Source organism: Aeromonas sp. FDAARGOS 1408 (assembly GCF_019048665.1).
In the GTDB taxonomy this organism is placed as follows: domain Bacteria; phylum Pseudomonadota; class Gammaproteobacteria; order Enterobacterales; family Aeromonadaceae; genus Aeromonas; species Aeromonas dhakensis.
This window is the reverse complement of record NZ_CP077394.1, coordinates 1-55527: the sequence shown is the minus strand read 5'-3', so window position 1 is coordinate 55527 and position 55527 is coordinate 1. Positions and strand designations below refer to the sequence as shown.

The window sequence follows — 55527 nt, the reverse complement described above, 5'->3', positions numbered from 1 at the left end:
AACTCGAGGCGCTGCACGATACCGAAGCGATCCCGCAGCGGGCTGGTGAGAGAGCCGGCCCGGGTCGTCGCGCCGATCAGGGTGAAGGGGGGCAGGTCGAGCTTGATGGAGCGCGCCGCCGGCCCCTCCCCGATCATGATGTCGAGCTGGTAATCCTCCATCGCCGGGTAGAGCACCTCCTCCACCACAGGGCTGAGGCGGTGGATCTCGTCGATGAACAGCACGTCGTTCGGCTCGAGGTTGGTGAGCAGCGCCGCCAGATCGCCAGCCTTCTCCAGCACGGGGCCGGAGGTGGTCTTGATGTTGACCCCCATCTCGTTGGCCACTATGTTGGCGAGCGTGGTCTTGCCAAGCCCGGGCGGGCCGAAGATCAACAGGTGATCGAGCGCCTCGCCGCGCTGGCGCGCCGCCGCGATGAAGATCTCCATCTGTTCGCAGACCGGATCCTGGCCGGTGTAATCGGCCAGCAGCTTGGGCCGGATGGCCCGATCGATGACTTCTTCCTCACGCCCGCCAGCGGCGGAAATGAGGCGATCCGCTTCAATCATTCTCTACCTCACACCAGGCTGCGCAGCGCTTCACGGATGATATCTTCCACCGACATGCCATCCACCGCCACCTTGCTGACGATCTGGCTGGCCTGCTGCGGCTTGTAACCGAGTGCTACCAGCGCACTGGCGGCCTCTTCGCTCGAATCCGGCGCCCACAGGGCACTCTCCTTCGCGGGCAGGGTGATCTCGGCCGGCGAGAAGAGATCGTGGCTGACCCACCCCTTGAGCCTGTCCTTCATCTCCACCACCAGCCGCTCGGCAGTCTTCTTGCCAACCCCTGGCAACTTGACCAGGGAGCTTATCTCCTCGCGCTCGACACTCAGCACGAACTGGGTGGCAGTCATGCCGGAGAGAATGGCCAGCGCCAGCTTGGGGCCGACCCCGTTGGTCTTGATCAGCTCGCGAAACAGCGCCCGCTCCTGCTTGTGATTGAAGCCGTACAGCAGCTGGGCGTCTTCCCGCACCACGAAGTGGGTGTGAATGACCGCTTCCTTGCCGATCTCGGGCAGATCATAGAAGCAGCTCATGGGCATGTGCACCTCATAGCCCACGCCCCCGACCTCCAGCAATACCTCGGGGGGTTGTTTCTCAATGACTACGCCTCTCAAGCGACCAATCACGGCTCTCTCCTCGCCAAACCAGCTATCTGTAAATTGGCTCATAGCATAAAGAATAACTGGATAAGTATCCAGCATAGGGCGGCTGGACCGCAGCGGATTTTCAGCACACTCGCGCGTTCCAAGCCATGCTTGGATCCGAGCCGGGCAACAACTTTATTTTCCATCTGGCATGGCATTTTGTTGCCACTGATAAAACACTAAATTGGGTTTGTTTGGAGCCAAGGAAGGTCCTTAATCATGAAAATCGTCACCACATCGAACCTGGGGCTGGCCATTCTGCTCAGCTGCACGCTGGGCATGGGCGTCGTCGGCTGGTATGGCAGCCAGCGGCTGGCGGATCTGCTCTCCTATGTGCTGGGTGCCGCCTGGCAGACTGCAGACGGCGCCATGGAGGGCTCCATCGAGCTCGGCAACCAGTCGCTCTACATCCAGAAGATGCTCAGAGGCATGTCCCTCGACGAGCAGGAGCTGCAGCAGGCCAGAACCGCCACCGCCGACGCCATGCGCCGGGTGGGCGAAGGTCGGCTCATCGATGACGCCGCCATCAACACCATGAACCAGCAGCATCAGGTCTACCAGCAGCAGCAGGAACAGCTGCTGGCGCTCTACCAGACGTTTACCCGCCTTGATCAGGCGCTGCGCGCCAGTTCTGAACGCATGTCCCGCCTCTCGACCCAGCTCGAGGTGGTGGGTGATGGCGCGGTCGAGAGCCTCACCCAGTCACCGGATCAGGCCATCAGCTGGAATGGCGGCCTGGCAACCCGCTGGCATGCGGCCGATGGCGGCATGGAGGCCAACATAGGTTTCCTGCGTCAGCTCTATGCGCTGGAGAAGATGCAGAGCGAAGGGCTCACCCCCGCCATCCAGAGCGAGATGGAGGAGGCGACCCGCTTCTACCGGGAGGCGGTCGACGCCATGCTGGCCAGCGGACTGTTTGATGTGCCCGCTGAGGGGGAGTTTGCCGGCCAGTCGCTGGCAACCCAGTATCGGGCGCAGGAAACCGAGGTTCAGCAATTGATGGTGCAGTGGATGGCGGCCCTTGGCGAGTATCAACGCCAGCTGACCAGCTATGAGCGCAGCGCCGATCAGCTCAAGAAATTGCTGGTCGAGGTGGAGGCCAAGGGCGATGCCACGGTCGAGGATCAGGTGGGTCAGCTCAACGCCATCATCAACCATACCAAGAGTCTGATCCTGGGCGGCCTGCTGTTCAGCCTGCTGATCGTGACCCTGTGCGGCTTCTGGCTGGTGCGCGCCATCGTGCGGCCCCTGCTGCAAGTCAATCGGCGCATGCAGGACATCGCAGCCGGTGAAGGGGATCTCAACGCCCGCATCAACCTCAGGCGTGACGACGAAATCGGCTCGCTGGCCGGCAGCGTGGATCGCTTCATCGAGAAGCTGCAGAAGATGATCAGCTCCACCATGGACAACAACCAGCACATCAGCGAGCACGTGCACACCTCGGTCAACCGGGTTCAGGCCATCAGCCAGAGCAGCCGCCAGACGGCCGAACATGCCCAGGCGCTGCACCATGACAGCGAGCAGATGGTGCAGGTGGCCACCACCATCTCGGACAACTGCAGCCTGGCGGCACAAAATGCCAACGAGGTGCGCCAGCTCACCACCGAGAGCAGTCAGTATGTCTCCTCCGCCAGCGCGGGCATGCAGCGGGTGGTGATGGAGGTGGGCGAATGCGCCACCGCCATCAACGCCCTCAAGGAGCAGGCCAGTCAGATAGGCCAGATCATCTCCACCATCAGCGGCATTTCCGAGCAGACCAATCTGCTGGCGCTCAACGCCGCCATCGAGGCCGCCCGGGCCGGCGAGATGGGCCGCGGCTTTGCGGTGGTGGCCGACGAGGTGCGCACCCTGGCCAATCGCACCGCCTCCTCCAGCGCCGAGATCAACGAGGTGATCAACAGTATCCAGCAGCAGACCGAAACCGCCTACCTGATGATGCAGCGCAACCTGAAGACGGTGGAGTCGGGCATGGCGGATTCCGACAACACCAAGCAGATCCTATTCAAGGTGGAAGGCGCCATCGACCACCTGGCGGACATGGTACAGCAGGTGGCGGACGCCACCGGCCAGCTCTCCCATACCCTGAGCCACACCTCGGACAAGGTCTCCGGCATCAGCAAGCAGGCCCAGACTGGCGAGCAGGAGGCGCAGGAGTGTCTGCAACTCGCCTCCTCTCTCCATCAGGCCAGCCTGCTGCAACAGCGGTTGCTGTCGCAATTTCGGGTCTGACCGCAGCGGGGGCGATGCCCCCGCTTCCCCCGTCGTACGAATTTAGCCCTTGGGCCGCAGGGCCCGTCCTGTTAAAATTCCGCTCTTGAAATTATCCAGGGCCCCGCCGCCCGTCTTAGCTAAGGTCTACCGCGATGCGTACCAGCCAATATCTGCTTTCCACTCTCAAGGAAACCCCGTCCGACGCCGAGATCATCAGCCATCAGCTGATGCTGCGCGCCGGCATGATCCGCAAACTGGCCTCCGGCATGTATGCCTGGCTGCCGTCCGGTCTGCGGGTTCTGAAAAAAATCGAGAACATTGTTCGCGAAGAGATGAACAATGCTGGTGCCATCGAAGTCTCCATGCCGGTGGTACAACCCGCCGAGCTGTGGCAGGAGTCCGGCCGCTGGGATGACTACGGTCCCGAGCTGTGCCGTCTGACCGACCGTCACAACCGTCCCTTCGTGCTGGGCCCGACCCACGAAGAGGTGATCACCGCGCTGATCCGTTACGAAGTGAACAGCTACAAGCAGCTGCCGCTGAATCTGTACCAGATCCAGACCAAGTTCCGCGACGAAGTTCGCCCCCGTTTCGGCGTGATGCGTGGCCGCGAGTTCCTGATGAAGGACGCCTACTCCTTCCACATCGACAAGGCCTCCCTGGTCGACACCTACGAGAAGATGCACGCCGCCTACTGCAAGGCCTTCACCCGCATGGGTCTGAACTTCCGTCCGGTGCAGGCCGATACCGGCTCCATCGGTGGTACCGGCTCCCACGAATTCCAGGTGCTGGCCGAGAGCGGTGAAGACCTGATCGCCTTCTCCGACAGCTCCGATTACGCCGCCAACATCGAGATGGCCGAGGCGCTGGCGCCGGCTGGCGAGCGCGCCGCTGCCACCGCAGCCCTGACCAAGGTTGCGACACCGAACGTCCACACTATCGACGAAGTGGCCGCCTTCCTGAGCGTGGCCCCGAGCGCCATCGCCAAGACCCTGCTGGTGCTGGGCGAAGCGGACGAGCACGGCAACCAGGCCGTCATCGCGCTGGTGCTGCGTGGCGACCACGAGCTGAACGAAATCAAGGCCGAGAAGCTGCCGGGTGTCGCCAACCCGCTGACCTTCGCCAACGACGAGCAGATCAAGGCAGCCGCCGGTTGCGACGCAGGCTCCATCGGCCCGGTCGGCTTTGCCGGTCGCATCATCGCCGATCGCAGCGCCGCCCACCTGGCTGACTTCGTTTGCGGCGCCAATGAGACCGGCTTCCACCTGACCGGTGCCAACTGGGATCGCGACATCGCCACTTTTGAGGTTGCCGACCTGCGCAACGTGGTGGAAGGCGACCCGAGCCCGTGTGGCCAGGGCAAGCTGCTGCTCAAACGCGGCATCGAAGTGGGCCACATCTTCCAGCTGGGTACCAAGTACTCCGAAGCCATGAAGGCGAGCGTGCTGAACGAAGGCGGCAAGTCCGTCACCATGGAGATGGGTTGCTACGGCATCGGGGTTTCCCGCCTGGTGGCTGCCGCCATCGAGCAGAACAACGACCAGTACGGCATCATCTGGCCGGACGCCATCGCCCCGTTCGAAGTGGCCATCGTGCCGATGAACATGCACAAGTCCGTGCGCGTTGCCGAGCTGGCCGAGCAGTTCTATGCCGAGCTGAAGGCCGCCGGTGTCGACGTGCTGTTCGACGACCGTAAAGAGCGTCCGGGCGTGATGTTCGCCGACATGGAGCTGCTGGGCGTGCCGCACGGCATCGTCATCGGCGAGCGCGGCATGGACAACGGCGTGGTGGAATACAAGTGCCGCCGCACCGGCGAGAAGCAGGAAGTGGCCATCAGCGACATCGTCGCCATGCTCAAGGCCAAGCTGGGCCGTTAATCCCGCCCCTCGCTGGTATAAAAAAAGCGCGCCGATGGCGCGCTTTTTGTTTCTGTCTTCTGACGATGGCAACCGGATGACGGCGGCCTTTTGTCAGGGATTGCGACCGATAAAGAGATCGGTCACGTGGCAGCTGCTTCTGGCTTCCAGTGCATCCAGCATGTAGGCGGCGGCATCTTCCGGGGTCATGAAGCCGCTGCTGTCCACGTGATCCGAGTTGTCCCAGAATTCACTGCGGATCCCGCTCGGATAGAGGTTCACCAGCCGCAGCGGCGAGCCCTTAAGCTCGGCCCGCAAGGATTCGAGAAAGCCGCGCATCCCCCATTTGGAGGCGCAGTAGAGGCTCTCGTTGGCCTTGCCCACCTGGGCGGCGGAAGAGAGCACGTTGGCCAGCACCCCGCCCTTGTCGCCGATGAGGCGCACCGTCTGCTGGGCCACCAGAATGGTGGAGATGAGATTGCTCTCCACCACCCGGCGGATCTGCTCGGCGGTATAGACGCCGACCGGGCCGAACTCGCCCACGCCGGCGCAATGCAGCACCAGCTCGGGCAGGCCGCCCCACTCCACCGCGGCGGCAAAGGCGACATCCACTTCCTCATGGTGCGCCAGATCGGCGGCAATGCCGATCACCGCCTTGCCGAGCAAGGCTTCCTGCTCCTGCAGCTTCTGATAACGACGCCCCATCATGGAAACCTGATGGCCCCGTTCAACCAGACCTATGGTCAAGGCGCGGCCCAAGCCGGACCCCGCCCCCGTCACTATGATATGACCCATGTTCGTTCCTCGCCGGATGCCGCCATCGGGATGATGAGGGCATCGTCACCAGAGATTGCCAGTATTTAGAAGGTGAACTCGCCGCCGATGAACCAGCCGTCTACCCGCTGGTCAACGCGATCGAAGTCCATGCTCGCATCACGCCAGCCGGCACGCACCTTGAGCGGTACGGTCGCGAACTTGTAGGAGCCACCCAGACGGTAGTCGTAGTTGTCGGCATCCTGCACGCGGGCATCGCCGAAGGCGGCAAAGCCGGTACCCGGGATGCGCAGTTCGGCGCCGGTGTAGGCCATCAGCACGTCCTTGTCATAGGAGTAGTGCTGGGTGTTGAAATCGCCATCGTAGCGACGACCGGTCAGACCCAGGTCGATCTGGAACAGATCGTTGTTGAACAGGCGATAGTAGAGGCTCAGGTCATAGGCCATCAGATCGTTGTTGAGGGCGCCGCCGCTGGTGCCGAAATCGGAGATCTCGAACTTGGCGTTGGGCAGCAGGATGATACCGTGCTCCAGTTGCAGGTAGCCGCTCCAGTTGTAGTTTTCGTCGTAGCTGCCGTTGGCTCCGACACCGTTGATCTGGCCGCTGCCCTGGGCATTCCATACATCGGCACCGGCGGCAAAACGCCAGTCATCGGCAGCCATGGCAGCCTGGCTGAACAGGGCCAGCACACAACCGGCAATCAAGGTCTTCTTCATCACGTTACTCTCTTGTTGGACTGGAAAGGCCATCATTTTACCCAGAGCGACGGGAATACACAGTGTAAAAAGCTGAACAAGCGTCCATTAATGTCAGTGCTGCATGCCCGCCATGGGTTCAACCGGCTTCACCGGCAGGCTCAGCTCCAGCTGCTGGCCATCATCCATCGTCAGCGTCAGCGGGAAAGGGGTGCCCTGGGAGAGCTCGCGCACCTCGAACAGCATGATGTGGAAACTGCCGGGCTTGAGCGCCACTTCACCCTTGGCCGGCACCTCTATGCTCTCGACCTGGCGCATCCTCATCACGCCGTTCTCGTGCAGATGAGTGTGCAGCTCGGCACGGCCCACCTCGGGCGAGGCGGCGGCCACCAGCTTGACCGGCTGATCGGCATCGTTCTTCAGCACCAGGAAGGCGGCGGTATTGGGCGAGCCCGGCGGCAGCAGGCGCACATAACCGTCGACGGCCTCGACCTTGGCCAAGGCGGGAGCGGCCAGTCCCAGGGCCAGCAGGGAATAGAACGCACGTTTAAACATGGTTGAAATCCTTTTATGATGTTGTTAAACGCAACAAAGCTTACCGCAGCGGTAAGCCTTTGACAGCCAGCAATAACAAGGATTTAGACATGGACCCCATTATCATTGCCGAGCAGCAGGATGGCTTGCTCACCTTGACCCTCAATCGCCCCGACAAGCGCAACGCCCTCAATACCGCCATGTATCGTGCGCTCACCGAGGCATTGCGGCAAGCGACGGCGGATGACGCCATCCATGCCCTGCTCATTCAGGGACAGCCAGACTGCTTCACCGCCGGCAATGATCTGGCAGACTTCATGGGCAAGACGGGACTGGATCCCGACGACCCCATCCTGCAATTTCTGCATACCCTGGCCGACTTCCCCAAACCGGTGATCGCCGCGGTCGGCGGCGCCGCGGTCGGCATCGGCACTACCCTGCTGCTGCACTGCGATCTGGTCTATCTGGCCGACAATGCCCGTCTGCAACTGCCCTTCGTCGAGCTGGGGCTGGTGCCGGAGTTTGCCTCAAGCCTGCTGCTGCCGCGCAGCGTGGGTCACCTGAAGGCAGCGGAGCTGTTGCTGCTGGCCGAAGCCATCGATGCCGACGAGGCGCTGCGGCTCGGGCTCGCCAACCGGGTGCTGACGGCCGAAGCCCTGCTCCCCTTTGCCAGGGAGCAGGGTCTGAAGCTGGCGGCCAAAGCGCCCGGGGCGCTGCAAAAGAGCAAGGCGCTGCTCAAACAAGAGCTCAGGCAGGCGGTGCACTTCGTCATCGATCTGGAGGCGCGCGCCTTCTCCCTCGCCCTGCAGGGGGAAGAGGCGCAGATGCGGATCGCCCAGCGCCTCAAGGGCCGTAAATGATCCTCAGTTGAGGCGAAAACGGCCGATCAGCTCGCAGCCCTGCACCTGATCCTGCAACTGGATCAGACGGGCGATATCGGGATTGGGGTGGCGCTTGAGGAAAGAGAGCAGCGCCGCCCGGCAGCAGCCCAGTTCGCTGATGAGGGATTCACACTCCCGGTTCGGACACTGGGGCACCAGCGCAGTGACCAGCTCGGAGGCCAGCTTGAGGTAGCGCAGCTCGTAGGCCGGCTCCTCCATGGCGCGCCAGAAATCGGCCAGCCGGTGGCAGGTTGCCACCCGCATGCTGGCCAGTTCATCCAGATCGCCGTCACTCAGTTCATACACCTCGGCGAGGGCCTGTTGATAGAGGCAGATGGCGGTGCCGAGCGCGCCGGCGCCCAGCGCATTTTCAGCCTCCAGCATGTAACGCTGCCAGATTTGATGGGTCATGCCGATCTCCCAGGTTGATGGGTGGGACTTTTATCATGCCCAGTTGAGAATGAATATCAACCCGATATTTTGTGCAGGTTTTGACCAGCTGGCGGTGCACGGCTTGGCTCCCGCCCCGGCATGGCTTACCATGGGCACTCATCTTTCAGGATCCCTCTTCCCATGCTGCGACCCCGTTTACCCCAGGCGCTGGGCTGCTCGACCCTGTGCGTGCCCCGCCTGCTGGTCTGGATCTATTAGCTGCGCTCCTCGCGTCATCCACCCCTATCCATTTGAACGAGGAAACAGCCATGAAACCCTGCCAACACTGGTCGCAGGTCGAGTACCTGCATCTGACGGTGAGCAACCCCAACATCCATCTCAAGGGACGGCACAGCTACTACTCCGGCGCCTGGGACGGCCCCTTTGAAGAGCATGTCGTGCGCTATCTGCACGGCGACCGTTTCAGCCGCAGCCCGGAGACCGGCTGGGAGCCGCTCTGGCACATCGATCAGCTCCATATCGGCGACTATGTACAAATAGCCGCCGGGGTGAAGATCATCATGGGTGGCAACCAGACCCACAACACGGCCTTCATCAGCACCTATCCGTTTTCAGATGTAGAGGCGCTCCGGCGCAGCTACCGCCCGGCCGGCGACACCCGCATCGGCAACGATGTCTGGCTCGGCATGGACGCCATGATCATGCCGGGGGTCACCATCGGCGATGGCGCCATCATAGCGGCACGTGCCCTGGTCAATCAGGATGTGCCGCCCTATGCCATGGTGGCCGGTACGCCGGCCAAGGTTATCAGGATGCGCTTTGCTGAGGACGAGATTGCCCGTTTGCAGGCGCTGGCCTGGTGGGAGTGGCCAGATGAACAGGTGCAGGCCCTGCTGCCACTGATCCAGCAAGGCGAGGTGGCCCTGCTGGAACAGGCTGCCGCCCGCTGGGGCGATACCCGACCATGATGCAGCGGGGGGCCATGGCCCCCCGCTTTCATCCTGTCACTCAGTTGTCGCTATCGGGCGGATTGACCCCGCACTGCTTGCCGGGATAGCCGGGCAGATCGGCCGCCTTGTTGCTGCACGCCAGCCGCTTGGCCTGATAGAGGCGATCCGCCAGGTTGGCGCTGTCAATCGGCAGCCAGTCCATCTGCCGGCCAAGCCAGCTGGCCCAGGCGAACTCGACGAAGTAGACCTGCTCCCGCTTGTCGAAATAGCCCGCATCCTGCAGCAACCCGGCCAGGGTGCGATAGGGATAGTCGGGTAGCAAGTCGATGCGGCTCGGCAACTGTTCCGGCGTGAGAGGCCTCCCCTGCTCGTCCTTGAGCCAGGCCCAATGATTGCCCTGCATCTGGCTCCAGAAGCTGGCCTTGTCCTGCAGCCTGGCGATCACCTTGACCCGAACCTGCTTCACCCCGAGTTGCCACAGCGCCTTGGTCAGATGGTGCCTGTCCACCAGCCAGTAGCCGCCATCGGGCGCGATGACGATGGGGATCTCTTTCTTTTTCATCATCTTGTCGAGCTGTTTTGCGCTCTTGCCCGTCAGCTCGGCCTGGGTGTTGTCGACCTGGATCTGGCCCACGCCTCCCTGGGTGGGGTGCAGCGCGGCGATATTTACCTCGCACCAGCTGCCGACCTTGCTCTGCCGCTCGCACGGCGCCAGCGCCCAGGCCCCCTGACTGATGGCCAGGGCCAAAAGGATCCATGTTCTCATCGCTTGCTCCTCTCCCCGGATTGGGAGTCAACGTCCCCTGCCGAGGGACTCATGCTGGCGGTCTGACCAGCAAACGGGATATCATGATTTCCCGTCTGTCGGCGATCACTTCTCGCCGAGTTTTCTCCCCGCTTCACACTATTTGAAGGATTAACCATGAAAGGATGGAGTCTCCTGCTGGCCCTGCTGGGCAGTGCCTGTGTCCAGGCTGCCGATGTCCCGCCCGGCACCCAGCTCGCCGCCGAACAGGCCGTCGTGCGTCATCTGAAAGACGAACCGGCGAGCCTGAGTCCGCTCAAGCTGGTCGGCCTGCCCGAACTGCAGGTGCTGCGGGATCTCTACGAGGGGTTGCTGACCCAGGGGCCGGACGGCAAGGTGCTGCCCGGGGTGGCCGCCAGCTGGGACAACCAGGGCAATCAGCGCTTCACCTTCCATCTGCGTCCGGACGCCCGCTGGTCCAATGGCGATCCCGTGCAGGCCGCCGACTTTGTCTACGGCTGGCGCAAACTGGTCGATCCCAAAGAGGCCGCCACCTTTGCCTGGTTCGCCCAGCTGGCCCGCTTCGACAAGGTGGACGACATAGTGGCCGGCAAGCTGGCCCCCGAGGAACTCGGCGTGAAGGCCCTCGACCAGCACACCCTGCAGGTGACCCTCTCCCAGCCGGTGCCCTACTTCCTGAGCCTGCTGACCCACCCCAGCCTGTCGCCGCTGCATCGCGCCAGCATGGAGCAATACGGCAGCCAGTGGACTCAGCCTGGCAAGCTGGTCGGCAACGGGGCCTTCGTGCTCAGTCACCGGGTGGTTAACGAGAAGCTGGAGCTGACCCCCAACCCCTACTACTGGGATCGTGCCCATACCGTGCTGACCAAGGTCACCTTCGTGCCCATCAACCAGGAGAGTGCGGCCACCAACCGCTACCTGGCAGGCGACCTGCACATCACCGAGTCCTTCCCCAAGGAGCAGTATCACAAGCTGATGCAGCAGATCCCGGGTGAGGTCTATACCCCGGATCAGCTCGGCACCTACTACTACGCCTTCAACACCCAGCGCGCCCCCCTCAACGATGTGCGGGTGCGCAAGGCGCTCTCCTACACCATCGATCGGGGCCTCATCGCCAACAAGATCCTGGGCACCGGTGAGAAACCGGCCTATCACTTCACCCCGGACGTGGTCGCCGGCTTCGAGCCCAAGGCCAACCTGCTCTCCAGCAGCAACCAGCAGGTCCTCGACGACAAGGCCAGAACCCTGCTCAAGGAGGCGGGCTACGGCCCGGCCAACCCGCTCAAGCTGACCCTGCTCTACAACACGGCCGAGGTGCACAAGAAGATGGCGCTGGCCATCGCCAACCTGTGGAAACAGAAGCTGGGGGCCCAGGTCGAACTCACCAATCAGGAGTGGAAGAGCTATCTCGACAGCCGTCAGAGCGGCCAGTTCGAGGTGATCCGCTCCTCCTGGGTGGCCGATTACAACGATCCATCAGCCTTCCTCGGCCTGTGGGGCTCCCACCACAGCGGCAACATGGCCCGCTTCGCCAACGCCGGCTACGATGCCCTGCTGGCCAAGGCGGCCAACAGTCAGGATCCCCGTGAACGGGCCCACCTGTTCGATGAGGCCGAGGCCGTACTGCAGGAGGAGGCGCCAATCGCCCCCATCTATCAGTACACCAACGCCCGGCTGATCAAGCCCTGGCTCAAGGGCTACCCCATCAACAATCCGGAAGACGTGGCCTACAGCCGCCAGCTCTACCTGGTCAAGCACTGATCCTGCCCGGGGCCGGCCATGCCGGCCCCAATCTTCTGCCATCGCCCCCTGTTCATGCTCAAGTTTTCGGCATAAAATGCCGCCCTTTCAGGCAACCACCCCCTCAATCACCGGTTTGTTATGCGTTTTGTATTGATGATCTCTCTGCTGCTGACCCTGCCCGCCCAGGCGGCCAGCGAAACACAGTGCCGCCAGGCCTTCACCGAATGGATGCTGGCCCAGCAGCAACAGTTCAGCGACCGCAAGGCCAGCAAGATGGAGCGGCGCAGCGCGGAGCGGGCCATCGATCAGGTGCGCAGCGAATTCTCGAAGCGGGAGAGCTTCTGCCAGGCCATGGAGTGGGTGGAACACAACCGGGATCAGGATCCTCGCTTCACCCCGCGACTGGGGGAGATCCACGACTTCACCCCGCCGACCGACTCGCCGTCATAACGTCATAAAAAAGCCCCGAACCTGCGTTCGGGGCTTTTTTTCAGAGCAAGGTGGGTGCCGGCATCAGTCGACGTAGAAGGTCTGCTGGAAGGTCAGCGTCTGCTGCTGCCCCTCCCCCATGATCTTCAGGGTGAACTGGTAGGTATCCTCGTTGCGATAGGGCAGCACCGCCAGATAGTAGATGGCGTTGCCCTCCTTGACCTCCTGGAAGGTCAGGTTGCGGATGGTGCCAGTGAGGTTCTTGGCCTCGCCGGTGATCCCCACCGCCTGGGCCACCCCCTGCTTGTTCTGCACCGCGATGTTGACGATGCCGTTGTAGCGACTGCGCTCCAGGCCATAGGCCTTGGCCACCTCGGGGGTGAGGAAGCTGGAGTTGAAGGCGCTGTAGTGCACCTGCCAGGGGCCCAGCTCCTTCATCTGTTCGGCCCGCAGGGGCAAGGTCAGCAACAGTGCCAGCAGGCAGCTTATCCAGGCTGTTTTCATGGTGTCATCCTTCTCGTGTTAACCCTGATTGTCCAGCAGGGCACTGACCTCGGCGGGGATCTGCCTGGGCGCCTCGATGGCGACCGTCTTGTGCCGTCCCAGCTCCCCCCGCACGATGCGAACCTGCCCCTTGGCCACCTTGAACTGCTTGGCCAGATACTTGATCAAGTGGCTGTTGGCCTGACCATCCACCGGCGGCGCCGTGATGGCCACTTTCAACTCTTCTCCGTGCAATCCGACGATCTGATCCCGACTCGCCTTGGGCTGGATCATCAGATGCAATACCAGCTCATCCCCTTCCCGCAGGACGGCTGCCATCAAATCATCCACCACAGCTGGCCGAACAGATCCCCCAACAGATAGTTTATGGCCTGCAGCCCGATAAAGGCGACCAGCACGGAGAGATCCAGCCCGCCCAGCGCCGGCAGAATGCGACGGATAGGGGCCAGGAAGGGCTCGGTCAGCTGGTGCATCACGTACTCGATGGGGTTGCGACCCTGGCTGACCCAGCTCAGGATGGCGCGGATCAGCAGCACCCAGAAGATCATGGAGCCGGCCTTCTTCAGCACGGTGAGGGCGGCAAACAGGCTAAGGGTGAGCCAGTCGGCCAGCAGCACGTTCATACTCTTGAGCAGCGCCAGCTTGGCGAAGGCGATCAGCAGCGCCAGCAGCACCGAGGCCAGATCCAGCCCGCCCAGCCCGGGAATGACCCGGCGCAGCGGCACCACCAGCGGATTGGTCAGCTTGACCACCATCTGGCTCATGGGGTTGTAGAAGTCGGCACGGGCCCACTGCAACCAGACGCGCAACAGCACCACCATGAGATAGAGGTCAAAAATCGTATTAATCAGAAAGTAAGCAGTGTTCATCTGGGCTCCAGGTTGCAACTGAGAGTAACGAAAATCGGGTTCAGAACAGGGTTTCCATTTCGCCGGCCCGGGCAACGGCCGCCTGCATGGCTTGCGCAGTCAGCGGCATCAGCCCCTGCTGCTGGAAAGTCTTGATCGCCTCGGCGGTGGTGCCGCCCTTGCTGGTCACCTGCTCGCGCAGGGTCTGCAGCGACAGCTCGGGATTCTGCTCGACCATGGCAGCCGCGCCAAGGGCGGTCTGCTGCACCAGCAGACGAGCCTGCTCGGGGGAGAAGCCCATGGCCTCGGCCTCCTCGGCGATGGCCTGCATGAACAGGAAGAAGTAGGCAGGCGCACTGCCGGCCGCGGCGATGACGCCGTTGATGCCGGACTCCTGCTCCACCCAGAGGGTTTTGCCCACCGCCTGCATCATCTGCTCGGCCAGCTCACGATCGGCCTGCTCGATGCCGGGCGGGGCGTACAACCCGGTCATGCCCAGCCCCAGCAGAGAGGGGGTGTTCGGCATGGTGCGGATGATCCGGCCGTGGCCGCCCGCCATCTCCGCCAGCCGTGCCACCTTGATGCCGGCGGCGATGGAGACGAGCAGCTTGCCCTCCAGCGTGCCCAGCTGTGCCACCAGCGCGCTCAGCATGGCCGCCATCAGCTGCGGCTTGACCGCCAGCACGATGACTTCAGCCGCCCGGGCCGCCTCGGCGTTGTCCTGGGTGACGCGAATGCCGTAGTCGCCGGCCAGCGCATCCAGCTTGGGCCGGCTTGGGTTGGCGGCAATGATCCGGTCGGCCGGGTAGCCCGCTTGGACCAGACCGGCAATGATGCTGCGGCTCATGTTGCCTGCCCCGATAAAGGCGAGGGTTCTGTACTGCATCAAACACTCCTGTGATCTGAAGAAAGCAGAGCCCGTATGCACCGCATCACGGGCTCCTGCTCATGAATAGTCGCGGGCACCGAAGATGGCGGTACCGACCCGCACCATGGTGCTGCCGTGGCCGATCGCCAGTTCGAGATCCTCGGTCATCCCCATCGAGAGGGTGTCCACGCCCGGGTATTGTCGCGCAAGCTCGGTGAACAGAGTCTGCATGCGCACCATCTGGGCGGCCAGTACCGCCTCGTCGCTGGTATGCTCCGGAATGGCCATCAGACCGCGCAGCCGCAGCCGCTCGCAGCGGGAGACCAGCTCGGCCAGACGGAAAATCTCTTGTTCCGACGTTCCGGATTTACTGCTCTCTCCGCTAATATTGATTTGCAGACAGACATTTAGCGGCGCGAGCCCGGTCGGGCGCTGGTTGTTGAGGCGTTCGATCAGCTTCTCTCTGTCCACGCTCTGTACCCAGTCGAACCGCTCGGCCACCAGCTTGGACTTGTTCGATTGCAGCGGGCCGATAAAGTGCCACTCTATGTCTGTACAGGCCCCTTGCTCACGCAGGGTATCTATCTTGGTGGCCGCTTCCTGGGCGTAGGATTCGCCGAAGCGGCGTTGACCGGCGGCATAGGCCTCGCAAACGGCCTCCAGCGGTTTGGTCTTGCTGACCGCCAGCAGCTGGATGTGATCGCCGCGTCGGCCAGCCCGGCTGGCGGCTTGTACAATACGTTCCTTTACCTGAAGCAGGTGCTCGGCAATCTGGCTCATGTTTCGTTCGTGATCTTGTGATGGGAGAATGACAAATCTATGGATATCACAGAGTTATTGGCTTTCAGTGTAAAACATAAAGCCTCGGATCTACACCTCTCGGCCGGGGTTCCCCCGATGATCAGGGTTGATGGCGAGGTTCGCAAGATCAATTTGCCCGCCCTGGAGCACCGGGAAGTACACGCCCTCATCTATGACATCATGAACGACCACCAGCGCAAGGAACTGGAAGAGAACTTCGAGGTGGACTTCTCATTCGAGGTGCCGAACCTGGCCCGCTTCCGGGTCAACGCCTTCCAGCAGGCGCGCGGCTCCGGCGCGGTATTTCGGACCATCCCCAGCACTGTGCTGAGCCTGGAAGATCTGGATGCCCCGGAGATCTTTCGCAAGATTGCCGAATACCCCCGCGGCCTGGTGCTGGTGACCGGTCCGACCGGTTCGGGCAAGTCCACTACCTTGGCGGCCATGGTCAACTACATCAACGAGAACTTCCATCACCACATCCTCACCATCGAGGATCCCATCGAATTCGTGCACGAAAACAAACGCTGCCTGGTAAACCAGCGGGAAGTGCACCGCGACACCAAGAGCTTCAGCAACGCCCTGCGCTCGGCGCTGCGGGAAGACCCGGACATCATACTGGTGGGCGAGATGCGCGATCTGGAAACCATTCGTCTGGCCATGACCGCGGCCGAGACCGGTCACCTGGTGTTCGGCACCCTGCACACCTCGTCGGCGGCCAAGACCATAGACCGGATCATCGACGTCTTCCCCGGTGCGGAAAAAGACATGGTGCGCTCCATGCTCTCCGAATCGTTGCGGGCGGTCATCTCCCAGACCCTGCTCAAGCGCATCGGCGGCGGCCGGGTAGCGGCTCACGAGATCATGATGGGTATTCCTGCCGTGCGAAACCTCATCCGGGAGGACAAGATCGCCCAGCTCTACTCGGTGATCCAGACCGGGATGACCCACGGCATGCAGACCATGGATCAGAGCCTCAAGCAGCTGGTGAGCCGCGGCATGGTGGCGGCGCTGGATGCCAAGGCCAAGGCGGTCGATCCCAACACCATCTAACCACGACGAATCTAGGGAAGGAGTCGTTATGAATCTGGATGCCCTGCTGACCGAGCTGGTCGCCCGCAAAGGCTCGGATCTGTTCATCACGGTCGGCACGCCGCCGACCCTCAAGGTCAATGGCCACCTGCAGTCGCTGGCAGAAGCGCCCCTCGACAAGGCAAGGGCACTGGCGCTGGTGAAGGAGACCCTGAGCCCGGAGCACTTCGAACGCTACCTGCGCACCAAGGAGGCCAACTACGCCATCCACCGCGAGGAGCTTGGCCGCTTTCGGGTCAGCGCCTTCTGGCAGCAGGAGCTACCGGGCATGGTGCTGCGCCGCATCGAGACCCGCATCCCCACCTTCGACGAGCTGGCACTGCCCCCCATATTGCAGGAGATAGCCCTGGCCAAGCGCGGACTGGTGCTGTTCGTCGGTGCCACCGGCGCCGGCAAGTCCACCACCCAGGCGGCCATGATCGGCTATCGCAACCAGCATGTGGACGGCCACATCCTGACGGTGGAAGATCCGGTGGAGTTCGTGCATCAGCACGGCCGCAGCCTGATCACCCAGCGCGAGGTGGGCATAGACACAGCATCGTTCGATGTGGCACTGAAGAGCTCGCTGCGCCAGGCGCCGGACGTGATCCTGATCGGCGAAATCCGCAGCCAGGAGACCATGGAGTTTGCCCTGCAGTTTGCCGAGACCGGTCACCTCTGCCTCGCCACCCTGCATGCCAACAACGCCAACCAGGCTCTGGATCGCATCTTGCACCTGGTGCCCCAGGAGAAACACCGCCAGTTCCTGTTCGACCTCTCCTTCAACCTGCGTGCCATCGTGGCCCAACAACTGCTGCCCAGCCCGGATGGACGGCGTCGTTTTGCCGCCTTCGAGGTGTTGCTCAACACCCCGCTCATCACCGACATCATCCGCAAGGGGGAGATGCACCGGCTCAAGGAGGTGATGACCAAGTCCACCGAACTCGGCATGCAGACCTTCGATCAGGCGCTGTTCGCCCTGTTCTGTGCCGGCCAAATTGGCTACAGTGAGGCCCTTGCCCATGCCGACTCCGCCAACGACCTGCGACTGCTGATCAAGCTGTCGGGCCGAGAGCAGCTGGGTTCAGGCACACTCGACAACGTCACCCTGGATGAATGAGGGGCGTGCGTCACCGCTATAAAGGATCGTTATGCTGATTGTGGTTTCCCCGGCCAAGACGCTGGACTACGAGTCGCCGCTGGTGACTTCCCGTTTCACTCAACCCGAGCTGCTGGACCACTCCGCCGAACTGATCGGCCGCGCCCGCCAGTTGAGCCCGGACCAGATCGCCAGCCTGATGAAGATCAGCGACAAGCTGGCCGGCCTCAACGCCGCCCGTTTTGCCGACTGGCAACCCGACTTCACCCCGGCCAACGCCCGTCAGGCACTGCTGGCCTTCAAGGGAGATGTCTACACGGGGCTGGCGGTGGAAGATTTCAGCGAGGCGGATCTCGACTTCGCCCAGGCCCACCTGCGCATGCTCTCTGGCCTCTACGGGGTGCTGCGTCCGCTCGATCTGATGATGCCCTACCGGCTGGAGATGGGCATTCGGCTCGACAACGCGCGCGGCAAGGATCTCTACCAGTTCTGGGGCGACATCATCACCCAACACCTGAACAAGGCGCTGGCCGCCCAGGGGGACGAGGTGCTGATCAATCTCGCCTCCGACGAGTACTTCAAGTCGGTACGCCCCAAGGCCCTGCAGGGGCGCATCATCACGCCGGTGTTCAAGGACGAGAAGAACGGCCAGTTCAAGATCATCAGCTTCTACGCCAAGAAGGCGCGCGGCATGATGGCCCGTCACATCATCAAGCACCGACTCACCAAGGTGGAACAGCTGACCGGGTTCAACACCGATGGCTACTGCTTCGTACCGGAAGAGTCCGATGCCAACACCCTGATGTTCAAACGCGCTGAAAATTAATTACGACCCGAGGGAACCAATTTCAGGATCCTCCAGTCTGAATAGGTGAATCCTCTGTTGTAAGCACTTTTTATTGGCCGACGTTTATGCGTCGGCTTTTTTCTGCCCGACATCTGACCCATCAAACGCCAAAAAGCACAACGGCCATCCGGGGATGGCCGTTGTGGCGGGCAGGCTTACTTCTTTTTCTTCTTGGCAGACTTCTTCTTGTCGTCCTTCGGCTTTTTCTTCTTCACCGGCACCCGCGCCTCCTTGTGCTTGGGACGCAGCTCGTCGATCACCCGACGCTTGAGGCGCTCTTCGGTGTAGCGTTCGATCTTGGCCACCATGGCCATGTCGTGGGCCTCCACCAGGCTGATGGCACAACCGCGGTTGCCGGCGCGGCCGGTACGGCCGATACGGTGAACGTAAACATCGGCGCCATAAGGCATGTCGTAGTTGATTACATGGCTGACATTCGGCAGGTCGATGCCGCGGGCGGCAACGTCGGTGGCGATGAGGAAGGGCACCTCCCCTTCATGGAACTTGCGGATCGACTCGATGCGCTTGGCCTGCTCCATCTCGCCACGGATCCAGGCGCAGGGCACGCCCGCCGCCTGCAGCTGGCCGGAGAGCTCCGCCAGCCGCTCGCGGGTCTTGACGAAGATGATGGCCTTCTGGGTTTCCGGGTTCTTCAGGATGTGCACCAGCAGCGCCAGCTTGTGGGCAGCGTCGTCGGCCAAGTGAACCCACTGGGTGATGGGGCGACGCTCGCTGCGCGGCGGCTCGGCGTGCAGCTCCACCGGCTCCTTGAGGATCTCGCTGGCGAACTTCTCGAGGCCTGCCCCTTCCAGGGTGGCAGAGAAGAGCATGGTGTGCTTGCGATAGCGCGCCTCTTCGACGATGCGGTTCACGTCCTTGATGAAGCCCATGTCCAGCATGCGATCCGCTTCATCCAGCACCAGCACCTCGATGTCGTGGCTCTCGAACTCCTCTTTCTCGATGTACTCGAGCAGACGACCCGGGGTGGCCACCACGATGTCGGTGGTCTTGGTCAGGGCCGGCAGCTGCTCTTCGTGGCTGACGCCGCCAATGATGGTCTCGATGCTGAGATTGGTGTGGGCAGCCAGCGCCTTGGCGTGAGCGGTCACCTGCAGCGCCAGCTCGCGGGTCGGGGTCAGCACCAGCATGCGGCAGGGGCCCGGCTTGCGGCGCGGGAAGTCCAGCAGATGCTGGAGCGCCGGCAACAGGAAGGCGGCGGTCTTGCCGGTGCCGGTCGGGGCGGATGCCAGAATATCGCGGCCGTCCAGGGCTGGCTCCAGCACCATCTGCTGGATGGTGGTGGGGCGGGTGAAACCCATCTCGGCCAAGGCCCGGTTGAGGGCTGGATTCAGGTCGAAATCATCAAAGGACTGGCTCATGGCAATACTCGGTCATTAAGGAAACGGCAGATTATAGGCGATTATGTCGTCGGCTCCTATGGTGACTGTGCCTTAGCCGCTATAATCGCCGACCATTTTCTGCGAGGCGGGTACAGGACGGGAGTCGGATGGCACGAAACAGCGGTTTTACCTTCAAACAGTTTCACGTCGAGCACGATCGCTGCGCCATGAAGGTGGGCACCGACGGCATTCTGCTGGGCGCCTGGGCACCGCTCGGCAAGGCCCGCCGGATCCTCGACATTGGCACCGGCAGCGGCCTCATCGCCCTGATGCTGGCCCAACGCAGCCACGCCGATTGCCGCATCGATGCGGTGGAGCTGGATAAGCATGCGGCGCAGCAGGCCCGCGAGAACGCAGCCGCCTCCCCCTGGCCGCGGCGGGTCACCATCATAGAGAGCGCCATTCAGGGGTATCAGGCCGACCCTTACGATCTCATCGTCGCCAACCCCCCCTACTTCGGGGCGGGCCAGTCATTTCGCGATCCGGCCAGGGCGATGGCCCGCCATACCGGCGCCCTCGACAGCCATGCTCTGCTGGCCGCCTGCGACCGCTTGCTGACCCCCGATGGTCAGGTCGCACTGGTCGTGCCGACGGTCATGGCCGATGAAATTTTATGCATTTCGGCGGATTATGATCTGCATGCCGTTTGTTATACAGCTGTTATCACCAGGGCGGGAAAAGAGGCAAATCGTGTTTTATTGCTACTTGGCAGAGGATTAAACAGGTGTGATAGGGGTGAAATTGTGATCCATTCTGCTGAGGGAACCTATTCCGACAGATATATCCAACTGACCAGCCCCTTCTATTTGAAGATGTAAATTTCGTCTTGAACTATTTTTTCACGCCATTATGCTGACTCCTAAACGAGCGCCCGCTCCAGACCAGCTCAAACCACTGGTTACGATGAAAAAACAAGCGGGGCTCCTTTTTTTTACCCCTGAACAACGCCGGTCACCGACCAATAAAAAACTATAACAAGCAATAGTTTACAAGACAGACGAGGTTGAACTTGACGAAATCACTCACATTGTCCGACGTGCTCGGACTGGGCTTCATGACCTTCGCGTTCTATCTGGGCGCCGGTAACATCATCTTCCCGCCGCTGGCCGGCTACATGGCGGGTGAGCACCTCTCTCTGGCCATGCTGGGCTTCCTGGTGACCGCCGTGGGTCTGCCCCTCATCACCATCATTGCCGTCGCCAAGGCCGGCAACGGCTGGGCCGGCATGACCAAGCTGCTGCCGGCCGGCGTGGCCACCGCACTGGCCGTCGCCATCTACATCATCATCGGCCCGGCCTTCGCCGCCCCCCGTACCGGTCTGGTGGCCTACGAGATGGGCCTCAAACCCTTCATCGGCGACATGGGCCAAGCCGGCCTGTTTGCCTACACAGTGCTGTTCTTCGGGGTGGCCATTCTGGTCTCTCTGAATCAGGGCAAGCTGATGGACGCCATCGGCAAATACCTGACTCCGCTGCTGATGCTGTTGCTACTGACTCTGGCCATCGGTGTATTCGTGGCGCCGCAAGGCTCCATGCCCGTCTCTTCCGGTGACTATCAGAACGGCCCCTTCGTGAAAGGGATCCTGGAAGGCTACAACACTATGGACACCCTGGCGTCCCTGATGTTCGGTGCCCTGATCGTCGACCTGCTGCGCCAGAAAGGCATCCAGGACTACCGTAGCCAGTTCAAGTACCTGGCCATCGCCGGCATCATCTCCGCCATCGGCCTCTCCGTGGTCTATGTCTCCCTGTTCCAGCTGGGCAATACGGCTGCCGGCGTCGCCACCGACGTCAGCAACGGCGGCGCCATCGTCAACGCCTACGTACTGAGCCTGTTCGGCCAGCCGGGTCAGTTCATCCTGGCCGCCATCATCACCCTGGCCTGCTTCACCACCGCCGTGGGTCTGATCTCCGCCTGCTCGGACTTCTTCCACAACCTCACCGGCATGAGCTACAAGAAGCTGGTGGTCTTGCTGGGCGTCATCTGCGCCGTAGTGGCCAACGTGGGTCTGAGCCAGCTCATCAGCCTCTCCATCCCGGTGCTGGTCGCCATCTACCCGGTTGCGGTTGCGCTGGTACTGGTCACCTTCCTGAAGGGTTACTTCGGTCGCCCGCGCCTGGTGTTCCGTGGCGTATTGATGGTTGCCTTCCTGTTTGGCTGCCTGGACGGCCTGGGTGCCGCCGGCATGAAGATGGATGCCTTCGCCTTCCTGCCGCTGTTCGACAAGGGCCTGGCCTGGTTGCTGCCGACTCTGCTGGCCTGTGGCCTCGGGATGCTGGTACGCTCCGGCGAGAAATTGGCTGCCGAAGCCGCCTGATTTCGCTCCCGCCCATGTCAAAGAGCCTGCCTTGTGCAGGCTCTTTTGTTTGTGTGCCATCTCGCCCGGCATGGTTTCCCGTCAGCTATGCCATGCAGACACGCCCTTTCCCGCTCTGCCCTCTCGCTTCCGCCAACTGCAGTTCTATCGGTGATTTATTCTGGCCAACTAAATTGTTTCAAGATATTAATGTGTGATTGAGATCAAATATCTCTTCTTTATGCTCAAGACGGTACTCCTGTGACAATCTTCCGATGGCACAGGAGAGGGAAGCATTGTTATCCGGTTATCTGCCAGGCAGTGGGTGCAATCAACAAGAACAAGCTGATAAGGCAGATGAGGTCAGGTTTGACGAAATCACTGAAGTTGTCCGACATATTCGGACTGGGTTTTATGACGTTTGCGTTCTATCTAGGGGCAGGCAACATCATTTTTCCACCGCTGGCCGGCTTCATGGCCGGTGAGCATCTGCTGGCCGCCATGGTCGGTTTTCTGCTGACGGCGGTGGGTCTGCCTCTGCTGACCCTGGTCGCCGTTGCCAGAGGCAGCGCCGGACAGGGCAGCAGTGGCTGGACGGCGATGACCCGCCATCTGCCGACCTGGGCAGCCACGGCGCTGGCCATTGCCATCTACATCATCATGGGGCCGGCCTTCGCCACCCCCCGTACCGGCCTGGTGGCTTATGAAATGGGGCTCAAGCCCTGGTTGGGTGACGCCGGCCAGCACGGTCTGCTGCTCTACAGCCTGCTCTTCTTCACACTGGTGATCCTGGTATCGCTGAACCGAGGCAGGCTGCTGGATGCGGTGGGCAAATACATGACCCCTGTCTTGATGGTGATGCTGCTGATCCTGGCGATCGGGGTCCTGGTTGACCCGCAAGGCACCCAGCCAGAGGCCAGCGGCGACTATATGGATACGCCGCTCATCAAGGGCATGCTGGAGGGGTACAACACCATGGATACCCTCGGCTCCCTGATGTTTGGCGCCCTCATCATCGGCCTGCTGCAACGCAGGGGGATCGAAGACTACCCGAGCCAGTTCAAGTACCTGACCATCGCAGGGCTCATCTCGGCGGTTGGTCTCTCGGCGGTCTACATCTCCCTGTTCTACCTCGGCAACAGCGCAGCAGGCGTGGTGACCAGCGTCGACAATGGCGGCGCCATCGTCAACGCCTACGTGCTGAGCCTGTTTGGCCACTCCGGTCAGTTGATCCTGGCCACCATCATTACCCTGGCCTGCTTCACCAGCGCGGTCGGCCTGCTCTGCGCCAGCGCCGACTACTTCCACGGTCTGGCCGGCTGGACATACCGCAAGTGGGTACTGCTGATGGGATGCGTCTCCATCATGGTGGCCAACGTCGGGCTGAGCCAGCTCATCAGCCTCTCCATTCCGATCCTGGTCGCCATCTATCCGGTCGCCATCGCGCTGGTGCTGGTCACCTTTGCACAGGGCCGTTTCGGTCGACCACGGCTGGCGTTTCGCGCCGTGCTGCTGGTGGCTTTCCTGTTCGGCTGCCTGGACGGGCTGGGCGCTGCCGGCATGCAGATGGATGCGTTCGCCTTCCTGCCGCTGTTCGACAAGGGGCTGGCCTGGTTGCTGCCGACCTTGCTGACCTGCGGCCTCGGCATGCTGCAACGCCCCCGCGAGGCGCTGGCGGCAGAAGCCGCTTGACCCGTCAGCCAATAACGAAAGAGGCCAGCATCAGCTGGCCTCTTTCGTTGGGCGGGGTCTGCCGTTACAGCAGCGGATCCGGTTTGGGTTTGCCGGCCAGTCCGTACCAGTGGGTCTCCACTCGCCCGGCATGCCACTCAAAGGTTCCCCAGGGCTGTGCTGCCTGCCAACGCGGAAAATTCACGAGCACCCGGTTGTCTTCGTACTTGTAGAGCGAGGTGGTGATCTCGATGTCAGATAGGATAAGCAGCAGGGCCCAGCCGATGAAGAACCATTTCAGCGCTTTCCACATAGGGTTACTCGAAGCAGATTTCGATGGTTGCCCGACCGTAATCTGATTCAAACGGCATCATGATCTTGGTGCCGTCGGCACGATGGGTGATGGTGTGGTTGAGACCGGAGACGATGATGGGAGTCGCCATGTCGAATTCATACCCCTTCTCCCCCAGCATGCGCTTGGCACCGCCGGTCACCATGTTGGTGATCTCGCCCACCATGTCGGTCACCTCTTCATTGATGGTGGCCGGCGCCTCGCCCAGCATGCGGCGCATGATCTCCAGTGCCAGCCCCTTCTCGAAGCTGATGGAGAGGGATCCCCGGGTCTGCGGGCCGACCATGCCGATGAGGCCGGAGACATCACCGCGCGCCAGCTCGTCCATCTTGCGCTTGGGTTTGCCCGGCTTGAGCTCAAGCTGTGCCATGGTGGAGAGCACATTGAGCAGGGAGAGCAGGAACGGGTTTACAAAATCAGCCTTCATGTTGACTTCCTACAGTGGGCGTACAGCGAGCACATTGGCCATGTGCCTCAATCGTCTTATTGGTAATAGTAAAGCCATGCAACTTGGCTTGCTCGGAAAACGCGCCATCGATCGCCGGATCATGCAGCTCGACCACCTCGCCGCACTGGTCACAGATGAGCAACTGCATCGGGTGGGCATGGTCGAAGTGACAGCAGAATATGAAGGCGTTGAGCGACTCCACCTTGTGGGCAAAACCCTGTTCGAGCAGAAAATCGAGCGCCCGATAAACGGTCGGCGGCTTGGCGTGGGCCTCTGTCTGCTGCAACTGGGCCAACAAATCATAGGCGCTGATGGCATTGCCATGGGCAGCCAGCAGCCTGAACACCTGACGTCGGGTAGGGGTGAAGCGGATCCCGCGTTGTTCGCAGAGTCGTTCGGCTCGTTGTAAAAGTTGGTCTTGATTCATGATCACGCAATTACCCTTTTTATTAGCCGGATACTATCACAGGGCCCCCTTTGGCGCGGTGACAAAATTCATTTTCTGGGGCTGCCTCACGTTGTGGTAAAATCCGCCCCCTTTGTTTAGCCAACCCGGATGATTTTTATGCAGGCGCAGCGTTTTTCCATCGCCCCCATGCTGGACTGGACCGATCGGCATTGCCGTTATTTCCATCGTCTGATGACTCGCCAGACCTTGCTCTATACCGAGATGGTGACCACCGGCGCCATCATTCACGGCAAGGGGGATTACCTGGGGTACAGCGAGCAGGAACATCCCATCTCCCTGCAACTGGGTGGCAGCAATCCGACCGATCTCGCACGCTGCGCCAAGCTGGCCGAGGAGCGTGGCTATGACGAGGTGAATATCAACGTTGGCTGCCCCTCCGATCGGGTACAGAATGGCCGCTTCGGCGCCTGCCTGATGGGAGAGCCCGCACTGGTGGCCGACTGCGTCAAGGCGATGCGCGACCTGGTCGACATTCCGGTGACGGTGAAGACCCGCATCGGCATCGACGATCAGGACTCCTATGAATTTCTGCAGGCCTTCATCGAGCAGGTGCGCGACGCCGGTTGCGATACCTTCATCGTCCATGCCCGCAAGGCCTGGCTGAGCGGTCTGAGCCCCAAGGAGAACCGCGAGATCCCGCCGCTCGACTATCCCCGCGTCTACCGGGTCAAACAGGATTACCCGGATCTCACCATCGCCATCAACGGCGGCGTCACCTCCCTGGAGCAGACCCTCGAGCACCTGCAGCACCTGGATGGCGTCATGATGGGGCGCGAGGCCTATCAGAACCCCTACATTCTGGCGCAGGTGGACAATCTAGTATTCGGCCAGCACAACGCCGTGCCGAGTCGCCACGAGGTGGTGCGGATGATGCTGCCCTATATCGAACAGGAGCTGGCCAAGGGCAACTATCTCTCCCACATGACCCGCCACATGCTGGGGCTGTTCCAGAACATGCAGGGGGCTCGCGCCTGGCGCCGTCACCTGAGCGAAAATGCCTGCAAGCCAGGAGCAGATATCCAGGTGGTGCTGGATGCCATGGCCAAGGTGCCGGAATTCGCCGCCACCGAAGCGGCGGAGTAACCATGTACCGCTTCACCGGTTCCTGGCTGCACAAGGCCATCGTCCGACTCTGCGCCGGTCTGCTCGCCATCCTGGGCGTCAAGATCAGCGCCTTCTACTTCATCGGCCTGCTCATCGTGCTAGGGTTGCATCGGGACCAGCTGCTCGGCTGAACTCACCCCGCATCGACCAATAAAAAACCGGCAACACTCAGTGTTGCCGGTTTTTTTATTGTCTCTTCAGCCTCGCTAATCGCCTTTGTCCACGAACTGCAGCTCGGGCGCCCTGGAGGTCAGCACATCGGCGCAGTAATCCCAGGTCGAGATGCGATAGTGCTGCAGATCCTCGTCTAGGTGCAGGCCGTCCGACTCCTGATGGAACCAGCTGGCAAACCGGGACGGGGTGATGAGCTGGATCTGCTCCTCGATGGCATGACTATCCTTGCCCTCGGCCAGATCGCAATCCTCCATGACCCGCACCGCGAAGATATGCCGGAAATAGACCCGGCACAGGATCTGCGGCGGCAGATCGATGCTGCGAGCCCTGCCTAGCATGATGGTAAGGGAATCGCTCCAGATATCCTGATGAAGTTCGGCCACAACCAGGCCCGGGGGGAGTTGGCGGGACGGAGCCCAAGGCACGGCAACCTGCCGAATGGCATTTTTCTGTTCCATCATCCACCTCACTACAGCGCACGCCATATCTTGAGTGTATCTGAAACAATTTCCGCTGACGATGGCAATAAAAAACCCGGCTGGCGCCGGGTTTTGGGGGATTACTTGACGGCGTCTTTGAGCGCCTTGCCTGCCACAAAGGACGGCACATTCGCGGCTGCAATCTGGATCTCTTTACCAGTTTGCGGATTGCGACCGGTACGGCCAGCGCGATGGTTCACCTTGAAGGTACCAAAACCCACCAACTGCACAGCATCACCTTCTTTCAGGCTCTGGGTAATACCATTGATGATCTCTTCCAGAGCAACTTTGGCCTGAGCTTTGCTCAGATCTGCTTTGGCTGCAATTGCATCGACAAGTTGAGCTTTGTTCATAACATTTCCTTTATGATCGGGCATTTAGCACCGGGCCACTCTATTCAAAAAAAAACACTCAGGCAAAGGCTTTATCAGCCGGATTGGCTTGAATGCTGGGGTTTTCATCAAGATCTGCGGAAATAGTCACATATCTCGCCCCTTCGTGATCGTAATTGACGGGAAGAGGAGAGCAAATGATGGCGCCTTGTAACCAAAACACCACCCGGTGTAACAATATCCCCATGCCCCTATTGACGGTCAACCGGATTTTCCCTAGTTATAGGAAGGTGTCGTCAGTCCATAAAAAGGCCGGAGGCCTGTCACGATAGCACTCCATGCCTATGCCCCACGGAGGGAGTATGTTAACTGAACTGGAACAAACCAAACGCGCATTGGCAGGAAAGCACAGAGCTATCGATGACTGGCTGGACGCCAGACAGGCACTACTGGTCGAGTACATGCGGCTTGCCGGCTTGAAACCCACCCGCAACAGCAAGCAGCGCTCGCTCCCGGGCCATGTGGAACTGCAAAGTTTCTGCGAACAGCTGGTCGACTACGTCAGCGCCGGCCACTTCGAGATCTACCACCATGTGGTAACCGCTTTCGAACAGGCCAGCGGCGACAAGCTGGAGCTGGCCAAGCGCATCTACCCCCATATCCGCGCCTGCACCGAGTTCGCGCTGGAGTTCAACGACAAGTACAGCAACGCGGACGAGGCCCAGATGCTGCTGCTGGATGAAGACTTGAACCAGCTTGGCCCCGTGCTGGAAGATCGTTTCAAGCAGGAAGATCGGTTGATCAAGGCACTGCAGGTAGTAGAGTCACTCAGCGCCCAACAGGTTTGATATCCAATTTCGGAGCCAGTTCAAGATCCTGATGTGCAAGGTGCATTACACTCTATGTCATGACCTATAGCACCCGTACCTATTGCTGACAGGAGATGAGAATGTCCGAGCGTCGCCGTTTTTCACGGATCCTTTACTTGACCATGGCCGATCTCGTCCAGGGCGATAAAAAATGGCGGACCCAGCTGGTCGATATTTCCCTGCAGGGCGCCCTGCTGATCCGGCCCGATGACTGGGAAAGCAATGACGACAAAGAGTACTCACTCAGCTTCGTGCTGAGCGGCAGTGACATCGAGATCAAGATGCAGGTCATGCTGACCCATGAAGCCAGCAAGAAGCTTGGGTTCTACTGCCATCATATCGACATCGACAGTGCCACCCATCTCAAACGGATGATCGAGCTCAACGTCGGCGATGAAGAGTTGCTGCACCGGGAGCTGGAACAGTTGCTGAGCGAACATCTCGAACACCCTCACCCCTGAGCGGTACATTCAATGTAAAAAGGAGCGCCATTGCGCTCCTTTTTATTGCCTGCCTACGGCCACTATGTCGATTACAAGGCCTCCAGGGCATCGGCCAGCTTCTTGACCGGCACCACTTCCATGCCCTCGATGGGATGCTTGGGGGCATTGGCGTGCGGCACTATGGCCCGGCGGAAGCCATGCTTGGCCGCCTCCTGCAGCCGCTCCTGGCCGGACGGCACGGGCCGGATCTCGCCGGACAACCCCACCTCGCCGAACACCACCAGATCCTTGGGCAGGGAGTGATCGCGAAAACTGGAGACCATGGCCAGCAACAGGGCCAGATCCGCACTGGTCTCCTCTACCTTGACCCCGCCGACCACGTTGATGAAGACATCCTGATCCGCCATCTGCAGCCCGCCGTGGCGATGCAGCACTGCCAGCAGCATGGCGAGCCGGTTGTGATCCATCCCCACCGCCACCCGACGCGGATTGGAGAGCTGGGAGTAGTCCACCAGCGCCTGCAACTCCACCAGCAGCGGACGCGTGCCCTCCCAGATCACCATCACGATGGAGCCGGGCGCCTGCTCCTCACCGCGACTGAGGAAGATGGCGGAAGGGTTGCTCACTTCCCGCATCCCCTGCCCCGTCATAGCGAAGACCCCCAGCTCGTTGACCGCCCCGAAGCGGTTCTTGTGGGAGCGCAGGGTGCGAAAGCGGGAGTCGTGGCTGCCGTCGAGCAGCACGGAACAGTCGATGCAGTGCTCCAGCACCTTGGGACCGGCCAGGGTGCCATCCTTGGTCACGTGGCCCACCATGAAGATGGCGACGTGATTCTGCTTGGCATAGCGGGTCAGCAGGGCCGCCGCTTCCCGCACCTGGGAGACGGACCCCGGCGCCGACTGCACATCCGCCACATGCATAACCTGGATGGAGTCGATGACCATGATCTGTGGCTGCTCCTGCTGGGCAATCAGGCAGATCTGCTCGACCGAGGTCTCCGACAGCATGCGCAGCTTGTCGGTGGGCAGGCCGAGACGCGATGCCCGCATCGCCACCTGCTGCAACGACTCCTCACCGGTGACGTACAGGGTCTTCATTCGCTCGGCCAGGCCGCACATGGTCTGCAGCAACAGGGTCGACTTGCCCGCCCCCGGGTTGCCACCGATCAGGATGGCCGACCCCGGCACCACGCCGCCGCCAAGCACCCGATCCAGCTCCTTGAAGCCGGAAGAGAAGCGGGGGATCTCGGTGGTGGCGATCTCCGCCAGCGTCTGGACCTGGCTGCCGACGGCGCCGGCATAGCCGCTGTAGCGGGCGCTCTTGCCCGGGGTCACCGAGCCGAGGCGCACCTCGCTGATGGTGTTCCACTCCTTGCACTCACTGCACTGGCCCTGCCAGCGTGTGAAGTCGGCGCCACATTCGGTACAAACATAGGCAGTTTTGTTTTTGGCCATGGATAACTCGGGGACAGGATGAATTCCTGCTTGATATACTTGTTTGCGACCGACAGATCAAACCCAGAATCGGAAAAGTGACTTTCCGTGGCAGGAACACATGGAATCAGAACAACAACAGCACCTGATTGAACAACTTATTCCTCTGCTCAGAGAAAAGGATTTCGATGACATCTTCAATCGCCTGACCCAGGACGAGAACAGCAACAGCCGTTTTCTGATCAAGATGGAGCTCAAACGCAAATGCACCCCCTGCCGCCGGGTCATCGACATGCGCGACGAGCTGGGCGATGAGTGCCTGGTGCACGAGTTCGAAGGGATCACCCATTTCATGCCGGCCGAGGCCATCGGCCTGTTCCAGTCCCAGTGCTACCTCTACAAGGATGACTACACCCTGGGGGTCTACGAAGCGCTGCAATACTGGCAAAAATACCAGCATGGCAAGAACGACGGCCAACTCCAGCCCCCCGTCAGCCCGTTTCGCCAGTACGATGTCAATCCCATCTCCTTTGCCAGCTACTATGGCCGGCGCCAGGAGCGGATGCACTTCAGCTCCCCCGTGGTGATCAAGTTCGCCGATGGCGACAAGCTGTTCGCCAAGAGTTCCGATCTCTCTCTAGGCGGGATCCGGGTTTCGGTGCCCTATCTGCCCAACTACCAGACCGGCGCTCAGGTCGAGGTGTTCTTCACCGGGCTGGAGCGGGATCACCCAAACCCGGTCCTGCACCATTCGGTCAGCTACCAGATCCTCGGGGAAGAGAGCAAGGAGGGGAAATACTGGCTCAGGCTGATCAAGACTGGCGAGCACCCGGCCTTCGACCAGTTTCTGAACGATTTCATCGAGAGCAACAAGAGCCGCTACCGGGTCAGCGTCGACTACCTGCTCTCCGCCGCCATCATCAAGGGGTATGAGCAGTTCTACCTGCCGCGCATGACCGGCATGCCGCTGTTCTTCGGCTCGGGCGACAGTCCCAGCCTCGAGATCGCCCTGCGTACCGAGAACAACCAGCACATCCTGGAGTATTGGCGCGACGCCAAGAACCGCGATATGCTCGCCAGCCTGTTCTCGGCCACCCGCATGCAAGCCCTGTTGCCAGCGAAGGGAGAATTGAAAGAGACCCTGATCTACTGCTTTACCCACTCGGTGCGCAGCCACCTCTACTTCTTCTCCGCCACCCGGGAGGAGCTGCTGCAAAGCGGCCTGATGTCGCTCTTCTTCCAGGTCGGGGCCCGTCGCCCCAGCTGGCGAGTCTACAAGTTCAGTCTGGAACGCTGCGATCTGCACGAGGCCGATCTGGCCAGTCAGCAGGGCAAGGAGAGTCCCCAGCTGCAGGACATGCTGCTGCAGGAGCGGCTCAAGCAGATAAGCTACGTCGGCCTGCTGCAGCAAGTCGGCCTCGACAGCCAGCGGGAAGAGTTCCAGTTCGACGCCAGCAGCCAGCACAACGCCAACGAGCTGCAGCGCTTCGGTCACGACAGCAGTGCCGCCCCCTTCGAGATCGAGACGCTGCACTATGTCCAGCTGCGCAAGGAGGCTCGCTACATCCACAAGACCGCCGTCGCCATCAAGCACAATGGCCGGGCCTGGCTCGGCTGGACCCGCGACATCTCGGCCCACGGCATGCAAATCGAGCTGGAAGAGCCGTTCGAGGGAGCGAAGGACGACATAGTCACCATCGCCCTGCCGCGCCTGCAGGAACTCTCCAAGAGCATGGATCTGCAACGCCTCCCCTACCGGCTGGTCAGCATCAACCTGACCCGCACCGTGCTGCATCTGTGCATCGAGGGGGATCCCGAGCGCCACACCGGCCGCCAGTTCTTCAAGCTGCTGATCGAGAGCAACCAGAACAAGCTCAAAGCGGCCCAGGAGCAGCGCCGTTATCGCGGCATGGCGCGGGCACTGCGCAACATCTATACCCACCACGTCTTCTGCACCCCGGTCTACATCAACAAGCTCAAGGGTGCACCCAAGCCGGCCTCGGTCGGCCATGCGCCGCAGCCGCGCAGCCTGTCGCGGCTGCTCAAGGCCTGTGCCGAGCAGGGCGATCAGGACAACCTCTACCCGCTGTTCCAGGGGGAGTTGCTCAAGCAGCTCATCATGAACCCGCTGCGGGCCATCGAGCGCGAGGATCAGCCGCAGGAGGAGGAGGTTTATATCGCCAGTCTGCAGACGGCGACCGGCCTGCCCATCTTCACCAGCCGGCTCGCCAGCAGCTTCCAGAACGTGGCGGAGAAGCGCAGCTTCATCGAGCAGGCGCTGCGCCAGGGGGAGTTCTACTCGGTGCTGGTCGGCATCTCCCGTACCGGCCGCCCCGATACCAACTTCATCGCCAACGAGCTGGACTACATTGCCAAGTTCGCCATTCACAAGGCCAAGAAGCTGGAAGAGGAGCTGTGGAGCGTGGTGGGGGTTGGCGAGCTGACCGATACCAGCCAGGCAACTCTGTTCCGGCTCGGCATCACGACGCCCATCAAGTAAAGAAGAGGGCGCCGACTCGAGGCAGCGCTACACCAAGCAGCAAGCAATGGCGGACCCTGGGTCCGCCATTTTTTTTCGCATTATTGCGGTTACCAGCCCCCCGGGGGTTCCCCCATCAGGCCGCCTGCGGGTTGAGCAGCCATTCGAGGATCTGCGGGAAGTGATCCTCCTGCGCCTGGGGTGCAGTCAGCATGTTGATGTGGTCGTAATCGAGCCGGTTGCCGTTGTCCCGGCCGAGCCGGGTATGGCGTGCAGCCGAGCCCATCTCGGCACTGAAGCGGCGCACGTCGGTCGGGTGACCCAGCACCTTGTCCGCCTTGGCCGAGATCATCCAGAGCGGCGGCCAGTTGACCCGGGCGGCCGCCTCGTCATAGGCGAACCCGTCGCTGGGATCCTGCCAGGGGCCACACTTGACCCAGGGGATGGTCTCCTGCAGGTAGCGCAGCGGCTCGTCATCCGCCCCTATCTTCAATCTGCGCGCAGCCAGGAAGCCGTTGCGGCTGGCCAGCCAGGGGGCCAGCCGGTTCCAGATCAGATCCACCTTCAGCCAGCGCTCCGGATTTTGTACCGACACGCCGCGCTTGGTACCAAAGAACACCAGGCTGGCCACCTGCTCCGCCAGCTCGGGAAAACGCACCAGGGTCGATGCCATGATGACGCCGCCCCAGGAGTGGGCCATCCAGTGCAGCTTGAAACCGGCATGACGGGCGGCAATCCAGCGGTGCAGGGCCGGCAGGTCCTCGGTAATGAGCTCGTGCTGGCCATGTTCCGCCTGCTCGGCAATGGCCGGCGTGCTAAGCCCCCGCCCGCGCAGATCGGCCACATAGACCTGATAGCCGTGGCGGGCCAGAAAACAGGCCAGCCCCTTGCCCGACTCGGTATAGAAGATGCGCCCGTTCTCGATGGCGCCGTGCACCATCAGGATCGGCTCGCCATGTACCGCGACCCGCGGCTGAATGTGGCGAACGTGCAGCCTATGTTCGCCGCAGGGAATAAACAGGGATTGCTGTTGCAGTTCCATTTTGAGACTACGTCCTCCGTGACGTGGGGTTGAGTCCAGCCCGATGGGCTCAGCGCCGATCCCAGCGCTGCTGGCGGCAGGTCAGGGCGCCAAGCAGGCAGATCACCCCTTCCAGATCGTGGTGGTTGAGGGTGGCCGCCGCCTGGGCCCGCACCAGCGGTTTGGCGTGGATGGCGATGCCGAGCCCGGCCACCCCCATCATCTTGAGATCGTTGGCACCATCGCCGACAGCCACGGTCTGGCCAGTGGCGATGCCGTACTCCGCGGCCAGCTGCTGCAGCACCTCGGCCTTGACGGTGGCATCGACGATGCGCCCGCTCACCTTGCCGGTCAGCTGCGGCCCCACCACCGCCAGCTCGTTGGCGAAGATGGCGTCCAGCCCCAGCTCCCGCTGCAACTGGCCGGCAAAACGGGTGAAACCACCGGAGGCGATCGCCACCTTCCAGCCAGCCTGCTTGAGAGTGTCGACCATCAGTTGCAGGCCCGGCATCCACGGCATGTTGGCCGCCACCTCGTCGAGAATGGTGACCGGTGCCCCCTCCAGCAGGGCGACCCTGGCCCGCAGGCTGTCGGAAAACTCCAGCTTGCCCTGCATGGCGGCCGCAGTGACCGCCGCCACCTGCTCGCCGACCCCGGCCAAACGGGCAATCTCGTCGATGCACTCGATGCGGATGGCGGTAGAGTCCATGTCCATCACCAGCAGGCCGGGTTCAGCCAGACTGGGCAGGGCCGGCAGATGACACAGATCGATATCCCACTCCTCCCCCTTGAGCGTCTGTACCAGAGCGGGTGAGAAGCGATCCGTGCCCAGCAGCAGCAGGGGTACCCCGGCCTGCATGGCGGGCGGATAGAGTCGTGCCTGCAGCCCGTGCCGCGCCAGCAGCCCGGCCAGCCTGCCGAGATGGTGGCCGCCAAGGGTCCGACCGAACAGCACCAGCCAGGCGCCATCCAGCGCACTGGCGGCGGGCAGCAGCGCCTGTGGCGTCGCCTCCCACCAGGGGGCGCCGGACAGGCACTCGGGCCACTCTGAAATATCTGCGGGCAATTGGGACAACAACATAGGGATAACGCCTTCCTTGGTGATCATGGGGTTAACAAAACTGGCCCAGAGTAGCGTATTGCTTTTTGTACAGGCAAGCGCCAAGATCCCGCCACTCCTTGTCAGCAAAAGGCTCAACGCTTGCGTCATCTCCCCATCAAACGTGTGCTCAGTCTGGGTGCCGGTGTCCTGCTCGGACTCTGGGTGCTCGCCGTGCTCATTCATATGCAGGGCGAGAGCCAGGCCTCGCTGCACAGCGAGGCGCGCAACCGGGCCCAGGCACTGGTGGCCTATGCCGCCAGGGACATGAAACGCTGGATCAAGGAGGAGAAAAACAGCGAGCTGGAGCGGCTGGCCCGGGATCTGGCCGCCGAGCCCGAGATCCTCGATGTCACCCTCTACGATGCCCGCGGCATTCCCCTCGCCCAGTCGGACAATGCAGTGCCGCTGGACAGCCTGCTGCCCATCGGCGACAACAACAAGTCGGTCCCCGAGCAGGGCAAGGGGCGCATCCAGTTCGTGCAGGAGATCCTGGATGGGGAGCAGACGCTGGGCTATCTGCGCATTACCCTGGAGGAGCAGCAGATGCTGGCGGACAAGGACACCCGGCTCAAGGTGGTGCAGGAGAAACAGCGGCTGATGCTGCTGGTCGCCCTGCTGGCCGGGCTGCTCATCTCCTACGGGGTGCGCCGCAACTACATGCGGGTGCGCAAGCACAAGAAGAAAAGCAAACCGGTCGAACCGCAATAAGACGGTGCGACCTCATCGCCTTGTATACAACCCAGGCAATGCCACCAGCAGGAGCGCTGTATGATTGCCCCCCCTCTTCCTTTGGATGAAGAGAGCCGACTGGAACGGCTCCGCATCCTGGGCTTGCTTGACCGCGAGCCTATCGACCAGCTGGATCGCCTGACCCGGCTCATCACCCGCCATTTCTCGCTGCCCATCGCCATGGTCTCGCTGACCGACGTGAACCGGCAGTGGTTTCTCGCCCGTACCGGGGTCACCCTGTGCGAGATCAGCCGGGAGCACTCCTTTTGCGGCCACGCCATCCTGCGCCCCGACATCATGCAGGTGCAGGATGCCAGGCACGACCCGCGCTTTGCCGACAACCCGCTGGTGACGGGCGAGCCCCACGTGGTCTTCTATGCCGGCCGGCCACTGCGGGCGCTGGACGGCGTGGTGCTCGGCACCCTCTGTCTGGTGGATCATGCAGCGCGCCACCTCGACGAGGAGGCCTGTCGCGATCTCGACGACTTCGGCCGCCTGGTGGAGAACACCCTGCACGATCTGGAAAGGCGCCATCAGGTACGCAGCCTCAACCAGGTGCTGGAGGACAAGGAGCACCTGTTCACCCTCACCTTCAACCAGTCGTCGGTGGGCATGGCCCTCTCGTCGGTCGAGGGACGCTGGCTGCGGGCCAACCCGGGGCTGGAGCGACTGCTCGGTTACAGCGAACAGGAGATGCTGACACGCACCTGGCACGCCATGACCCACCCCGAGGATCTGCCGCGCGAGCTGGCCCTGTTCACCGCCCTGCTCGCGGGGCAACGGCAGGACTACCGGCTGGAGAAGCGGATGATCCGCGCCGATGGCAGCCTGTGCTGGGTCCAGCTCAGCGTGACCCTGTGCCAGAGCCGCACCATGGCCCCCCACATGATCGCCGTCTTTGCCGACCTCACCGAGCGCAAGCAGGTCGAGGCCGAGCTGCTGCAACTGCAGCAGGGGCTCGAGCAGCAGGTGCGTGAGCGCACCCGCGAGCTGTCGAGCACGGTGGAGCAACTGCATGGCGAGATGCAGGAGCGCGGCGCCGTGCAGCAACGCCTGTGGCAGGAGCAACGCCGGCTGCAACACATGCTGGAGCACACCAGCAACGCCTTCCTCGAGCTCGACGAGGCGCTGGTCATTACCGGCTGGAACCCGGCCTCCACCACCCTGCTCGGCTGGCACCCCGAGGAGATGCTGGGACGCACCCTGCCCACCCTGCTCGGCAGCGCTCACCCTCTGCTGGCGCTGCTGACCCATCCCGAGCGCGCGCAGCGCCGCCTGGAGTGCGACATCGGCACCCGCAGCGGCCGCCAGGTCCCGGTCGAGGTGAGCGCCGAACGCTACCAGTTCGACGGCAAGGTACGCCTCGCCCTGTTCCTGCACGACATCAGCGCCCGCCGCCAGGTGCTGGCGGAAATCGAGCGCGGGCGGGCCCGGTTGCGGGCCATCACCGACGGTCTGCCGGTCACCATCAGCATGGTCTCGCCCGAGGGGCGCTACCTGTTTGCCAACCAGGCCTACTGTCGCTACTTCGGGCTGGATCCCGAGCGGATGCGGGAGATGAGCGTGCGGGAGGTGATCGGCGAAGCGGCTTACGGCCGGGCCATCGCTCATCTGGAGCGGGCCCTCGCCGGCGAGCAGGTGAGTTTCGAGAACCGCTTCGAGCTGCCCATAGGCCCACGGGATCTCAGGATCACCATGATCCCGAGCCGGGGCGACGAGCCCGGGGTCTACATCCTCGGCAGCGACATCACCGAGTTCAAGGCGCTGCAGAACCAGCTGGAGCACGAGGCGGCCCACGACCCCCTCACCGGCCTGCCCAACCGGCGCGCTTTCACCCTGCGCCTCTCCCGGGAGCTGGAGCGGGTGCGTCAGAATGCCGAGACCCTGGGGCTGCTGTTTCTCGATCTCGACGGCTTCAAGCGGATCAACGATCAACTCGGCCACCATGTCGGCGACGCCCTGCTGCAACGCTTCGCCAGCGTGCTGAGTGCCGAGGTGCGCCCCGGTGACATGGTGGCGCGCCTGGCCGGCGACGAGTTCACCATCATACTGCCGGCCCTGCGCCAGCCGGAGCTGGAGCTGCCCGCCCTGTGCGAACGGCTGCTGGCCGCCATGGCGGTACCGACCGACGTAGCCGGCCACCTGTTGCCCCTCGCCGGCAGCATCGGCGAAGCCATCTGCCATTCGGGCCAGTATTGTCACATCGACGACCTGCTGCACCGGGCCGACAGCGCCATGTACCGGGCCAAACAGGCCGGCAAGGGGCGCTTCGCCCTCGACCTCTGATCTTCCCTCCTTGAAATGCAAAACGGCGGCCCGAGGGCCGCCGTTTTCATTATTCATGCGCGAAGGGGATTAGTTGTCGCCCAGCAGGACGGAATCCAGCGCGATTTCGATCATGTCGTTGAAGGTCAGCTGACGCTCTTCGGAAGTAGTCTGCTCACCGGTACGGATATGGTCGGAGACGGTGCAGATGGTCAGTGCGCGAGCACCGTACTCTGCGGCCACACCGTAGATGCCGGCGGCTTCCATCTCGACACCCAGGATGCCGTATTTTTCCATGACGTCGAACATGGAGGGGTCCGGGGTGTAGAACAGGTCGGCGGAGAAGATGTTACCGACGCGCACGGCAACGCCCTTGTTCTTGGCGGCCTGTACGGCATTGGCAACCAGATCGAAGTCGGCGATGGCGGCGAAGTCGTGATCCTTGAAGCGCAGACGGTTCACCTTGGAGTCGGTGCAGGCACCCATGCCGATCACCACGTCACGCAGCTTCACGTCTTCACGCACGGCACCGCAGGAACCGACGCGGATCAGGGTCTTCACGCCGTAATCGGTGATCAGCTCTTTTGCATAGATGGAGCAGGACGGGATGCCCATGCCGTGGCCCATGATGGAGATGCGACGACCCTTGTAGGTGCCGGTGAAACCGAACATGTTGCGCACGTCGCACACCTGTTCGACGTTCTCCAGGAAGGTTTCGGCGATGTACTTGGCGCGCAGGGGGTCGCCCGGCATCAGCACGGTGTCAGCAAAGGCGCCATCTTTCGCATTGATATGAGGAGTTGCCATTCTCTTGATTCCTTCACACTAGGTTGAGTTTTATTGTCTTTATTGGTTGCCCGCCGCCGAGGCGACGGGCGGGTAACTTACAGGAAGCTGGTACCGTACGCCAGTTTGGGCAGACCGTGGTACGCCGCGATGCTCTGGCCGATGTCGGCAAAGGTCTCGCGACGGCCGACGGAACCCGCCTTGACCGGCTTGCCGTAGAACAGCACAGGGATGTACTCGCGGGTGTGGTCGGTGCCGCTCCAGGTCGGGTCACAACCGTGGTCGGCGGTCAGCACCACCACGTCGCCATCCTGCATCAGCTCGAACAGCTCCGGCAGGCGGGAGTCGAAGTACTCCAGCGCATCGGCGTAGCCCTTCACGTCGCGACGGTGACCGTAGGAGGAGTCGAAGTCGACGAAGTTGGTGAAGACGATGGTCTGGTCACCGGCCGCTTTCACCTCTTCCAGGGTCCTGTCCCACAGTTCGGTCAGACCTGTGCCTTTCACCTGCTTGGTGATGCCCTGCTGGGCATAGATGTCGGCGATCTTGCCGATGGAAACCACCTGGCCGCCCGCTTCCTTCATGTAGTCCAGCACGGTCGGCGCCGGCGGCAGCACGGAGTAGTCGTGGCGGTTGCCGGTACGCTTGAAGTTGCCCTTGCCACTGCCCACGAACGGACGCGCGATGACGCGGCCGATGTTGTAGGGCTCCAGCAGTTCGCGCACGATGTGGCACAGCTCATAGAGCTTCTCGAGGCCGTAGGTCTCTTCGTGGCAGGCGATCTGGAACACGGAATCGGCAGAGGTGTAGAGGATCGGCTTGCCGGTGCGCATGTGCTCTTCGCCCAGATCGTCCAGCACCTGGGTACCGGAGGCGTGGCAGTTACCCAGATAGCCCGGCAGACCGGCCTTCTCGACGATGGCATCCAGCAGCTCCTGCGGGAAGCTGTTGTGGTGATCCTTGAAGTAGCCCCACTCGAACAGCACGGGCACGCCGGCAATTTCCCAGTGACCGGACGGGGTGTCCTTGCCGGAGGAGAGCTCCTGGGCAAAGCCGTAGGCACCGACTACCTCGACATCCTTGTTCAGGCCAGCCGGGAAGGTGCCGCTGGCGAGTTCACCCGCGTGGCCCAGACCCAGCTTGCTGAGGTTCGGCAGATTGAGGGCGCCACGACCCTCGAGTTCGCCGGCGGCACAGGCCTTGGCGATATGGCCAAGGGTATTGGCGCCCACATCGCCGAACTTGTCGGCGTCGGCGGCTGCGCCAATGCCGAAAGAGTCCATCATCAGAATAAAGGTACGTTTCATGGGACTTCCCCTTGTTACAAATCAGCCAGACCGATGCGACGGTAAACCTCGGGCAGCGCCTCCGGTTGGGTATCACCGATCTTGACGGCAGCCTGCACCATGCTGGCGGCCTGAGCAAATTGCTCTTCAGTTTGAGCGTGGATCAGGGCGAGCGGCTTGTCTGCCTCAACACTTTGACCCAGGCGGATAAAGTCGGTCAGACCGACGGCATAATCAAGCTTGTCACCGGCAGCGCGACGGCCACCGCCCATGGCGACCACGGCCAGACCCAGTTCGCGGGTATCCATGGCGGTCACGAAACCGCTGTTGGCGGCATAGACGGGGCGCACGATGGCGGCTTTGGGCAGGTGATGATCGTAGCGCTCCATGAAGTCGCTCGGGCCACCGAGGCCGGTCACCATGCGACCGAAGATCTCGGCCGCCTTGCCGTTGTCCAGCACCGCCTGCAGTTTGCGGCGGGCATCGCTGTCGTCGCTGGCCAGGCCGGCGGAGATCAGCATCTCGGCGCACAGCGCCATGGTGACGGCATGGATGCGCGGGTTGCGGTATTCACCGGTCAGGTAGCGCACCGCTTCGCGCACTTCCACCGCGTTGCCGGCGCTGGAGGCCAGCACCTGGTTCATGTCGGTCAAGAGCGCTGAAGTGCGGCAGCCGGCACCGTTGGCCACCGCAACTATGCTCTTGGCCAGCTCCTCGGATGCTTCAAAGGTCGGCATGAAGGCACCGGAGCCCACTTTCACATCCATCACCAGCGCTTCCAGCCCGGAGGCGAGCTTCTTGGAGAGGATGGAGCCGGTGATCATGGCGATGGATTCGACGGTGGCAGTGATGTCCCGTACCGCATAGATACGCTTGTCGGCCGGGGCAAGATCGCCGGTCTGGCCGATGATGGCGACACCGGCCTCTTTCACCACTTTCAGGAAACGGTCGTTGTCGACCGAGGTCTGGTAGCCGGGGATGGCATCCAGCTTGTCCAAGGTACCGCCGGTGTGGCCCAGGCCACGGCCGGAGATCATCGGCACGAAACCGCCGCAGGCAGCGACCATCGGGCCAAGCATCAGGGAGACGACGTCACCCACGCCGCCGGTGGAGTGTTTGTCGACGATGGGGCCGCCCAGATTGAGGTGGTCCCAGGTCAGCACCATGCCGGAATCGCGCATGGCGCAGGTCAGGGCAACCCGCTCATCCATGGTCATGTCTTTGAAGTAGACCGCCATCGCCAGTGCCGCAATCTGGCCCTCGCCGATGGTGTTGTTGGTAATGCCCTGAACGAAAAATTGAATCTCTTGGGTACTGAGCGCTTCACCGTTGCGCTTCTTGCGAATGATTTCTTGAGGCAAAAACATCTTTCATTCCCTCCGCCATTGCTGGCGTTACACAAGTCTGAATCCTTGCCCGCACCCCACACGGGTGGGGCGCAACAGGGCGGACAGCGGTCCGCCCTCTCATCAACCTATTAGTAACCGCTGGTGTTGGCCGGCTTGTCGCCATGCCCCAGCGTGGCCAGCAGGCTGGCCAGCAGGCTGGATGCACCAAAGCGGAAGGTGCGGGCGGATACCCAGTCCTTGCCCAGGATCTCTTCGGCCATGGCCAGGTACTGACCCGCCACGGCGGCGTCTTTCACGCCACCGGCCGGCTTGAAGCCGACTTTCGGGTTCTTGGCCTTGATCACTTCCATCATGATGCGGGCAGCGATCGGGGTCGCATTGACCGGCACCTTGCCGGTGGAGGTCTTGATGAAGTCGGCACCGGCGTCGATGGAGATTTCGGAGGCGCGACGGATCAGCGCTTCCTCTTTCAGCTCGCCGGTCTCGATGATCACTTTCAGCAGCACGTTGGCGCCACAGGCTTCCTTACAAGCTTTGACCAGATCGAAGCTGACCTGTTCATTGCCGGCCATGAAGGCACGGTACGGGAACACCACGTCCACTTCGTCGGCACCGTAGGCCACGGCGGCGCGGGTTTCGGCCACGGCGATCTCGATGTCGTCGTTGCCGTGCGGGAAGTTGGTCACGGTCGCAATGCGCACGTCGGCAGCGCCGATCTCACGCAGAGTCTTGCGAGCGATGGGGATGAAACGGGGGTAGATGCAGACGGCGGCGGTCAGGCCAGCCGGTGACTTGGCCTTGCGGCACAGGTCGATCACCTTCTGATCGGTGTCGTCATCGTTCAGGGTGGTCAGGTCCATCAGATTCAGGGCGCGCTGGGCGGCCAGTTTCAGATCAGTCATTCTGTTCTCCAAAGTCTCGATGTAGTCCGAATTCCAGGGCATGGTGCTGCCTGTCGCAACGCAACCGGCAAGACGCGACTCCCGGAAAAACGGGAATGGAATTGCAGCGCAACTGCACGGGCAATAGGCTGCAAATAAGGCAAGAGCCCTGTCACTTTCTTACAAAAGTGCGGACTTGGTTCCATGAAGACTTGAGAAAGGCAGACAAGGTCTGACCCGACTTCCCAATCAATTCCATTTGACCGCCAACACCCGATTTCATCGGGCATTAGTCAATGCCAGCACCCTGCTGGCAATGCCTATTTCAGCCGAGATACCCCTTGTTTGCAAGCCGGATTTGCCATTTTCAGAGGTACCTCACATCTGGCAAATCCGGTACTGGAAAGTGCGTTAAGAGAAGAAACGGGTGAGTATCCAGGAGTATGCCAGGCCCCCCAGATAGACTCCAACGATCCCCATTACCCCGGACAGTACGGGCGGGGCCGGGATCGGCAATTTGAGGAAAGAAAACAACAAGCCAACGATAAAGCCGGCTGCCATCGCCAGTAGCACTTCATTCATATAACCTCCGATTTGACTCATTTTATTATTAGTTTAGAAAGGAAAACGGTTGTCACCGCTCCATACACGAACGCCACGGCAGATGCCGTGGCGTTCGTGGTTATACCCTGTCAGTCAGGCTGATATTACATGCCGGACAGCGCCAGGAAGAAGCCTGCGATGGTCGCGGACATCAGGTTGGACAGAGAGCCGGCCAGTACGGCTTTCAGACCAAATTTCGCAATGGTGCCGCGACGGTTCGGTGCCATGGAGCCCAGACCACCCAGCAGGATGGCGACGGAGGACAGGTTGGCGAAACCGCACAGGGCGAAGGAGATGATGGCCTTGGTGTGGTCGGACATGGCCACGCCATTGATCAGCACTTCATCCTTCAGGTACGGGGCGAAGTTCAGGTAGGCCACGAACTCGTTGACCACCAGCTTCTGGCCGATGAAGGAACCGGCAACGACGGCTTCACTCCAGGGCACACCGATCAGGAAGGCCAGCGGGGAGAAGATCCAGCCCAGCAGCAGTTCCAGGGAGAGTTGCGGATAACCGAACCAGCCACCCACACCGGAGAAGATGCCGTTGATCATGGCGATCAGACCGATGAAGGCCAGCAGCATGGCGCCGACGTTCAGGGCCAGTTGCAGACCGGCAGAGGCACCGGCAGCGGCGGCATCGATCACGTTGGCAGGCTTGTCTTCCAGATCGCCATCGGCATTGCTCTCGTCGTAGCTCGGGGTCTCGGTTTCCGGCACCAGCAGCTTGGCGAACAGCAGACCACCCGGGGCAGCCATGAAGGAGGCGGCGATCAGGTATTCCATCTTGACGCCCATGGAGGCGTAACCGGCCAGTACGGAGCCGGCGACGGAAGCCAGGCCACCACACATGACGGCGAACAACTCGGAGTCGGTCATCTTGGAGATGAAGGGACGCACAACCAGCGGCGCTTCAGTCTGACCCACGAAGATGTTGGCAGTGGCGGAGAGGGATTCGGTACGGGAAGTGCCCAGTACTTTCTGCAGGCCACCACCCAGCAGTTTGATGACCCACTGCATGATGCCCAGGTAATAGAGAACGGCGATCAGGGAGGAGAAGAAGATGATGACCGGCAGTACGCGGAAGGCGAAGATGAAGCCGCCACCACCGAACACTTCGAACATCTTGTTGCTGACCAGACCACCGAACAGGAATTCGATGCCGTTCTGGCCATAGCCGATGACGCTGGAAACAGCATCGGATACACCCACCAGGATGTCACGACCAACCGGGACGTACAGCACGAAGGCACCCAGGCCAGCTTGGATTGCAAAGGCACCGGCAACGGTGCGCACTCTTATTGCTTTGCGATTGCTGGAGAACAGCACCGCGATAAGGACGAGCGTTGCCATCCCTACCAGACCCATTATTAGATTCATTATTTACACTTCCTCTTTAGTAGCACCTTCCAGCTTGTTAACAACTTGTATCTCAAAGCCATCAATCAAGGGTGCGCATTATACTAATTACGGTGCGACAAAGTAGAACGCTGGTCACATTTTATAAGCATGAAATGCGCTAGAGGTCGTCAAATTAGACCGCAAACGATTTTTACTCCCCCCATTTTTTATCATGTCGCTAGCAACAGTTAATCAGGTGTTAATTTTCGACTTGCCCAACTGGAAGGTACGCAGAGTGGATTCATGTAACACCGAGGCAACATGTGCCAGCGGCTGCTGCCGCAAATCGGCCAGCAGTTGCGCAATTATTGGCAGATTGGCGGGGGTGTTGGGCGCCCCTTGCTGACCCTGCAGCGGCATGTCGGGGGCGTCCGTTTCCAGCAGCAGGGCCTCCAGCGGCATGTCGCGCACCGCCTCCCGGGTCTTGTTGGCCCGCTCAAAGCTGATGACCCCGCCGATGCCGAGCCGAAATCCCAATTGCCAGAACGCTTCTGCCTGCTGCAGGGAGCCGCTGAAGGCGTGGATGACGCCCCCGCAGGCCGGGCGCAGACGTCTGAGGATCTTGGCCACCGTGTCGTTGGCACGCACCGAATGGACAATAAGGGGCAGCTCATGCTCCTTGGCCAGTTCGACCTGGGCCTCGAACATCTCGAGCTGTCCCTCCTGCGGCACGTGGGAGCGTAGATCCAGCCCGCATTCGCCCACCGCCACCAACCCGCGGGGGCGCTCCGCCAGCCGTTGCTGCAACCGGGTCAGCACCGCCGGCGTCTGACCGCCCACATACCAGGGGTGCACGCCAAGGGCATAGGAGATGCCGTCATGTTCTGCCGCCAGCGTCATCACCCGGCCCCAGTTTTCCTCTCCCACCGCAGGAATGATATACTCGCCCACCCCCAGCTGACGGCACTCGGCCAGCAGCGCCGCCCGCTCGGAATCGAAGACCGGAAAATCGAGATGGCAATGGGTGTCGATCAATTGCATGTCACTCACCTGTTTGTCGTAATTAATGGGTCCATATCATGATGAAACGCACAAGCCACGGCTTTACCCTGATAGAACTGGTGCTGGTCATCATAGTGCTGGGGATCCTGGCCGTGACCGCCCTGCCCCGCTTCATCAATCTCAAGGATGACGCACTCAAGAGCACGGTCGCGGCAACGGCGGCCAGCTTTGCCAGCGCGGTCCAGCTGGCTCATGCCGGCTGGGCGGTCAAGGCGCAGGATCAGGCACTCTACAATCTCGGCAGCATGGGGCAACGCAATCTCGACATCAACCGCTATGGCTGGCCCGCTGGCACGGACGAAGATCAGGGGCGCAAGGGGATCGACGAACCCTATGTCGCAGGTCAGGGCGACTACATCTCGGTGAGCAACCAGTCAGACTGTCGTCTGCTGTTTCAGGGGCTGCTGGACAGCAGCTACACCGTCGCCTCGGTCGATCAGGATCCCGATCAGCAACTCAACGCCGACTACCTGTCCAGCGAACTGACCGCCAACCAGATAGATGAAGAGGGAGAGCCGCACAGCAACTGCCGCTACACCCTGCGCGACTCCATCGGCCGCTTCCCCGCCTATCCCGACGGTCTCTCCTTCGACTACAACAGCGTCACTGGTGCCGTGACCCGCAATTTCCAGTGAGCGGCTCCGACTCGGCTTGCGGCTCTGCCTGCGGCGCCTCATCCTGTTCCCGGCGCACCGGCACGCAGCAGCGCCGGTTCTCCGGCGTGAGCCCCCACTCCTCGCACCAGCCATCGTAGCGAGCCAGCCAGCGTAACAAGATACCTTTCATCCGCGCGTTCCCCTCTTCATCAAGTCGACGGTTGCTCCGTCATATACCCGCTCGCCGCCAGGAGCAAACCGGGCCCGCCGCATCATGGCGCCTCGGGCGACAGCAGCAACCCCATGCTGATCTCGTCCACGTAGCCATCGTCCAGCCGATAGGCCTGTCGCCGCAACCCCTCGTCCCGGAAGCCGCACTTGCGATAGAGGGCGTGCGCCACCTCGTTGTGGGCCATCACCCCCAGCTCCAGCCGCTGGATCCCTAGCTCGCCGGCGCCCGCGATCAGGGTGCGCAGTAACCGCTCACCCCATCCCAACCCGCGTGCACTCGACCGCAACCCCATCACCACCAGGGCGCAGTGGCGGTTGCGCGCCAGACCACCGCCGATGAGTACGGCAAAGCCCTGCACCTCCCCGGCCAGCACCAGCAGCCACATGGCCTGATTGGGGGCAGCCGCCATGGCCTCGAGCCGCTGGCGCTGCCCCTCGATGTCCAAGGGGCGCTCCCCCACCTCATACAGCATGAAGCGGGTTTCCCTGTCCAGTTGCCCAAAGAAGTGATCCAGCGCCGCCGCATCCTCCACACTCGCCAAACGAATCATCACCCTCGCTCTCCCTGCCTGGTGGTTGCGCCGATCCACGGCCATAAAAAAACGACTCCATTTGGAGTCGTTTTTATCAGAGCCATCTGGCTAATTCAATTCACGCCAGGGTGGGCAGGCTTAGACGAGCAGCAGCTTCGACGTCCATGGCGCGAGTGGGGACCAGCGACGATCAGACCTTGGCAGGCAAGCTCAGGCGGGCGACAGCCTCGACGTGCATCGAGTGCGGGAACATGTCCACCGGCTGCACCTCGTCCAGCACGAAGCCCTGCTTGACCAGCCAGGCGAGATCCCGGGCCAGGGTCTGCGGGTTGCAGGAGACATAGACCAGCCGGCGCGGCGCCATGGCGACCAGGGTCTGCAATACGGCCTTGTCACAGCCCTTGCGCGGCGGATCCATCACCACCACGTCGGCACTCACCCCTTCGGCATGCAGGGCAGGCATCAGCTGCTCCGCCTTGCCGACGTGGAACTCGGTCTGCTCGATGCCGTTGAGGGCCGCGTTGCGGCGGGCGTCGCTGATGGCGCTCTCCACCGACTCGATCCCCACCACCTTGGCGGCCTTGCCGGCCAGGAACAGGGAGATGGTGCCGATACCGCAATAGATGTCGAACACCGTCTCGTTGCCGGTCAGCTCGCAATACTCCAGTGCCTTGGAGTAGAGCACATCGGTCTGGCTCGGGTTGTTCTGGAAGAAGGAGAGTGGCGAGATCTCGAATTCGAGCTCGTGGATCTTGTCGCGGATCACCCCGCTGCCCAGCAGCACCCGGTTGTGGTCCCCCAGAATGCGGTTGGTGCGCGCCTCGTTGATATTCTGTACCAGGGTAGTGACCGGCAGATCCTGCAGGGCGGCCAGCAGCTCGGCTTCGAACGGCAGCTCCTCACCCAGAGTCACCAGCACTACCATCAGCTCGCCGCTCTTGAAGCCCTTGCGGGTCATCAGGTTGCGCACGCAGCCGGTGTGGGCCACTTCGTCATAAGCCGCGATGTCATGCGCGCGCATCCAGTTGCGCACCCGGGCGTTCAGCTCCACGTGCAGAGAATCTTGCACCGCGCAGTCATCGGCAGTGATGAGATCGTGGGAGTGCTTGCGGTAGAAGCCGATCTCGGCGCCGGCCTCGCAGCCACGCACCGCGTACTGCGCCTTGTTGCGATAGGCGAACGGCGTCTCCATGCCGAGGATGGGATTGACCACGGCCTCCCCCAGCCCGACCTGCTCCAGGGCGCTCTGCACCAGGCTCTGCTTGAGCTTGAGCTGGGCCGGATAGGCCAGCGGGCGCACCTGGCAACCGCCGCACTCTGTGTTGGGGCAGAAGTCGGCAACCCGGTCGGCGGAGGGCTGGAGCAGCTCGGCCACCTTGCCGTGCAGGTAGTTGGGCTTCACCTCGGTCAGTTCGACCAACGCCTGCTCACCCGGCAGCAGACCTTCGACAAACAGGGGGCGGTCGAACAGGCGTCCTTTGCCATCTCCTTTGTCGGTCAGTTCCAGGATCTCGATCTGGTGTTGATGTCCCACTAGCGGCATGAGCGGCTCCAAAAGTACATATATAAGAGGGTGATGAACCGGCCCGGCCGACCCATCAAGAAAAGGTGGCAGAGTTTAGCGGAGATCCGTCCAAATTGCAGGCATAAAACAGCAACAAGACAGAGGACATTGCCGCTGCCCGCTTTGTCTGCCGAAAAATGCTATCGCCGGCGGCGATCTCGGGGATGCGCTCTATCGGAGGTGATGGCGTCAGAGGCGAGCCGCCCCACCACAGGCTCGGGCATCAGAGTTGGCCCCCGGCAAACGGACATAAAAAAACCGCCGGCATGGCCGGCGGCAATCTTGTTGAACAACAGATGGCGGATTACAGGCTGTAGGCCTTCTCGCCGTGAGTGGTGACGTCCAGCCCTTCCCGCTCAGCATCCTCTTTCACCCGCAAGCCGATCAGCATATCCACCAGCTTGTAGGCCACCACCGAGATGATGCCGGACCAGAGGATGGTCACCCCTACCCCGATGGCCTGGATCTTGACCTGATCCAGGATGGAGTAGCCCTCCGCCACTTGGTTGGTGACATAGTCCCACACCCCGGTGCCGCCCAGATCCGGGCTGGCGAACACCCCGGTCAGCAGGGCGCCGAGGATGCCGCACACCCCGTGCACACCGAACACGTCCAGACTGTCATCGGCACCCAGCAGCCGCTTGAGACCGTGAACCCCCCACAACCCCGCGACACCGCTGATGAGGCCCATCACCAGACCACCACCGACACCGACGAAACCGGCCGCCGGGGTGATCACCACCAGCCCGGAGACGGCGCCGGAAGCCGCGCCCAGCAGCGAAGGACGGCCTTTCATCACCCACTCGGCCAAGGTCCAGGAGAGGGCCGCCGCCGCCGGTGCCACCCAGGTATTGATGAAGGCCAGTGCCGCCGTGCCGTTGGCTTCCAGCGCGGAGCCGGCGTTGAAACCGAACCAGCCGAACCAGAGCAGAGAGGCCCCGATCATGGTCATGGTGAGGCTGTGCGGGGTCATGGGGTCACGACCATAGCCCAGGCGCTTGCCCACCAGATAGGCGCCGACCAGACCGGCCACCGCCGCATTGATGTGCACCACTGTGCCGCCGGCAAAATCCAGCGCGCCGTGCTGGAACAGATAACCTGCCGTCGCCGTGGCCGCTGCCGCGGCATCGGCCGTGGTATAGGCATCCGGACCCGCCCAGTACCACACCATGTGAGCCAGCGGAATATAGGCGAAGGTGAACCAGATCACCGAGAACAGCAGCACGGCAGCAAACTTGATGCGCTCGGCAAAGGCCCCCACGATCAGGCCACAGGTGATGGCGGCAAAGGCCCCCTGGAACACCACATAGATGAACTCGCTGATCCCGACTCCCTTGCTGAAGGTGGCGGCGATGGAGTCGGGGGTCACCCCCTTGAGCAGCGCCTTGCTGAAGGAGCCATAGACGCTGTTGCCTTCGGTAAAGGCCAGCGAATAACCGTAGATCACCCACAGCACGCAGATGAGCGAGAACAGGGTGAATACCTGCATCAGCACGCTCAGCATGTTCTTGGTGCGCACCAGACCGCCATAAAACAGGGCCAGGCCCGGAATGGACATCAGGATCACCAGGGCTGCCGACAGCAGCATCCAGGTATTGTCCCCTTTGTTGATGGTCACCACCGCAGATGCGGTCACCACCTCTTCGGCCCAGCTGGGGGCGGCCAGCAGGGCAATCAGCGCCAACAGGCCAGTCATCACGAGTCTCTTGAGCATACTGCCATCTCCTTCCCTGTCGTCCCGGCTCCAGACCGGGTCCATTTCCTGATATGAACATCGACACCGATGATTCACGTACATTTCCATTCGGTACACACTGGTTGCCGCTCCCGGTCAGATTCCCTCTATGGAGCGGCATCATGGCGACATAACTGCTTAAAAGCACAAAGCGGGCCAACTTAATAAGTTATTTAAAATCATAAAGTTATTCGTATGACAGAGAGGGAGTGCACCAGATTGGCGCATGGGACGCGCTAACATGAGCGAATGCGCACTTCTGCTGTGCAGGCAGAGCAAGCCGCACCGAAATGGAGCAAGGCGGGACATGGCATGACCACAGAGGTGTACCCGGCTTGTCGATATCAGCCGGAGAACAGAAGCGTGTCAAGGAAGGGGAAAGGCGGAAAAACAAAAGGCCATCATTGCTGATGGCCTTTTGTCATGAATTTTATGGTGCCCGGGGTCGGACTCGAACCGACACGGTTATTCACCGGCGGATTTTGAATCCGCTGCGTCTACCGATTTCGCCACCCGGGCAACTGCGAGGGATTATACGAATGGCGCTTGGGCATGCAAGGTGTTTTTCTTGTGCCCACAGTCGTTTGCTCATTTATTCAACGCCTTGCCGAGGCAAGGTCAGTTACATAGAATGCCCGAATCATATTAATGGAATAAGAACGATGGCCAAGCGTAAACCCGTCCAACCGACCACTCCCCCTCCTCCCACCCAGCGTCACCCCTCCGCCGGTCTGCTGCGCCGGCTCGGCGCCCTGATCTATGACTATCTGGTGGTCATCTCATTGCTGATCATCGCCGGCTTTATCGGGATGGGGGTGGCCCATCTGCTGCTGGCAACCGGCATGGCAAGCGTCCCCGAGGGCAAAGACGCCGCCTGGCTGCTGACCAGCCCCGTATACAGTGCCTGGCTCGCTCTCGTCATCTGCGGTTTCTACACCTGGTTCTGGACCCGCGCCGGCCAGACCATCGGCATGCGGGCCTGGCGTCTGCGCATCCAGAATGCCGACGGCAGCAACATCCGCATCACCCAGGCGCTGATCCGGCTGGCAACGGCGGCCTTTGGCCTCGGCAACCTGCTCTGCCTGTTCAACCGCAAGTCACCCCGCGCATTTCAGGACATCTGGTCCGAGTGCGAAGTGATCCTGCTGGGCAAACAGGAAAACCTGGAACAGCTCAATCGCTGATCCCAAAAGGCGGTAACGAAAAAGGGCACCCCAGGGTGCCCTTTTTGCTGGTCGACGCGCTTGCTGCTTGCGGCTCAGGATATAGAAGGAGATGCCGCCGAACAGCAGTGCAGCAGTGCAGCAGTGCAGCAGGCGCGATGGCAGCCTTTTGTCTGCAGCGCCACCGCCCTAACCGCCCATCAGGCCGCTACTGCTTGCGACTCAGGATATAGAAGGAGATGCCGCCAAACAGCAGGCTGGGCGCGATGGCCGCCAGGATCGGTGGCACCGCGTACACCAGGCTGATGGGGCCGAACACCCGATCGCTGACGTAGACGGCGAAGCCCGTCATGATCCCCATCAGCATCCGCGCGCCCATGCTGACCGAGCGCAGCGGGCCGAAGATGAAGGAGGAGGCCAACAGGATCATCGCCACCACCGAGAGCGGTGACAGCAGCTTGCGCCACATCTCCAGCTTGTAGCGCCCGGCATCCTGCTTGTTGGCATCCAGATAGCCGATGTAATCCAGCAGTCCCGCCACCGGCAGGTTTTCGGGATCGACGCTCACCACCCCGAGCTGTTTGGGGGTGAGCTCGGAGCTCCACTCCATCTGGGGCTGGGTCTCGCTCAGGATCTGTTTGGGATCGTCAAAACGGGTCACCTGCACCTGCTTGAGCAGCCAGTGATGCTGCTCGAACACCCCTTCCTGCGCCTGCAGGATATCGATCAGCTTGCGCTCCGGGGTGAAACGGTAAAGGGTGATGCCGGTCAGCGCACCATCGTTGCGCACCCCGTTGATGTTGACGAAGTTATTGCCATCGCGCGCCCACACCCCGTAAGCCGACACGGTCAACCGCCCTTCCGACAGGGCCCCCGCCTTGATGTCATCCGCCATCCGCTTGGCGATGGGCGCCACGTACTCCCCCATCAGCCCCACCAGGATCATCAGCGGGATGGCGGTCTTGAGCGCCGCCATCACGATACTGATCTTGGAGCGGCCCGCCGCCTGCATCACCACCAGCTCCGAGCTGGTCGCCAGCTGGCCCAGACCGATGAGGCCGCCCAGCAGGGCCGCCAGCGGGAAGAAGAGCACCGCCTCTTTCGGCATGGAGAGCAGCACATAGTAGAGGGCGCTGAGCATGTCGTAGTTGCCTTCCCCTACCGACTTCAGCTGCTCCACGTACTTTATGAGCGCCGCAAGGCCCACCAGCGTGATCTCACACAGCAGGACCGACATGAAAATGATCCGGCCGATATATCTATCGAGAATGCCAAACATCAGCAGAAACTCCCCGGTTGCAGCATCATGCTGATTTTTCCCTCAAATACAGACGTATGGAGCGGGGGCGACAGCAAAATGACCCGGTCGCCATGTCTATCGAGAATGCCAAACATCAGTAGAGACTCCCAGATGGCAACATCATGCCGATTTTCTCTTGAAATAGAGGGTCTTGACCCCGTTCCACCAGCTGGTGCCCTGCAGGTTGAGCGGCAACCCGATCAGCAGCAGATAGACCAGCGGCACCAGGAACATGCCGGGCCAGTGCGGCAGCCGGCCGCTGTCGATGGCTGAACGGGCGGCACTGAGCAGCAGGAAGTAGGAGAGGTAGAGCAGGATGGCCGGCAACAGCTTGGCATAGCGGCCCTGACGGGGGTTGACCCGCGCCAGTGGCACCACCAGGAAGGTCAGCACCAGAATGGAGAGCGGCAGTGACAGGCGCCACTGCAGTTCGGCCATCAGCTGGTTGTCCTGGGTGCCCAGCAGCTCCATGGTCGGCTTGGCCGCCGCCTTGCGGTTGGAGCGCTCCATCTCCTGCTGGCGGATCACCAGGCTGTACTCGTCAAACTCGGAGATCTGGAACTGGCGGGTATTGAAGTGCCCCTCGTAGCGGGAGCCATCCTTCAGGGTCAGCCACTGCAGGCCGTTGCTGTCGACCGTGACCACCCCTTCGGTCGCCACCACCACCGACGGCGGCTTGCCATCCTGGGAGCGCTGCAACACGAAGATCTTCTGCAGTTTTGAGCCCTTGTCGTTGAGATCCTGGATGTAAGCCACCAGGCGCCCCTTGTCGAGCTCCATGAAACGGCCGGCCTGCAGGAAGGAGATACCCGGATCGGCCTTGAACTCGTCGATCACCTGGTACTCGCGCTCCTTGGCCTGCGGGGCAATCCAGCCGGTATTGAAGGCGGCGACGGCCGCCGTCAGCAGGGCCAGTACCATGGCGCTGCGCATCACGAAACGGTGGCTGAAGCCCACCGCATGCATCACCGTCATCTCGCTTTCGGCGTAGAGGCGCCCGTGAGCGAACAAGATGGCCAAAAACAGGCTGATGGGCAGCATCAACAGGGCCATGTTCGGCAGGTTGAGCAGCAGCAGGGTGGAGACCAGGCGCGTCGGCACCTCACCATCGGCGGCATCGCCAATGATCTGGATGAATTGCTGGCTGACGAAGATAAGCAGCAGCACGAATAATACCGCCAGCTGGGTTTTCAGGGTTTCCCTGAACAAATATCGGAAAACGATCACAGTCATTCCCAAGTAAACTTGTGTTTTTAGTCGAATGCCTGAAAAATAGGGCCGTATATTGGATTTTTACCAGTTTGAACTGCGGGGCCAGTGCCTGTTCGCTCCGCCTCTGATACCCCAACAAGCACCGCATTATTCAATAAAAGGTGCCTTTTGTCTTTAGGATGTAGGAGATTCCATGGAGTTCAGTGTAAAGAGTGGCAGTCCTGAGAAGCAACGCAGTGCCTGCGTCGTGGTCGGCGTATTCGAGCCGCGTCGCCTCTCTCCGGTTGCCGAACAGCTGGACAAGATCAGCGATGGCTACATCAGCTCGCTGCTGCGCCGTGGCGACCTGGAAGGGAAACCAGGCCAGATGCTGTTGCTGCATCAAGTACCGGGCGTGCTCAGCGAGCGCGTGCTGCTGGTCGGTTGCGGCAAGGAGCGGGAACTCGACGAACGCCAGTACAAGCAGATCATCAACAAGACCATCACCACCCTCAACGAAACCGGCTCCATGGAAGCGGTCTGCTTCCTGACCGAGCTGCACGTCAAGGGACGGGATACCTATTGGAAGGTGCGCCAGGCGGTGGAAACCACCAAGGCGGGCCTCTACAGTTTCGACCAGTTCAAGACCAACAAGGCCGAGCCGCGCCGTCCGCTGCGCAAGCTGGTGTTCAACGTGCCGACGCGTCGGGAACTGACCATTGGTGAAAAAGCCATCGCCCACGGCCTGGCCGTGGCGAAAGGGGTGCGCGTCTGTCGCGACGTGGCCAACATGCCGCCCAATGTCTGCAATCCGGCCTATCTCGCCTCCCAGGCCCGTCGTCTGGCCGATGCCTTCGACAACATCACCACCAAGGTGATCGGCGAGCAGGAGATGGCCGAGCTCGGCATGAACTCCTACCTGGCGGTGGCCCGTGGCTCCGACAACGAAGCCATGATGGCCATCATCGAATACAAGGGGCATCCGGATGCCAAGCCCATCGTGCTGGTCGGCAAGGGACTGACCTTCGACTCCGGCGGCATCTCCATCAAGCCGGCCGACGGCATGGACGAGATGAAGTACGACATGGGTGGCGCCGCCTCCGTGCTCGGTACCATGCACGCTCTGGCCCAGCTGCAGCTGCCCATCAACGTCATCGGCGTGCTGGCAGGCTGCGAGAACATGCCGGGTGGCAACGCCTATCGTCCGGGCGACATCCTCACCTCCATGTCCGGCCAGACCATCGAAGTGCTGAACACGGATGCGGAAGGCCGCCTGGTGCTGTGCGATGCGCTGACCTACGTGGATCGCTTTGATCCGGAAACCGTGATCGACGTGGCCACCCTGACCGGTGCCTGCATCATCGCCCTGGGTCACCACACCACGGGCCTCTTGGCCAACCACAACCCGCTGGCCCACGAGCTGCTCAACGCCTCCGAGCAGGCGGGTGATCGCGCCTGGCGTCTGCCGCTGTTCGACGAGTATCAGGAACAGCTGGAGAGTCCGTTTGCCGACATGGCCAACATAGGTGGTCGTCCGGCCGGTACCATCACCGCCGCCGCCTTCCTGTCACGCTTCACCAAGAAGTACAACTGGGCCCACCTGGATATCGCTGGGACTGCCTGGAAGAGTGGCAAGGAGAAGGGCTCCACCGGGCGTCCGGTGCCCCTGCTGACCCAGTTCCTGCTGAACCGGTCAGGGGTGGACATCGAAGAAAAGGAGTAATTTCCACACCTCGCCCGGCGATGCCATCGGGCGAGCGGAAGTTGCCCTGCACCACAAGGAAGAGGCCCGCCTCTTCCTTGTTTCATTGAGGGTTGGCAGGAATACCCCCTGCCCGCCCTTACCGGCGGTCAATTATCCGTCACCGCAAACGGGATCAACCTGATGAGCCAAGTGACCTTTTACCTGATGAGCGAACAGGATGACGCGCAGGCCTCTGCCGTCGAGCGACTCGCCTGCAGCCTTGCGGCCGAGTCGTGGGGGGCGGGCCACCTCTATCTGTTTTGCGACGATGAGGCTCAGGCCCTGCGCCTCGACGAGCTGTTGTGGCAGCTGCCGCCGGAGCGCTTCGTGCCGCACCAGTTGCAGGGGGAGAGCGGTCAGGCACCGGTGGAGATCGGTCACCAGCCGCCACGACGGCGCTACGCCCGCCTCATCAATCTGGCCAAACAGACACCTTTGTTTGCAGGACACTTCGCTCAAGTGGTAGATTTTGTCCCCACTGACGAAACGCAAAAGCAGCAAGCCCGCGAGCGCTACAAGCACTATCGCCAGGCAGGCCACGCCCTCGAGATGAGGGATCAGCCCGTCCTTGCCGCACCGGATCCGGCGCAGCCCTGACTGCGCCGCCTGTGATCCACCACGAATCAACACCAGAATCC

Annotated in this window: 58 protein-coding genes and 1 tRNA gene (1 of these 59 only partly in view); 23 read left to right on the top strand and 36 right to left on the bottom strand. The window is 61.7% G+C overall.

Annotation, left to right across the window (positions count from 1 at the left end):
• Positions 1-548 carry the 5' portion of a Holliday junction branch migration DNA helicase RuvB gene (gene ruvB / locus I6L38_RS00295; RefSeq protein WP_005304949.1) on the bottom strand. It extends 463 nt beyond the left edge of the window, so the window shows 548 of its 1011 coding nt (coding positions 1-548); the start codon lies at positions 546-548; its stop codon lies beyond the left edge, outside the window.
• A gap of 8 nt (positions 549-556) precedes the next feature.
• The gene (gene ruvA, locus I6L38_RS00290) at positions 557-1171 is read right to left on the bottom strand and encodes a Holliday junction branch migration protein RuvA (RefSeq protein WP_043171421.1); all 615 of its coding nucleotides are present in this window, start codon (positions 1169-1171) and stop codon (positions 557-559) included.
• A gap of 237 nt (positions 1172-1408) precedes the next feature.
• Between ruvA and I6L38_RS00285 the strand changes: the two genes are divergently transcribed.
• Entirely contained in the window at positions 1409-3418 is a 2010-nt protein-coding gene (locus tag I6L38_RS00285) for a methyl-accepting chemotaxis protein (protein WP_216988986.1), read from the top strand.
• Between the two features lie 134 nt (positions 3419-3552).
• A complete protein-coding gene (locus tag I6L38_RS00280) occupies positions 3553-5277 on the top strand; it encodes a proline--tRNA ligase (protein WP_043171423.1) in 1725 nt (574 codons plus the stop codon).
• Between the two features lie 93 nt (positions 5278-5370).
• On the opposite strand, the gene I6L38_RS00275 is transcribed toward I6L38_RS00280, so the two are convergent.
• From I6L38_RS00275 to I6L38_RS00265, 3 genes are all read right to left on the bottom strand, one after another.
• A complete protein-coding gene (locus tag I6L38_RS00275) occupies positions 5371-6051 on the bottom strand; it encodes an SDR family oxidoreductase (protein ID WP_005304962.1) in 681 nt (226 codons plus the stop codon).
• A 65-nt stretch (positions 6052-6116) separates the two neighbouring features.
• Positions 6117-6746 (bottom strand): TIGR04219 family outer membrane beta-barrel protein, encoded by a 630-nt coding sequence (locus tag I6L38_RS00270; RefSeq protein ID WP_010636188.1) that lies wholly within the window; start codon positions 6744-6746, stop codon positions 6117-6119.
• 93 nt (positions 6747-6839) lie between these two features.
• Complete coding sequence (locus I6L38_RS00265; protein WP_010636187.1) at positions 6840-7280, bottom strand: copper chaperone PCu(A)C; 441 nt, start codon at positions 7278-7280, stop codon at positions 6840-6842.
• 89 nt (positions 7281-7369) lie between these two features.
• Between I6L38_RS00265 and I6L38_RS00260 the strand changes: the two genes are divergently transcribed.
• Positions 7370-8119 carry an enoyl-CoA hydratase-related protein gene (locus I6L38_RS00260; RefSeq protein WP_043171424.1) on the top strand — a complete coding sequence of 250 codons (750 nt, stop codon included), beginning with the start codon at positions 7370-7372 and terminating at the stop codon, positions 8117-8119.
• A gap of 3 nt (positions 8120-8122) precedes the next feature.
• On the opposite strand, the gene I6L38_RS00255 is transcribed toward I6L38_RS00260, so the two are convergent.
• On the bottom strand, positions 8123-8551 hold the full coding sequence (locus I6L38_RS00255; protein WP_005304979.1) for a DUF2753 family protein: 429 nt from the start codon (positions 8549-8551) through the stop codon (positions 8123-8125).
• Positions 8552-8841: 290 nt separating this feature from the next.
• Here I6L38_RS00255 and I6L38_RS00250 point away from each other — a divergent pair, with 290 nt between their 5' ends.
• Positions 8842-9501, top strand: a complete 660-nt coding sequence (locus I6L38_RS00250) for a CatB-related O-acetyltransferase (protein WP_019838900.1) — start codon at positions 8842-8844, stop codon at positions 9499-9501.
• Positions 9502-9541: 40 nt separating this feature from the next.
• On the opposite strand, the gene I6L38_RS00245 is transcribed toward I6L38_RS00250, so the two are convergent.
• The gene (locus I6L38_RS00245; protein ID WP_043171425.1) at positions 9542-10249 is read right to left on the bottom strand and encodes a ParB-like protein; all 708 of its coding nucleotides are present in this window, start codon (positions 10247-10249) and stop codon (positions 9542-9544) included.
• Between the two features lie 156 nt (positions 10250-10405).
• On the opposite strand from I6L38_RS00245, the gene I6L38_RS00240 reads away from it, so the two are divergent.
• Together I6L38_RS00240 and I6L38_RS00235 are read left to right on the top strand one after the other, a co-directional pair.
• Entirely contained in the window at positions 10406-12010 is a 1605-nt protein-coding gene (locus I6L38_RS00240) for an ABC transporter substrate-binding protein (RefSeq protein WP_215270303.1), read from the top strand.
• Between the two features lie 120 nt (positions 12011-12130).
• Positions 12131-12442, top strand: coding sequence for a hypothetical protein (locus I6L38_RS00235; RefSeq protein ID WP_005304992.1), 312 nt, complete (start codon positions 12131-12133; stop codon positions 12440-12442).
• 63 nt (positions 12443-12505) lie between these two features.
• Here the strand turns inward: I6L38_RS00235 and I6L38_RS00230 are convergent, their stop codons facing one another.
• The 5 genes from I6L38_RS00230 to I6L38_RS00210 are packed head-to-tail and all read right to left on the bottom strand — an operon-like array spanning position 12506 to position 15421.
• Complete coding sequence (locus I6L38_RS00230; protein ID WP_005304995.1) at positions 12506-12925, bottom strand: DUF4426 domain-containing protein; 420 nt, start codon at positions 12923-12925, stop codon at positions 12506-12508.
• Positions 12926-12943: 18 nt separating this feature from the next.
• Positions 12944-13243 (bottom strand): DUF167 family protein YggU, encoded by a 300-nt coding sequence (gene yggU / locus I6L38_RS00225; protein WP_005304998.1) that lies wholly within the window; start codon positions 13241-13243, stop codon positions 12944-12946.
• Positions 13243-13794 carry a YggT family protein gene (locus I6L38_RS00220; RefSeq protein ID WP_005305000.1) on the bottom strand — a complete coding sequence of 184 codons (552 nt, stop codon included), beginning with the start codon at positions 13792-13794 and terminating at the stop codon, positions 13243-13245. Before I6L38_RS00220 ends, yggU begins: the two co-directional genes overlap by 1 nt.
• A 40-nt stretch (positions 13795-13834) precedes the next feature.
• Positions 13835-14659 carry a pyrroline-5-carboxylate reductase gene (gene proC / locus I6L38_RS00215; RefSeq protein WP_010636181.1) on the bottom strand — a complete coding sequence of 275 codons (825 nt, stop codon included), beginning with the start codon at positions 14657-14659 and terminating at the stop codon, positions 13835-13837.
• A gap of 60 nt (positions 14660-14719) precedes the next feature.
• A complete protein-coding gene (locus I6L38_RS00210; protein ID WP_010636180.1) occupies positions 14720-15421 on the bottom strand; it encodes a YggS family pyridoxal phosphate-dependent enzyme in 702 nt (233 codons plus the stop codon).
• Between the two features lie 39 nt (positions 15422-15460).
• Here I6L38_RS00210 and tapT point away from each other — a divergent pair, with 39 nt between their 5' ends.
• From tapT to yaaA, 3 genes are read left to right on the top strand one after another with little or no spacing between them, the layout of a single operon-like run.
• Positions 15461-16495 carry a type IVa pilus ATPase TapT gene (gene tapT, locus I6L38_RS00205; protein ID WP_005305010.1) on the top strand — a complete coding sequence of 345 codons (1035 nt, stop codon included), beginning with the start codon at positions 15461-15463 and terminating at the stop codon, positions 16493-16495.
• A 28-nt stretch (positions 16496-16523) separates the two neighbouring features.
• A complete protein-coding gene (tapU, locus tag I6L38_RS00200) occupies positions 16524-17633 on the top strand; it encodes a type IVa pilus ATPase TapU (RefSeq protein ID WP_010636179.1) in 1110 nt (369 codons plus the stop codon).
• A 31-nt stretch (positions 17634-17664) separates the two neighbouring features.
• Positions 17665-18438 carry a peroxide stress protein YaaA gene (yaaA, locus tag I6L38_RS00195; RefSeq protein WP_043171429.1) on the top strand — a complete coding sequence of 258 codons (774 nt, stop codon included), beginning with the start codon at positions 17665-17667 and terminating at the stop codon, positions 18436-18438.
• Between the two features lie 176 nt (positions 18439-18614).
• Here the strand turns inward: yaaA and srmB are convergent, their stop codons facing one another.
• Complete coding sequence (srmB, locus tag I6L38_RS00190) at positions 18615-19838, bottom strand: ATP-dependent RNA helicase SrmB (RefSeq protein WP_010636177.1); 1224 nt, start codon at positions 19836-19838, stop codon at positions 18615-18617.
• A 128-nt stretch (positions 19839-19966) separates the two neighbouring features.
• On the opposite strand from srmB, the gene I6L38_RS00185 reads away from it, so the two are divergent.
• From I6L38_RS00185 to brnQ (I6L38_RS00175), 3 genes are all read left to right on the top strand, one after another.
• The gene (locus tag I6L38_RS00185) at positions 19967-20677 is read left to right on the top strand and encodes a tRNA1(Val) (adenine(37)-N6)-methyltransferase (RefSeq protein ID WP_043171430.1); all 711 of its coding nucleotides are present in this window, start codon (positions 19967-19969) and stop codon (positions 20675-20677) included.
• A gap of 191 nt (positions 20678-20868) precedes the next feature.
• Positions 20869-22176, top strand: coding sequence for a branched-chain amino acid transport system II carrier protein (gene brnQ / locus I6L38_RS00180; RefSeq protein ID WP_005305030.1), 1308 nt, complete (start codon positions 20869-20871; stop codon positions 22174-22176).
• Between the two features lie 393 nt (positions 22177-22569).
• Positions 22570-23847 (top strand): branched-chain amino acid transport system II carrier protein, encoded by a 1278-nt coding sequence (brnQ, locus tag I6L38_RS00175; RefSeq protein WP_052248734.1) that lies wholly within the window; start codon positions 22570-22572, stop codon positions 23845-23847.
• A gap of 64 nt (positions 23848-23911) precedes the next feature.
• Here brnQ (I6L38_RS00175) and I6L38_RS00170 read toward each other — a convergent pair whose 3' ends face one another.
• Genes I6L38_RS00170 through zur form a run of 3 tightly spaced genes read right to left on the bottom strand, consistent with a single transcriptional unit; the run spans position 23912 to position 25053 of the window.
• Positions 23912-24139 (bottom strand): hypothetical protein, encoded by a 228-nt coding sequence (locus I6L38_RS00170; RefSeq protein WP_005305036.1) that lies wholly within the window; start codon positions 24137-24139, stop codon positions 23912-23914.
• Between the two features lie 4 nt (positions 24140-24143).
• Complete coding sequence (locus I6L38_RS00165; protein WP_005305039.1) at positions 24144-24605, bottom strand: chemotaxis protein CheX; 462 nt, start codon at positions 24603-24605, stop codon at positions 24144-24146.
• The gene (zur, locus tag I6L38_RS00160) at positions 24595-25053 is read right to left on the bottom strand and encodes a zinc uptake transcriptional repressor Zur (RefSeq protein ID WP_005305041.1); all 459 of its coding nucleotides are present in this window, start codon (positions 25051-25053) and stop codon (positions 24595-24597) included. The genes I6L38_RS00165 and zur overlap by 11 nt, the downstream gene beginning before the upstream one ends.
• Positions 25054-25191: 138 nt before the next feature.
• On the opposite strand from zur, the gene dusA reads away from it, so the two are divergent.
• Both dusA and I6L38_RS00150 read left to right on the top strand, forming a co-directional pair.
• Entirely contained in the window at positions 25192-26178 is a 987-nt protein-coding gene (gene dusA / locus I6L38_RS00155) for a tRNA dihydrouridine(20/20a) synthase DusA (protein ID WP_043171432.1), read from the top strand.
• A gap of 2 nt (positions 26179-26180) precedes the next feature.
• Positions 26181-26330 (top strand): hypothetical protein, encoded by a 150-nt coding sequence (locus tag I6L38_RS00150; protein WP_010636149.1) that lies wholly within the window; start codon positions 26181-26183, stop codon positions 26328-26330.
• A 75-nt stretch (positions 26331-26405) separates the two neighbouring features.
• On the opposite strand, the gene I6L38_RS00145 is transcribed toward I6L38_RS00150, so the two are convergent.
• The 3 genes from I6L38_RS00145 to I6L38_RS00135 all read right to left on the bottom strand — a co-directional run bounded on the left by I6L38_RS00145 (position 26406) and on the right by I6L38_RS00135 (position 27449).
• Positions 26406-26831, bottom strand: a complete 426-nt coding sequence (locus I6L38_RS00145) for a hypothetical protein (protein ID WP_010636148.1) — start codon at positions 26829-26831, stop codon at positions 26406-26408.
• A 101-nt stretch (positions 26832-26932) separates the two neighbouring features.
• A complete protein-coding gene (gene hupA / locus I6L38_RS00140) occupies positions 26933-27205 on the bottom strand; it encodes a nucleoid-associated protein HU-alpha (protein ID WP_005305063.1) in 273 nt (90 codons plus the stop codon).
• A 58-nt stretch (positions 27206-27263) separates the two neighbouring features.
• Positions 27264-27449, bottom strand: coding sequence for a hypothetical protein (locus I6L38_RS00135; RefSeq protein ID WP_128830359.1), 186 nt, complete (start codon positions 27447-27449; stop codon positions 27264-27266).
• 97 nt (positions 27450-27546) lie between these two features.
• Between I6L38_RS00135 and I6L38_RS00130 the strand changes: the two genes are divergently transcribed.
• Together I6L38_RS00130 and I6L38_RS00125 are read left to right on the top strand one after the other, a co-directional pair.
• Positions 27547-28032 carry an Rsd/AlgQ family anti-sigma factor gene (locus I6L38_RS00130; RefSeq protein WP_005305066.1) on the top strand — a complete coding sequence of 162 codons (486 nt, stop codon included), beginning with the start codon at positions 27547-27549 and terminating at the stop codon, positions 28030-28032.
• A 101-nt stretch (positions 28033-28133) separates the two neighbouring features.
• Positions 28134-28514 (top strand): PilZ domain-containing protein, encoded by a 381-nt coding sequence (locus I6L38_RS00125; protein ID WP_005305070.1) that lies wholly within the window; start codon positions 28134-28136, stop codon positions 28512-28514.
• Between the two features lie 71 nt (positions 28515-28585).
• Here the strand turns inward: I6L38_RS00125 and radA are convergent, their stop codons facing one another.
• On the bottom strand, positions 28586-29950 hold the full coding sequence (gene radA / locus I6L38_RS00120) for a DNA repair protein RadA (protein ID WP_005305075.1): 1365 nt from the start codon (positions 29948-29950) through the stop codon (positions 28586-28588).
• Positions 29951-30050: 100 nt separating this feature from the next.
• Between radA and I6L38_RS00115 the strand changes: the two genes are divergently transcribed.
• On the top strand, positions 30051-32429 hold the full coding sequence (locus I6L38_RS00115) for a PilZ domain-containing protein (protein WP_005305078.1): 2379 nt from the start codon (positions 30051-30053) through the stop codon (positions 32427-32429).
• Between the two features lie 115 nt (positions 32430-32544).
• Here the strand turns inward: I6L38_RS00115 and I6L38_RS00110 are convergent, their stop codons facing one another.
• The gene (locus I6L38_RS00110; protein WP_043171433.1) at positions 32545-33450 is read right to left on the bottom strand and encodes an alpha/beta fold hydrolase; all 906 of its coding nucleotides are present in this window, start codon (positions 33448-33450) and stop codon (positions 32545-32547) included.
• A 49-nt stretch (positions 33451-33499) separates the two neighbouring features.
• Positions 33500-34510 carry a phosphoserine phosphatase SerB gene (gene serB / locus I6L38_RS00105; RefSeq protein ID WP_043171435.1) on the bottom strand — a complete coding sequence of 337 codons (1011 nt, stop codon included), beginning with the start codon at positions 34508-34510 and terminating at the stop codon, positions 33500-33502.
• 120 nt (positions 34511-34630) lie between these two features.
• On the opposite strand from serB, the gene I6L38_RS00100 reads away from it, so the two are divergent.
• Both I6L38_RS00100 and I6L38_RS00095 read left to right on the top strand, forming a co-directional pair.
• Positions 34631-35239 (top strand): AhpA/YtjB family protein, encoded by a 609-nt coding sequence (locus I6L38_RS00100; protein ID WP_005305087.1) that lies wholly within the window; start codon positions 34631-34633, stop codon positions 35237-35239.
• 60 nt (positions 35240-35299) lie between these two features.
• Positions 35300-37546, top strand: a complete 2247-nt coding sequence (locus I6L38_RS00095; RefSeq protein ID WP_216988985.1) for a PAS domain S-box protein — start codon at positions 35300-35302, stop codon at positions 37544-37546.
• A gap of 69 nt (positions 37547-37615) precedes the next feature.
• Here I6L38_RS00095 and deoD read toward each other — a convergent pair whose 3' ends face one another.
• From deoD to I6L38_RS00060, 7 genes are all read right to left on the bottom strand, one after another.
• The gene (gene deoD / locus I6L38_RS00090; protein WP_005305092.1) at positions 37616-38332 is read right to left on the bottom strand and encodes a purine-nucleoside phosphorylase; all 717 of its coding nucleotides are present in this window, start codon (positions 38330-38332) and stop codon (positions 37616-37618) included.
• A gap of 77 nt (positions 38333-38409) precedes the next feature.
• Positions 38410-39618 (bottom strand): phosphopentomutase, encoded by a 1209-nt coding sequence (locus tag I6L38_RS00085; RefSeq protein WP_010636141.1) that lies wholly within the window; start codon positions 39616-39618, stop codon positions 38410-38412.
• Positions 39619-39632: 14 nt separating this feature from the next.
• The gene (deoA, locus tag I6L38_RS00080) at positions 39633-40964 is read right to left on the bottom strand and encodes a thymidine phosphorylase (protein ID WP_010636140.1); all 1332 of its coding nucleotides are present in this window, start codon (positions 40962-40964) and stop codon (positions 39633-39635) included.
• Between the two features lie 110 nt (positions 40965-41074).
• On the bottom strand, positions 41075-41848 hold the full coding sequence (gene deoC, locus I6L38_RS00075) for a deoxyribose-phosphate aldolase (RefSeq protein WP_216988984.1): 774 nt from the start codon (positions 41846-41848) through the stop codon (positions 41075-41077).
• Between the two features lie 390 nt (positions 41849-42238).
• The gene (locus I6L38_RS00070; RefSeq protein ID WP_005305103.1) at positions 42239-42409 is read right to left on the bottom strand and encodes a XapX domain-containing protein; all 171 of its coding nucleotides are present in this window, start codon (positions 42407-42409) and stop codon (positions 42239-42241) included.
• Positions 42410-42534: 125 nt separating this feature from the next.
• Positions 42535-43809, bottom strand: a complete 1275-nt coding sequence (locus I6L38_RS00065; protein WP_005305106.1) for a NupC/NupG family nucleoside CNT transporter — start codon at positions 43807-43809, stop codon at positions 42535-42537.
• A 213-nt stretch (positions 43810-44022) separates the two neighbouring features.
• On the bottom strand, positions 44023-44811 hold the full coding sequence (locus I6L38_RS00060) for a TatD family hydrolase (protein ID WP_043171437.1): 789 nt from the start codon (positions 44809-44811) through the stop codon (positions 44023-44025).
• Positions 44812-44849: 38 nt separating this feature from the next.
• Here I6L38_RS00060 and tppF point away from each other — a divergent pair, with 38 nt between their 5' ends.
• Positions 44850-45467, top strand: a complete 618-nt coding sequence (tppF, locus tag I6L38_RS00055; RefSeq protein WP_005305113.1) for a type IVa pilus pseudopilin TppF — start codon at positions 44850-44852, stop codon at positions 45465-45467.
• Here tppF and I6L38_RS00050 read toward each other — a convergent pair.
• From I6L38_RS00050 to I6L38_RS00030, 5 genes are all read right to left on the bottom strand, one after another.
• Positions 45436-45618: a DUF5363 family protein gene (locus I6L38_RS00050; protein ID WP_005305116.1), complete on the bottom strand. Its 183-nt coding sequence runs from the start codon at positions 45616-45618 to the stop codon at positions 45436-45438. The two genes, tppF and I6L38_RS00050, sit on opposite strands and share 32 nt — an antisense overlap.
• 82 nt (positions 45619-45700) lie before the next feature.
• Complete coding sequence (locus I6L38_RS00045) at positions 45701-46210, bottom strand: GNAT family N-acetyltransferase (RefSeq protein ID WP_201880128.1); 510 nt, start codon at positions 46208-46210, stop codon at positions 45701-45703.
• A gap of 172 nt (positions 46211-46382) precedes the next feature.
• Positions 46383-47735 (bottom strand): 23S rRNA (uracil(1939)-C(5))-methyltransferase RlmD, encoded by a 1353-nt coding sequence (rlmD, locus tag I6L38_RS00040; protein ID WP_017765323.1) that lies wholly within the window; start codon positions 47733-47735, stop codon positions 46383-46385.
• Positions 47736-48060: 325 nt separating this feature from the next.
• Positions 48061-49470, bottom strand: coding sequence for an ammonium transporter (gene amt, locus I6L38_RS00035; protein WP_010636134.1), 1410 nt, complete (start codon positions 49468-49470; stop codon positions 48061-48063).
• A 454-nt stretch (positions 49471-49924) separates the two neighbouring features.
• Positions 49925-50010 (bottom strand) — tRNA-Leu (locus I6L38_RS00030).
• Positions 50011-50153: 143 nt separating this feature from the next.
• Between I6L38_RS00030 and I6L38_RS00025 the strand changes: the two genes are divergently transcribed.
• Positions 50154-50675, top strand: coding sequence for an RDD family protein (locus I6L38_RS00025; RefSeq protein WP_201880057.1), 522 nt, complete (start codon positions 50154-50156; stop codon positions 50673-50675).
• 187 nt (positions 50676-50862) lie between these two features.
• Here I6L38_RS00025 and lptG read toward each other — a convergent pair whose 3' ends face one another.
• A complete protein-coding gene (gene lptG, locus I6L38_RS00020; protein WP_010636091.1) occupies positions 50863-51933 on the bottom strand; it encodes an LPS export ABC transporter permease LptG in 1071 nt (356 codons plus the stop codon).
• A gap of 141 nt (positions 51934-52074) precedes the next feature.
• Positions 52075-53187, bottom strand: a complete 1113-nt coding sequence (gene lptF / locus I6L38_RS00015; protein WP_017765325.1) for an LPS export ABC transporter permease LptF — start codon at positions 53185-53187, stop codon at positions 52075-52077.
• A gap of 172 nt (positions 53188-53359) precedes the next feature.
• Here lptF and pepA point away from each other — a divergent pair, with 172 nt between their 5' ends.
• Together pepA and I6L38_RS00005 are read left to right on the top strand one after the other, a co-directional pair.
• Positions 53360-54868 carry a leucyl aminopeptidase gene (gene pepA, locus I6L38_RS00010; protein WP_005305141.1) on the top strand — a complete coding sequence of 503 codons (1509 nt, stop codon included), beginning with the start codon at positions 53360-53362 and terminating at the stop codon, positions 54866-54868.
• Between the two features lie 162 nt (positions 54869-55030).
• Positions 55031-55486, top strand: coding sequence for a DNA polymerase III subunit chi (locus I6L38_RS00005; RefSeq protein ID WP_043171286.1), 456 nt, complete (start codon positions 55031-55033; stop codon positions 55484-55486).
• Positions 55487-55527 lie beyond the last annotated feature (41 nt).

Excerpts from the sequence above, each read along its gene's own strand:
- I6L38_RS00285 (WP_216988986.1), top strand. The coding sequence starts at position 1,409 with ATGAAAATCGTCACCACATCGAACCTGGGGCTGGCCATTCTGCTCAGC.
- zur (WP_005305041.1), bottom strand. The coding sequence starts at position 25,053 with ATGAATCAAGACCAACTTTTACAACGAGCCGAACGACTCTGCGAACAA.
- I6L38_RS00240 (WP_215270303.1), top strand. The coding sequence starts at position 10,406 with ATGAAAGGATGGAGTCTCCTGCTGGCCCTGCTGGGCAGTGCCTGTGTC.
- lptF (WP_017765325.1), bottom strand. The coding sequence starts at position 53,187 with ATGACTGTGATCGTTTTCCGATATTTGTTCAGGGAAACCCTGAAAACC.
- I6L38_RS00265 (WP_010636187.1), bottom strand. The coding sequence starts at position 7,280 with ATGTTTAAACGTGCGTTCTATTCCCTGCTGGCCCTGGGACTGGCCGCT.
- I6L38_RS00145 (WP_010636148.1), bottom strand. The coding sequence starts at position 26,831 with ATGGAACAGAAAAATGCCATTCGGCAGGTTGCCGTGCCTTGGGCTCCG.
- tapT (WP_005305010.1), top strand. The coding sequence starts at position 15,461 with ATGGATATCACAGAGTTATTGGCTTTCAGTGTAAAACATAAAGCCTCG.
- tapU (WP_010636179.1), top strand. The coding sequence starts at position 16,524 with ATGAATCTGGATGCCCTGCTGACCGAGCTGGTCGCCCGCAAAGGCTCG.
- proC (WP_010636181.1), bottom strand. The coding sequence starts at position 14,659 with ATGCAGTACAGAACCCTCGCCTTTATCGGGGCAGGCAACATGAGCCGC.
- amt (WP_010636134.1), bottom strand. The coding sequence starts at position 49,470 with ATGCTCAAGAGACTCGTGATGACTGGCCTGTTGGCGCTGATTGCCCTG.
- I6L38_RS00065 (WP_005305106.1), bottom strand. The coding sequence starts at position 43,809 with ATGAATCTAATAATGGGTCTGGTAGGGATGGCAACGCTCGTCCTTATC.
- I6L38_RS00005 (WP_043171286.1), top strand. The coding sequence starts at position 55,031 with ATGAGCCAAGTGACCTTTTACCTGATGAGCGAACAGGATGACGCGCAG.
- I6L38_RS00050 (WP_005305116.1), bottom strand. The coding sequence starts at position 45,618 with ATGAAAGGTATCTTGTTACGCTGGCTGGCTCGCTACGATGGCTGGTGC.
- I6L38_RS00045 (WP_201880128.1), bottom strand. The coding sequence starts at position 46,210 with ATGATTCGTTTGGCGAGTGTGGAGGATGCGGCGGCGCTGGATCACTTC.
- brnQ (WP_052248734.1), top strand. The coding sequence starts at position 22,570 with ATGACGTTTGCGTTCTATCTAGGGGCAGGCAACATCATTTTTCCACCG.
- pepA (WP_005305141.1), top strand. The coding sequence starts at position 53,360 with ATGGAGTTCAGTGTAAAGAGTGGCAGTCCTGAGAAGCAACGCAGTGCC.
- deoC (WP_216988984.1), bottom strand. The coding sequence starts at position 41,848 with ATGACTGATCTGAAACTGGCCGCCCAGCGCGCCCTGAATCTGATGGAC.
- I6L38_RS00115 (WP_005305078.1), top strand. The coding sequence starts at position 30,051 with ATGGAATCAGAACAACAACAGCACCTGATTGAACAACTTATTCCTCTG.
- I6L38_RS00220 (WP_005305000.1), bottom strand. The coding sequence starts at position 13,794 with ATGAACACTGCTTACTTTCTGATTAATACGATTTTTGACCTCTATCTC.
- I6L38_RS00125 (WP_005305070.1), top strand. The coding sequence starts at position 28,134 with ATGTCCGAGCGTCGCCGTTTTTCACGGATCCTTTACTTGACCATGGCC.
- I6L38_RS00060 (WP_043171437.1), bottom strand. The coding sequence starts at position 44,811 with ATGCAATTGATCGACACCCATTGCCATCTCGATTTTCCGGTCTTCGAT.
- I6L38_RS00210 (WP_010636180.1), bottom strand. The coding sequence starts at position 15,421 with ATGAGCCAGATTGCCGAGCACCTGCTTCAGGTAAAGGAACGTATTGTA.
- yggU (WP_005304998.1), bottom strand. The coding sequence starts at position 13,243 with ATGGCAGCCGTCCTGCGGGAAGGGGATGAGCTGGTATTGCATCTGATG.
- I6L38_RS00070 (WP_005305103.1), bottom strand. The coding sequence starts at position 42,409 with ATGAATGAAGTGCTACTGGCGATGGCAGCCGGCTTTATCGTTGGCTTG.
- I6L38_RS00095 (WP_216988985.1), top strand. The coding sequence starts at position 35,300 with ATGATTGCCCCCCCTCTTCCTTTGGATGAAGAGAGCCGACTGGAACGG.
- I6L38_RS00185 (WP_043171430.1), top strand. The coding sequence starts at position 19,967 with ATGGCACGAAACAGCGGTTTTACCTTCAAACAGTTTCACGTCGAGCAC.
- yaaA (WP_043171429.1), top strand. The coding sequence starts at position 17,665 with ATGCTGATTGTGGTTTCCCCGGCCAAGACGCTGGACTACGAGTCGCCG.
- I6L38_RS00230 (WP_005304995.1), bottom strand. The coding sequence starts at position 12,925 with ATGAAAACAGCCTGGATAAGCTGCCTGCTGGCACTGTTGCTGACCTTG.
- I6L38_RS00150 (WP_010636149.1), top strand. The coding sequence starts at position 26,181 with ATGTACCGCTTCACCGGTTCCTGGCTGCACAAGGCCATCGTCCGACTC.
- dusA (WP_043171432.1), top strand. The coding sequence starts at position 25,192 with ATGCAGGCGCAGCGTTTTTCCATCGCCCCCATGCTGGACTGGACCGAT.
- I6L38_RS00260 (WP_043171424.1), top strand. The coding sequence starts at position 7,370 with ATGGACCCCATTATCATTGCCGAGCAGCAGGATGGCTTGCTCACCTTG.
- hupA (WP_005305063.1), bottom strand. The coding sequence starts at position 27,205 with ATGAACAAAGCTCAACTTGTCGATGCAATTGCAGCCAAAGCAGATCTG.
- I6L38_RS00275 (WP_005304962.1), bottom strand. The coding sequence starts at position 6,051 with ATGGGTCATATCATAGTGACGGGGGCGGGGTCCGGCTTGGGCCGCGCC.
- I6L38_RS00280 (WP_043171423.1), top strand. The coding sequence starts at position 3,553 with ATGCGTACCAGCCAATATCTGCTTTCCACTCTCAAGGAAACCCCGTCC.
- srmB (WP_010636177.1), bottom strand. The coding sequence starts at position 19,838 with ATGAGCCAGTCCTTTGATGATTTCGACCTGAATCCAGCCCTCAACCGG.
- tppF (WP_005305113.1), top strand. The coding sequence starts at position 44,850 with ATGATGAAACGCACAAGCCACGGCTTTACCCTGATAGAACTGGTGCTG.
- I6L38_RS00170 (WP_005305036.1), bottom strand. The coding sequence starts at position 24,139 with ATGTGGAAAGCGCTGAAATGGTTCTTCATCGGCTGGGCCCTGCTGCTT.
- deoA (WP_010636140.1), bottom strand. The coding sequence starts at position 40,964 with ATGTTTTTGCCTCAAGAAATCATTCGCAAGAAGCGCAACGGTGAAGCG.
- I6L38_RS00130 (WP_005305066.1), top strand. The coding sequence starts at position 27,547 with ATGTTAACTGAACTGGAACAAACCAAACGCGCATTGGCAGGAAAGCAC.
- radA (WP_005305075.1), bottom strand. The coding sequence starts at position 29,950 with ATGGCCAAAAACAAAACTGCCTATGTTTGTACCGAATGTGGCGCCGAC.
- I6L38_RS00235 (WP_005304992.1), top strand. The coding sequence starts at position 12,131 with ATGCGTTTTGTATTGATGATCTCTCTGCTGCTGACCCTGCCCGCCCAG.
- I6L38_RS00110 (WP_043171433.1), bottom strand. The coding sequence starts at position 33,450 with ATGGAACTGCAACAGCAATCCCTGTTTATTCCCTGCGGCGAACATAGG.
- I6L38_RS00250 (WP_019838900.1), top strand. The coding sequence starts at position 8,842 with ATGAAACCCTGCCAACACTGGTCGCAGGTCGAGTACCTGCATCTGACG.
- I6L38_RS00245 (WP_043171425.1), bottom strand. The coding sequence starts at position 10,249 with ATGAGAACATGGATCCTTTTGGCCCTGGCCATCAGTCAGGGGGCCTGG.
- lptG (WP_010636091.1), bottom strand. The coding sequence starts at position 51,933 with ATGTTTGGCATTCTCGATAGATATATCGGCCGGATCATTTTCATGTCG.
- I6L38_RS00025 (WP_201880057.1), top strand. The coding sequence starts at position 50,154 with ATGGCCAAGCGTAAACCCGTCCAACCGACCACTCCCCCTCCTCCCACC.
- I6L38_RS00255 (WP_005304979.1), bottom strand. The coding sequence starts at position 8,551 with ATGACCCATCAAATCTGGCAGCGTTACATGCTGGAGGCTGAAAATGCG.
- serB (WP_043171435.1), bottom strand. The coding sequence starts at position 34,510 with ATGTTGTTGTCCCAATTGCCCGCAGATATTTCAGAGTGGCCCGAGTGC.
- rlmD (WP_017765323.1), bottom strand. The coding sequence starts at position 47,735 with ATGCCGCTAGTGGGACATCAACACCAGATCGAGATCCTGGAACTGACC.
- deoD (WP_005305092.1), bottom strand. The coding sequence starts at position 38,332 with ATGGCAACTCCTCATATCAATGCGAAAGATGGCGCCTTTGCTGACACC.
- I6L38_RS00085 (WP_010636141.1), bottom strand. The coding sequence starts at position 39,618 with ATGAAACGTACCTTTATTCTGATGATGGACTCTTTCGGCATTGGCGCA.
- I6L38_RS00165 (WP_005305039.1), bottom strand. The coding sequence starts at position 24,605 with ATGAAGGCTGATTTTGTAAACCCGTTCCTGCTCTCCCTGCTCAATGTG.
- I6L38_RS00270 (WP_010636188.1), bottom strand. The coding sequence starts at position 6,746 with ATGAAGAAGACCTTGATTGCCGGTTGTGTGCTGGCCCTGTTCAGCCAG.